This window comes from Streptomyces luteosporeus (assembly GCF_039532865.1).
GTDB classification, from domain to species: domain Bacteria; phylum Actinomycetota; class Actinomycetes; order Streptomycetales; family Streptomycetaceae; genus Streptomyces; species Streptomyces luteosporeus.
The window spans coordinates 399,194-440,535 of record NZ_BAAASL010000003.1 but is presented as its reverse complement, the minus strand read 5'-3'; the positions used below and the strand labels follow the sequence as shown (position 1 = coordinate 440,535).

The window sequence follows — 41,342 nt, the reverse complement described above, 5'->3', positions numbered from 1 at the left end:
GACGGGCTGCATTTCAGCCCGTCCGGCGTTTGAGGACACCGGGCGAAGCCCGGTCCGGGGGTGCTAGGGGGCGCAGCCCCGCTAGGAGACGGGGAGAGGGCGGGACCGGGGCCAGGCCCGCCGCAGGCGCACCCCCGCCGTGCGGCGCGGTTTCGGCCATGAGCGACACTCGCACCATGCCCACCACCCGCCCCGTCACCACCTGGTCCATGGCGCAGACCTCGCCGCAGGACCTGCGCCCGTCCCGCGTGCCGGACTCCTCGTCCGGGATCCGGATCGAACGGGCTGCCGTGCCCTCGCCCGAGTTCAGCCGCTTCCTCTACACCGCCGTGGGCGGCGACATCAGCTGGACCGACCGTCTGCCCTGGTCGTACGCGCGCTGGCAGGAGCACCTGGCCAGGCCGGGCGTGGAGACGTGGGTGGCGTACGAGCACGGGACGCCCGCCGGTTACGTGGAGCTGGACCCGCAGGACGAGGGCGTGGTGGAGATCGTCTACTTCGGCCTGCTGCCCGCCTTCCAGGGGCGCGGCATCGGCGGTCACCTGTTGTCGTGCGGCACCGCGCGGGCCTGGGACCTGGCCGAGCGGTGGCCGGGGCGGGAGGCGACGCGCCGGGTGTGGCTGCACACCTGCAGCAAGGACGGCCCGCATGCGCTCGGCAATTACGAGCGGCGCGGCTTCCGGGTGTTCGAGACCCGTACCGAGGAGGAGCCGGACGTGCCGGCTCCGGGCCCCTGGCCCGGGGCGTAGGAACACCGGCCGCAACCACCAGCCGTCCCGCCATGCGGGACGGCTTTTCTCGCCATTCGGACAACAGTGGACTGGCCGAAGAGCGTCGTGCAACGCTTCCGCCATGTCCCGAGCTGGAATAGCCTTGGTGACCCGACGTCACATCGACCTCTGCCGCATGTCCAGCGCCATGTGTCCGGCGGGCTGACAGTCACAGCGCCGCCGTTTTCACGCCCTCGTTGCCACCGCTGCCGGCGAGGCGCTTCTGCACTTCCTCCCGTTGTTCCCGTTTTCTGCCGCCGCCTTTCTCCACCTTTCCCCTGCCTTCCCGATCGGCATGTGCGGACATTTAAGGACATTTCACCATGACTGACAGCACCCCTCACCGCGCCACGGCTCCGCCCCGGCGCAAGGCCGGCCGCCACCGGGGCGAAGGCCAGTGGGCCGTCGGTCACTTCACGCCGCTCAATGCGAACGAGCAGGTCAAGAAGGACGACGACGGTCTCAATGTGCGGACACGCATTGAGACGATCTACTCCAGGACCGGCTTCCACTCCATCGACCCCGCCGACCTGCGCGGCCGGATGCGCTGGTGGGGCCTGTACACCCAGCGCAAGCCGGGGATCGACGGCGGGAAGACGGCGGTCCTCGCGCCCGAGGAGCTGGACGACGAGTACTTCATGCTGCGGGTGCGCATCGACGGCGGCCGGCTGACCACCGCCCAGCTGCGCGTCGTCGGCGAGGTCTCCCAGGAGTTCGCCCGCGGCACCGCCGACATCACCGACCGGCAGAACATCCAGTACCACTGGATCCGCATCGAGGACGTGCCGGAGATCTGGCGCCGGCTGGAGGCCGTGGGCCTGTCCACCACCGAGGCGTGCGGGGACACCCCCCGGGTGATCCTGGGCTCGCCGGTCGCGGGCATCGCCGAGGACGAGATCGTCGACGGCACCTGGGCCGTGGAGGAGATCCACCGCCGCGTCGTGGGCAACCCCGCGTTCTCCAACCTGCCGCGCAAGTTCAAGTCCGCGGTCTCCGGCTCGCCCCTGCTGGACGTGGCGCACGAGATCAACGACGTGGCCTTCGTCGGCGTGCGCCACCCCGAGCACGGCCCGGGCTTCGACGTGTGGGTGGGCGGCGGGCTGTCGACCAACCCCAGGATCGGCGAACGGCTGGGCGCCTGGGTGCCGTTGGAGGAGGTGCCGGACGTCTTCGAGGGCGTCATCGGCATTTTCCGCGACCACGGCTACCGCCGGCTGCGCAATCGAGCCCGGCTGAAGTTCCTCCTCGCCGACTGGGGTGCCGAGCGCTTCCGGCAGGTGCTGGAGGAGGAGTACCTGCACCGCAAGCTCCTCGACGGCCCGCCCCCGCCGCAGCCGCTCGCCCGCTGGCGCGACCACGTGGGGGTGCACCGGCAGCAGGACGGCCGCTTCTACGTCGGGTTCGCCCCGCGCGTCGGCCGCGTCGACGGCGCGACGCTGACGAAGATCGCCGAACTGGCCGAGAGCCACGGCTCGCAGCGCGTGCGCACCACCGCCGAACAGAAGATGATCGTGCTCGACGTGCCCGAGGACCGGGTGGAGCCGCTGGTGGCGGGCCTGGAGGCGCTGGACCTGCGGGTGAGCCCCTCGCCGTTCCGGCGCGGGACGATGGCATGCACCGGCATCGAGTTCTGCAAGCTCGCCATCGTCGAGACCAAGGCGCGCGGCGCCGCGCTCGTCGAGGAACTCGAGCGCCGGCTGCCGGAGTTCGACGAGCCGCTGACCATCAACATCAACGGCTGCCCCAACGCCTGCGCCCGCATCCAGGTCGCGGACATCGGTCTCAAGGGCCAGCTCGTGACCGACGACGCCGGCCGTCAGGTCGAGGGCTTCCAGGTGCACCTGGGCGGCGCGCTGGGCCTCGAGGCCGGCTTCGGCCGCAAGGTGCGCGGGCTGAAGGTCACCTCCGACGACCTGGCCGACTACATCGAGCGCGTGCTGCGCCGCTACCTCGGCCGGCGCGCCGACGGCGAGCGGTTCGCCCAGTGGGTGGCGCGGGCGCAGGAGGCGGATCTGTCATGAGCGAGCGCGCGGCACCCTTCTACTGCCCCTACTGCGGCGACGAGGACCTGCGCCCGGGCGAGCAGGGCCACGGCGCCTGGCAGTGCGCGGCCTGCAACCGCGCCTTCAAGCTGGCGTTCCTGGGCCTGCTCGCCCGGGGCACGGCCGGCGCGGCCCACCGGGAGGAGCGATGAGCGAGCTGCGGGAACTGGCCGAGCGGGCGGGCCGGGAACTGGAGGAGGCCCCGGCGCAGGAGATCCTGCGCTGGGCCGCCGAGACCTTCGGCGAACGGCTGTGCGTGACCGCGTCGATGGCCGACGCGGTGGTCGCCCACCTCGCCGCACGCGTCCGGCCCGGCATCGACGTGCTCTTCCTCGACACCGGCTACCACTTTCCCGAGACCATCGGCACGCGGGACGCGGTGGCCGCCGTCATGGACGTCACCGTCGTCACGCTCACTCCGCGGCAGTCCGTGGCCGAGCAGGACGCGGCGTACGGGCCCCGGCTGCACGAGCGCGACCCGGATCTGTGCTGCCGGCTGCGCAAGGTCGAGCCGCTGCGGGCGGGCCTGGCCGGCTACGACGCGTGGGCGACGGGCCTGCGCCGCGACGAGTCCCCCACCAGGGCGCACACGCCGGTGGTCGGCTGGGACGCCCGGCGGCACAAGGTCAAGGTCGCGCCCATCGCCCGCTGGACGCAGGCGGACGTCGACGCCTACGTCGCCGAGCACGGCGTCCTGGTCAACCCCTTGCTGATGGACGGCTACGCCTCCGTCGGCTGTGCCCCGTGCACCCGCCGCACGGCCGCCGGCGAGGACGTACGCGCCGGCCGCTGGTCGGGCACCGGTAAGACCGAGTGCGGGCTGCACGGATGACCGCACGGGACCACCGCACGACACGACGGGGAGATCGACGAACATGACGGGCGCCACCGTGTGGCTGACCGGCCTGCCGAGCGCGGGCAAGACGACCATCGCCCGCTCGCTCGCCGAGCGGCTGCGCGGCGAGGGACACCGGGCCGAGGTGCTCGACGGCGACGAGATCCGGGAGTTCCTCTCCGCCGGCCTCGGCTTCTCCCGCGCGGACCGGGACACCAACGTCCGCCGCATCGGCTTCGTCGCCCGGCTGCTGGCCGGGCACGGGGTGACGGTGCTCGTCCCGGTCATCGCGCCGTACGCGGATGCGCGGGAGGCCGTACGCAAACAGCACCAGGCGCACGGCACTCCGTACCTGGAGGTGCACGTGGCGACGCCGGTCGAGGTGTGCTCGGCGCGCGACGTCAAGGGGCTGTACGCGCGGCAGGCGGCCGGCGAGATCAGCGGGCTGACCGGGGTCGACGACCCCTACGAGGCGCCCGAGGCGCCGGACCTGCGCATAGCCGCGCACGAGCAGGGTGTCGGGGAGTCGGTCGCGGCGGTGCACGCGCTGCTGGTGGAGCGGGGGCTGATATGAGCATCGAGCCGATCGGGGGCGCGGGCGACACGCCGTACGCCCTGTCGCACCTGGACGCGCTGGAGTCGGAGGCGGTGCACGTCCTGCGGGAGGTGGCCGGGGAGTTCGAGCGGCCGGTGATCCTCTTCTCGGGCGGCAAGGACTCCATCGTGATGCTGCACCTCGCGCTGAAGGCGTTCGTGCCCGCGCCGGTGCCCTTCGCGCTGCTGCACGTGGACACCGGGCACAACTTCGACGAGGTCCTCGCCCACCGCGACCGCACGGTCGCCGAGCACGGGCTGCGGCTGCACGTGGCCTCGGTGCAGGACTACATCGACCGCGGCGAGCTGCGCGAGCGCCCCGACGGCACGCGCAACCCGCTGCAGACCGTGCCGCTGCTGGACGCCATCGCCCGCCACCGCTTCGACGCCGTCCTCGGTGGCGGCCGGCGGGACGAGGAGAAGGCGCGGGCCAAGGAGCGGGTGTTCTCCCTGCGCGACGAGTTCGGCGGCTGGGACCCGCGCCGCCAGCGCCCGGAGCTGTGGCAGCTGTACAACGGCCGCCACTCCCCCGGCGAGCACGTACGGGTCTTCCCGCTGTCGAACTTCACCGAGCTGGACGTGTGGCAGTACATCGCCCGCGAGCGGATCGAGCTGCCGTCGATCTACTACGCGCACGAGCGCGAGGTCTTCGCCCGCGACGGCATGTGGCTGGCCCCCGGCGCGTGGGGCGGCCCGCGGGACGGAGAGCGCCTGGAGAGACGGCGGGTGCGCTACCGCACGGTCGGCGACATGTCGTGCACCGGGGCCGTCGACTCCGAGGCGGCCACCGTCGAGGCCGTCATCACCGAGATCGCCGCCTCCCGGCTCACCGAACGGGGTGCGACCCGGGCCGACGACAAGCTGTCGGAGGCCGCGATGGAGGACCGCAAGCGCGAGGGGTACTTCTAGCCATGAGCACACTGTCCGACACCGGCGCACCGGCCTCGCTGCTGCGCTTCGCCACCGCCGGCTCCGTCGACGACGGCAAGTCCACCCTGGTGGGGCGGCTGCTGCACGACTCCCGGTCGGTGCTCGCCGACCAGCTGGAGGCCGTCGAACACGCCTCGCGCAGCCGCGGCCACGACGCCGTGGACCTGGCACTGCTGACCGACGGGCTGCGCGCCGAGCGCGAGCAGGGCATCACCATCGACGTGGCCCACCGCTACTTCGCCACCGCCCGCCGCCGCTTCGTGCTCGCCGACACCCCCGGGCACGTGCAGTACACGCGCAACATGGTCACCGGTGCCTCCACCGCGGAGCTGGCCCTGGTGCTCGTCGACGCCCGCAACGGCGTGGTCGAGCAGACCCGCCGGCACGCCGCGGTCGCCGCCCTGCTGCGGGTGCCGCACGTGGTGCTGGCCGTCAACAAGATGGACCTCGTCGGCTACGAGGAGGCCGCGTTCGCGAAGATCGCCGAGGAGTTCGGCGCGTACGCCGCCTCGCTCGGGGTGCCGGAGGTGACCGCGATCCCCATCTCGGCGCTCGCCGGCGACAACGTGGTCCATCCTTCCGCGCACATGGACTGGTACGGCGGCCCCACCGTGCTGGAGCACCTGGAGTCGGTCCCCGTGGTCGCCGACCCCTCCGCGGAGCCCGCGCGCTTCCCCGTGCAGTACGTCATCCGCCCGCAAAGCGCCGAACACCGCGACTACCGCGGCTACGCCGGCCAGATCGCCGCCGGCGTGCTGCGCACCGGCGATGCGGTCACCGTGCTCCCCTCGGGCCGTACGACGACGGTCGCCGGCATCGACGCGCTGGGCCACCCCGTGGACATCGCCTGGGCACCGCAGTCGGTCACCGTGCGCCTGGCAGACGACCTCGACGTCGCGCGCGGCGACCTCATCGCGCCGGCGGCCGCCGCGCCCGCCGTGACCCGCGACGTCGAGGCCACCGTGTGCCACCTGGCCGACCGGCCGCTGCGCCCGGGCGACCGGGTGCTGCTCAAGCACACCACCCGGACCGTCAAGGCGGTGGTCAAGGCCGTGCCCTCCCGGCTGACCCTGGAGGACCTCTCCGACCACCCCGACCCCGGCGAGCTGCGCTCGAACGACATCGGGCGCGTGGTGCTGCGCACCGCAGAACCGCTGGCGCTGGACGCGTACGCCGACTCGCGGCGCACCGGCTCCTTCCTGCTGATCGACCCGGCCGACGGCACCACGCTCACCGCCGGCATGGCCGGTGCGGCCTTCGCGTCGCCCGCGGCCGCGGGCACGGCCGCCGACGACGAGGGCTGGGACTTCTGACGATGCACGGACGGGGGGCGGACGTCCTCGCGGCGTTCACGGACGTCTTCGCGACGTTCCACAAGGAGGGCGGCCGCATCGGCAGCGGCTCGCTCGGCAGCGGCCAGGGCGGGGTCGGGCGATGTGCGTGCTGCGGCGCGCCGCGCCGCTGACCCCCGCCCCTGCGGGTCGCCCGCTTGTCGTCCCCCACCGCCGGACCCACCCGACGAGAGGATGTCCCCTCGTGTCCGCTGCCCCCCACCGCCGGCTGCTGCCGGCACTCGCCGCCGTCCCCCTGCTCCTGACCGCGCTCGGCGCCTGCGGCTACGGCTCCGCCAAGGACTCCGGCACCGCGGCCGGATCCGGCGCCGCCGGTGCGCAGAAGCTCTCCACCGGCACCGTGCGCCTGGGCTACTTCCCCAACATCACCCACGCCACGCCGCTCGTCGGCGAACAGGAAGGGATCCTCCAGAAGGAGCTGGGCGGCACCAAGGTGCGCTCGACGACGTTCAACGCCGGCCCCTCCGAGATCGAGGCGCTCAACGCCGGCTCGATCGACATCGGCTGGATCGGCCCGTCGCCGGCGATCAACGGCTACGTCAAGTCGGGCGGAAAGAACCTGCGGATCGTCGCCGGGTCGGCCTCGGGCGGGGTGAAGCTGGTGGTCGACCCCAAGAAGATCGGCTCGCCGGAGGACGTCAAGGGCAAGCGGATCGCCACCCCGCAGAAGGGCAACACCCAGGACGTGGCGTTCCTCAACTGGGCCGCCGGACAGGGCTGGAAGATCGACCCGCAGAGCGGCAAGGGGGACGTCTCGGTCGTCCGTACGGACAACAAGGTCGTGCCCGACGCCTTCACGTCCGGCTCCGTCGACGGCGCGTGGGTGCCGGAGCCGACGGCCTCGAAGCTGGTCTCCGAGGGTGGCAAGGTGCTGCTGGACGAGAGCACGCTGTGGCCGGACCGGAAGTTCGTGATCACCAATGTGATCGTCTCGCAGAAGTTCCTCGACGCGCACCCGGACGTGGTGGAGGCCGTGCTGCGCGGATCCGTGAAGACGAACGCCTGGATCGCCGCCCACCCGGAGCAGGCCAAGGCGTCGGCGAACGCGGCGCTGAAGCGGCTGAGCGGCAAGGGGCTGCCCGCCGAGGTGCTCGACCCGGCCTGGCAGTCGCTGGCCACCACCGACGACCCGCTGGCCGCCACCCTGCGGGCGGAGGCGGACCACGCCGTCACCGCCGGCCTGCTCGACAAGCCGGATCTGACCGGCATCTACGACCTGACCCTGCTCAACAAGGTGCTCAAGGCACAGGGCCGGCCCGCGGTCGACGCGGCCGGGCTCGGAAAGCAGTGATCCCGTGCACGCGGCAGTAGGGGCGCGCATGCCCGTCCGCACACCAGGAGGTGACCGGATGACCCCGGCGCTGACCACCGGCACACCGGAGCCGGCCGTCGTCGACGACGGCGCACCGGCGGCCGTCCGCATCGACCATGTCCGCAAGAGCTTCGGCCACGGGGGCCGCGGCCGCACCGGCGGGGACGTCCCCGTGCTGGAGGACATCACCCTCGACGTCCGCCCCGGCGAATTCGTGTGCCTGCTCGGGGCGTCCGGCTGCGGCAAGTCGACGCTGCTCAACCTGGTCGCCGGCCTGGACCGGCCCAGCGGCGGCAGCATCCGCGTGCCCGGCGGCCGGCCGGCGCTGATGTTCCAGGAGCACGCGCTGTTCCCGTGGCTGACCGCCGGCCGCAACGTCGAACTCGCCCTGCGGCTGCGCGGGGTGCCCCGGGCCGACCGCCGCCCCGAGGCCGAGCGGCTGCTGCAGCTCGTCCGGCTGGGCGACGCGTACGGCAAGCGGGTGCACGAGCTGTCCGGCGGGATGCGCCAGCGCGTGGCCCTCGCCCGGGCGCTGGCGCAGGACAGCCGGGTGCTGCTGATGGACGAGCCGTTCGCGGCGCTCGACGCCATCACCCGCGACGTGCTGCACCACGAACTGACCCGCATCTGGTCGGAGACGAACGTGTCGGTGCTGTTCGTCACCCACAACGTGCGCGAGGCCGTGCGCCTGGGCCAGCGGGTGGTGCTGCTCTCCTCCCGGCCGGGCCGGGTGGTGCGCGAGTGGACGGTGGACATCCCGCAGCCGCGCCGCATCGAGGACGCGGCGGTGGCCGAGCTCTCCGTCGAGATCACCGAGGAGCTGCGAAGGGAGATCCGCCGCCATGGCCGCCAGCAGTAAGGCCCCGGGCACCACCGCCGAGCCGGACGTCGCCGGCCTGGAGGCGGGCCTGGACGCCCTGGACACCGTCCAGGTCCGCCGCATCCCCCTGCGCCAGGTGCTGCTGGGCAAGGTGCTGCCGCCGGTGGTGGCGGTGGTGCTGGTGCTCGTGGTGTGGAAGCTGCTGGTGCTGGCTCACGTCACCGACGACTACAAACTGCCCGACCCCGGCGCCGTCTGGCACAGCCTGCGCGCCCTGTGGCTGAACGGCACGCTCCTCGGCATCATCTGGACCAGCGTCTCGCGCGGCCTGCTGGGCTTCGCCGCCGCCCTGGCGCTCGGCACCCCGCTGGGGCTGCTGGTGGCCAGGGTGCCGGTGGTACGGGCCGCCCTGGGACCCGTCCTCTCCGGGCTGCAGTCGCTGCCCTCGGTCGCCTGGGTGCCCGCCGCCGTCATCTGGCTGGGCATCACCGACTCCGCGATGTACGCGGTGATCCTGCTCGGCGCGGTGCCCTCCATCGCCAACGGCCTGGTCTCCGGCATCGACCAGGTGCCGCCGCTGTACCTGCGGGCCGGCCGCACCCTGGGCGCCACCGGACTGCGCGGGGCGCGCCACGTACTGCTGCCGGCCGCCCTGCCCGGCTACATCGCCGGGCTCAAGCAGGGCTGGGCCTTCTCCTGGCGGTCGCTGATGGCGGCCGAACTCATCGCCTCCTCCCCCGATCTGGGGCTGGGCCTGGGGCAGTACCTGGAGAACGCCCGCACCGACTCCGACATGCCGGGGGTGCTGCTGGGCATCGCGCTCATCCTGTTCGTGGGCATCGCCATCGACCTCGCCGTCTTCAGCCCCCTGGAGCGGCGGGTCCTGCGCGGCCGCGGGCTGGCGGCGGCGCGGTGACGAGAGGTCCGGCGACGAGACATCCGGCGACGAGGCGCCCGGTGCTGGTGCTCGTCGCCCACGGCAGCCGCGATGCCCGGCACGCGGCCACCGTCCGGGCGCTGCGCCGCCGCGTCGCGGCGCGGCGGCCGGGGCTGCGGGTCGAGGTGGGCTTCCTCGACTTCTGCGCCCCGCCGGTGGGCCGGGTGCTCGAAGACCTCGCGGCGCAGGGCGTACGGGAGGCGGTCGCGCTGCCCCTGCTGCTGACCCGCGCCTTCCACGCCCGGACCGACGTCCCCTCCGCCCTGGCCCCGGCGGCCGCCCGGCTGCCGCAGCTGACGGTGCGCCAGGCGGACGTCCTGGGCCCCTCCGCCCTGCTGACCGCCGCCCTGGAGCGGCGGCTGCACGAGGCCGGGGCCGGCCTGGCACCCGGCGCACGACGCTCGACCGGGGTCGTCCTGGCCTCGGCGGGCTCCACCGACCCGGAGGCGAACGCGGTGATCGCAGAAATCGCGCGGGAGTGGCGGCGAACCGGTCGATGGTTCGCCGTGCGGCCCGCGTTCGCCTCCGCCCGCTCCCCCCGGACCGAGGACGCCGTCCGCGCCCTGCGCGCGTCCGGCGCCCGCCGGGTGGCCGTGGCGCCCTACGTCCTGGCCCCCGGCCTGCTGCCGGACCGCATCGCCGCGGGCGCCCGGGCCGCGGGGGCCGACGTCCTGGCGGACGTCCTGGGCCCGGCGCCCGAAGTCGCCGACCTGGTGCTGCGCCGCTACGACCGCGCAGCGACGGCCGCACCGGGCCCCGTAAGGGGCGCGGGGAACTGCGCGATCGGCCACTGACGGCCCGCAGTCGACGATCTGCAGGTGCGTCGTGGCTTGTCGCGCCCACGCGGCGGAGCCGCAAATCAACACTGCCCCGCGCCCCTACGGGGCGCCCGCTTACGGGGCGCCCGCACCGCGTAGCCGCTCGGCCTGGCTGCGGCCCACCTCCGTGCCGCGGGCGAGGTAGTCGCCGATGAGGGCGAGCTGCTCGTCGCTGTAGCGCTCGAGGACGTCGCGGAACGCCGTCCCCGGAACCTCCCAGGCGTTCCCGATGCGCTCCGCCGCCCCGGGGGCCATGGCCACCAGCGCGCGGCGGCGGTCGGCCGGATCGGTACGGCGCTCGACCAGCCCGGCCCTGGCCAGGCGGTCGACGAGCCGGGTGGCCGAGCCGGGTGTCAGCCCGGTGAGCCGGGCGACCTCGCCGGTGGTCAGGGGGCCGGACGCCAGGTCGAGCAGGCTGATGCACTGCAGATCGGTGGGGTGCAGACCGAGGTGGTCGGCGAGGGCCTGGTTGAACAGGGTCCACGCGGCGTAGTGCCGGCGGCTCTCGTCGGCGATCCGTCCCAGCAGTTCCGCCCGTTCGGTCACCTGGAATCCATCCTTCCGGGTCGCTTCTCGGATAAATACTTGCGTGGCGCAATATGAGCGCCGCACAATCTTTGGCATGACGATTCTAGTGACCGGAAGCCGCGGCCGCGTCGGCCGCACCCTCATCGACCTCCTCCACGACCGCGGCCTCGCCGTGCGCGCCGTCTCCCGCAAGCCCGAGGAGCTCCAGCTGCCCGACGGCGTCGAGCGGGCCCGCCTCTCCCTCGACGAACCGCAGACCTTCGCCGACGCACTGCGCGGCGTCACCGCCGTCTTCCTCTACGCGGAGCCCTCCCACATCGACGTCTTCCTCAAGGAAGCCGTCGCCGCGGGCGTCCAGCACATCGTGCTGCTCTCCTCCACCACCGTCCTCGCCCCCGGCGCCGCGACCGACCCCATCGGCCGCCACCACTGGGAAGCCGAACAGGCCCTCATCGCCGCCCCCGTGACGGCGACCCTCCTGCGCCCGGGCTCCTTCGCCACCAACGCCCTCGGCTGGGCCCCCGCCATCGCCGCCGGCAGCCCGCTGCGCCTGCCGTACCCCGACGCCCACACCGACCCCATCCACGAGAAGGACATCGCCGAGGCCGCCCTGGCCGCTCTGACCGACCCCCGCCCCGTGGGCGGCGCGTACGAGCTGTCGGGCCCCGAGTCCCTCACCTTCCGCCAGCAGGCCGAGGCCATCGGCCGGGCCACGGGCCGGGACGTCACGATCGAAACCGTGACGCCGCAGGAGTGGAAGCAGGACGTGTCCGCCTTCATGCCGGGCGCGTTCGCGGACGCCCTGCTGGACGCCTGGGCGGCCGGGGTCGGCCACCCCCAGCCCGTACGCCCCGGCGTCCAGCAGCTGACGGGCCACCCGGCCCGCTCCTTCGCGAGCTGGGCCGAGGACCACGCGGCGGACTTCACGGCTGCCGGCTGAGCAGCGCCAGAAGGTTGGCGACGGCGGAGAGAAGGGCGGCCAGGTCGGAGAGGGAGCAGGCGGGCTCGCCGTCCTTCCGCGCCGTCACGACGACTGCGGTGAGAAGAACGACTGCTGCAATCAGGTTCGCTGTCATGAAGCGAACTTCGCCGATCATGCGTTCGCCGGCGTTCGCGCGTACGAAGATGAACGCATGAGTGAGGCTCTGGCCCAATTGGCAGCCCGGCTGCGCCTGTTGCGCATGGAGAAGAAGCTGACGTACGTGGCACTGGAGCGCCGCTCGGGCCTGGGCCACACCACCGTCAGCCAGGCCCTCAACGGCCGCAAGGTGCCCACGGAGGCCACCTTGGTGTCCCTGGCGAAGGCGCTCGGCGCCGACGCCGGCGCCCTGATGGTGCTGCGGGACCGGGCGGCCGCGGAGGCGGCCCCGGTCGCCGCCCGGCAACCGAGCGACGAGGACGCGGCGTTCGAGGAGCGCTACCACGACTACATCGTCGAGCGGCACAGCCGCCTGACCATCGTGGGCCTCGACCTCCAGGGCCCCCAGGCCGCCTGCTGGCCCCTGGACACCGCCTACCTCAGCCTGGAACTGGCCGTCCGCCGGGACGGGCCCGAGGCCTTCGAGGGCCACGGCCCCGGCACCGTCGTCGAACGAGCCGAACAGGCCCTCGCCGGCAGGCAGCGCACCCTCGTGCGCGGCCTGGCCGGCAGCGGCAAGACCACACTCCTGCAATGGCTCGCCGTCATCGCCGCCCGCGGCAACCCGCCCGAGCCCCTGGCCCACCTGCGCGGCCTGATCCCCTTCGTCCTCCCCCTGCGCACGCTCGACCTGCAGAGCGCACTGCCGAGCTCGCACCGCTTCCTGGAGGCCACGCGCAGCGCCCTCGCCTCGTCCCAGCCCCTCGGCTGGGCGGACCGGGTCCTGGCCGCCGGACGCGGCCTGATCCTCGTCGACGGCATCGACGAGGTACCGGGACACCGGCGCGAGCAGACGCGGGAGTGGCTGCGCGACCTGCTGGCCGCCTACCCCCGCTCGCACTTCATGGTCACGACCCGCCCCTCGGCCGTCCCCGAGCGCTGGCTGGACGGCTCCGGCTTCACGGAACTGACCGTACGGCCGATGAACCGCAAGGACGTCTTCGTCTTCGCCCGCCGCTGGCACGCGGCGGCCGGAGCCGGATCCGCACTCGAAGACCGCTTCAAGGACGCGGTACGCGCCCAGCCGGCGCTCGCCCAACTGGCCACCACGCCCCTGATGTGCGCGCTGATGTGCGCCCTCCACCGCGACCGCCACGGCCACCTGCCGCGCAGCCGCACGGAACTGTACGAGGCGGCACTGGCGATGCTGCTGGTACGACGCGACGACGAGCGCGGCATAGAAGCCCCGGAGGGCATCAGCCTCACGTACCCGGAGGCGGTGCAACTGCTGCAGCGGCTGGCGTACTGGCTCATTCGCAACGGGCAGGCGGCGATGGACGTGCGCGACGCGCTGACCGTCATGCAGGAGGCCCTGCCGTCGATGGCGTCGGTGGCCCGGCAGGGCAACCCGGAACAGGTGCTCCGGCACCTGCTGACCCGCAGCGGCCTGCTACGGCAGCCGTCGGCCGACACCATCGACTTCGTGCACCGCACGTTCCAGGACTACCTGGGCGCGAAGGCGGCGGTGGAGGCCCGCGACCTGGGGGTCCTGGCCGGCCACGCCCACGACGACCAGTGGGAAGACGTCATCCGCATGGCCGTCGCCCACGCGCGCCCGGCGGAACGCGCCACGCTGCTGCGTCGCGTCATCGCCCGCGGCGACCGCACGGCCAAGCACGGCACGCGGCTGCACCTGCTGGCGATGGCCTGCCTGGAACAGGCGACGGAGCTGGACCCGGAGGTCCGGGCGGCGGTGGAGCAACGCGGGGCGGCGCTGCTGCCGCCGCGCAGCTCGCGCGAGGCGGAACAACTGGCCCGGGTGGGCCCGGTGGTGCTCGGGCTGCTGCCGGGGCCGGAGGGGCTGGAGGAGGACGAGGCAGTGGCCGTCGTCGAGACGGCCAGCGCCGTAGGCGGAGATGCTGCATTGGCTTTACTCAAGCGGTACCGCATGGTTCCCGGTGTGGCCCGCTTTCTGGCCGATGCGAGGAGTTCCTTCGACGCGCGGGAATTCGCAGAAGAAATCCTGGAGCACCTGCCGGCGAACTGCCGCGTCGTGGTCAGGGACCACGACGCCCTGCACCTGCTTCCCCGTCTTCCGCAGAAGTCCTGGATCGGTTTCGCCGGTGATTTCTCGGCCGACGAGATGGTCCACGCGACCACCCCCGCCGAAGTGCAGAGGCTCGAGATATTCAGCAACACCCGCTTGGACGAGCTCGACTTCCTTCGACAGTTCGACGCCCTGCAGGAACTCATCCTGTCATCGACACCACTGGTTCAGGATCTGGGGCCGCTCGACGGGAGCGCTCTCAAGCACCTGCGTCTATGGCATCCGGCCGGCCGTCTCCTCGGTACGCTCAGCGAGCTGCCCGCCTTGGAGCGGCTCAGTCTGAACCCGCCTTTTCAGCACTTCGAGGCAGGCCTGCTCCCCCGCCTACCGGCGCTCCGAGGACTGCACATCACCAGCAGCAGCCTTGCTGACGGCCCACAGTTCAGGGGAATCTCCGAGCTCACTGGCCTTACTTCCCTGACGGTCCCTGCATGGGGCATTCCTGAGCCGGCACGGGAAGAACTCACCGCTCTGCCCTCCCTGTCGGCACTGGACATCCTGGATCAGGACGCACTCCGTCTCGAAGCGAGCCCTCCCTTACCGGCCATACGGCAACTGACGCTGACCTGGCCCAGGGGACTCACGTCGGTCGAGCCGATCGTCAAGGTTTTCCCTGGCCTCCAGGAACTGGAGATCATCTACTACGAGGCGGCCACCAAACCCTCCGGCGCCACCCTCGACCTCACCCCCCTCGCCGGCACCGCCGGCCTCCGCATCACCGTCCGCAACGCGCACCGCGTCACCGGCCTCGACCGCTTCCCGCCCGGGGCGGTGACCCTCTCGCCCCGCCCCCGCCCCTGAGCTACGCCGTCTCCGCCGCCGTACCGACCCCCAGGGCGACGAGCACGCCGCCCGTCACAAGCTCCAGGTTGCGGTTGACGCGCGGGCGGCGCAGCCATGTCAGGGCTCGGGTGGCGCCGAGGGTCACCAGGAGGAGCCACGCCGCCGCGATGACCGCGTCCAACACGCCGAAGAGCAGCGTCGGCGCGAGCAGGGACGAGGAGTCGTCCGGCAGGAACTGGGGGACGACGGCCACGAAGAAGACGCCCACCTTGGGGTTGAGCAGGCAGCTCATCAGGCCCTGGCGGAAGGCGCCGGTCACCTCGGGAGCCGGCTCCGGCTCCGGCATCCGCGGCGCAGTGGCTCGCCGCTGGGCCCACAGGGCCTGCGCGCCGAGGAAAACGAGGTAGGCGGCCCCCGCGAGGCGGACGACCGTGAAGGCCGCTTCCCAGCGTTGGAGCGCGGCCGCCAGGCCGAGGGCCGCGGCGACGCCCCAGGCCAGGGAGCCGATCGCGGCGCCGAGGGCCGTGGTGGCACCGGCCCTGCGGCCGCCGCGCAGGCAGTTGCGCAGGACGAGCAGCGTGTCGGGGCCGGGGGCCATGGTCACCAGGAGGGAGAAGAGCGTGAAGCCGATGATCGCACTTGCCATACCTGTCGAGCGTAGCGGCCGCCGCACCCCGTGGGGGTTGGGTACGGCGGCCGATGGGGAGCGACCGTACCAGGGGGCCGGGCGGGCCCGGGGCGCGACGACCCGCGCACCCGCCCGGCAGAACCGTTTCGGCCATCCTGCTGTGCCGCAGCCGCCCCGTCCGGGGGACACTGGGTCAGGCACCTGTACGAAAGGCGGACGTGGGACCGGTGGAGACGGCGGAGACTTCGGCATGCACGGAACCGTTCACGGAACAGCGGGCCCGCGAATTGCTCGCGGCGTCCGGCGCCCCCCTTCCGGCGGCGGAGGCGACACTGCTCTCCCTCGGCGAGAACGCGGTCTTCGCGTCCGGCGGGCTCGTGGCCAAGGTGGGCCGGGACGCTTCGTTGCAGGAGCGGGCGGAGCGCGAGGTCCGTATCGCCTCCTGGCTGACGGAGTGCGGCGTCCCGGCGGTACGGGCCGCGGAGCCGGACGTCCGGGTGGCCGGCGGGCACCCGGTGACCGTGTGGCACCGGGTGCCGGCGGCCGGGCGTCCCGCGGATCCGGCCGATCTGGCGCAGTTGCTGCGCCAGGTGCACGCCCTGCCGGCGCCGGACTTCGCTCTTCCGCACCGTGACCTGCTGGGCGGGGTCGAGCGGTGGCTGCGGCTGGCCGGGGACGCGATCGATCCGGCCGACGCCGACTACCTGCGCGAGCGCCGCGACGGCTTCGCCTCGGCGGCGGCCGCGCTCGTGCCGCATCTGCCGCCGGGTCCGATCCACGGCGACGCGCTGCCGCGCAACGTGCACGTGGGCCCGGACGGGCCGGTGCTGGTCGACCTGGAGACGTTCGCCACGGATCTGCGCGAGCACGACCTGGTGGTGATGGCGCTCAGCCACGACCGCTACGGCCTGGGCGCGGACGCGTACCACTCCTTCGTGCACACCTACGGCTGGGACGTGCGCGAGTGGGAGGGGTGCGCGGTGCTGCGCGGGGCGCGGGAGACGGCGAGCTGTGCCTGGGTCGCCCAGCATGCGCCGGGCAATCCGGCGGCCCGGGTGGAGTTCGACCGCCGGGTCGCCTCGCTGCGGGAGGGCGACCCGACGGTGCGCTGGTATCCCTTCTAGGGCAGGCTGCCGCCGCGTGGGCGCGACGGGCCATCGACGGCCCGCAGCCGACACGCCGCCGCGGGGCCCGGGCGAAGGACGGCACTTCATCCGCGGGCGCTTCGTGGCGCGTCGCGCCCGCGCGGCGGCGCCGCAGATCGACGCTGCCCCGCGCCCCTACCGGGGCACCGTGGCGGCGGTGAGTCCCCCGGGCCGGCGTACGGGCCATTGGGGGTCGACGACGGCGTCCGCGCCGGCGCCGCCCTGGCGGCGCAGCCAGCGCTGGTAGCCGTCGGCCCACTGGGCGTACCACTCCACCTGGGCGCGGTGCAGCTCCCACGGCGCGTACCGGGCGGTGCGCGCATGGCGTACGGCTATGGCGCGGGCGACGCGCACCGCGGCCAGGGCGTCGGCTCCGGCCTCGTGCGCCGACTCCAGCTCCACCCCGTACTCCCGGCAGACCGCTTCGAGGGTGCGCCGGCCCTTGCGGTAGCGGTCGACGGCCCGGTCGATGGTGTAGGGGTCGACGACGGGCCCGGCCTCGCCGCCGAGCCGCTCGGCGAGCGGGGGCAGGGCGTGCCGGCGCAGCTCGGCTTCGAGCAGGGTGAGGTCGAAGGAGGCGTTGTAGGCGACGACGGGTGTGCCGGCGCGCCAGTGGGCGGTCAGGGCGGCGGCGACCTCCTCGACCACGTCGGGTGCGGGGCGGCCCTGGGCGCGGGCCCGCTCGCTGGTGATGCCGTGGATGGCCGCGGCCTCGTCCGGTATGGCGACGCCCGGGTCGGCCAGCCACAGCCGGCGGTCCGTCACCTGCCCGCCGTGGGTGTGGACCACGGCCGCGGTGACGATGCGGGCGTGCTGCGGGTCGGTGCCGGTGGTCTCCAGGTCGAAGCCGACGAGCGGCCCCTCGTGCCAGGGCATGTGTGTCCCCCTTCGGTGGTGCTTCCCCCGTTTGGTGCACCAGCCTCGCACGGGCCACTGACAACGCGGGCGCGCGCCCGCCGCCGGCGGCCCGCCGCGTCGGTCAGGAGACGGGCCGGGAGTCCTCCCAGACGCTCTCGAACTCCTCGCGGTAGGTGGCGAAGAGCCCGCCGTCGTCGTCGGCCGGCCGGCCGTCGCGCAGCAGGTTCCGTCCGTTGCCGCCGCGCAGGACGAGCACCGGTGACTCCATGCCGCGCGCCTTGCGCAGGTAGGACTGCACCACGGCGAGCCCGTCGGGGCCGTCGCCGTTGACGAGGTAGGCGGTGAAGCGGGGGGTCTCGTCGAAGACGCGGATCTCGAAGGAGGAGGGGTCGCGCAGGGCGGCGCGCACCCGCCGCATGTGGATGATGTTCATCTCCACCGAGCGGCTCATCTCGCCCTTCTTGATGCCCAGTTCCCGCTCGCGGCGGCGCACGGCGCTGCTGGCGGGGTTGAGGAAGAGCAGCCGGGTGCGGCAGCCGGACTCGGCCAGGCGCACCAGGCGGCGGCCGGAGTAGTTCTGGACGAGCAGGTTCAGTCCTATGCCGACGGCGTCGAGGCGGCGGGCGCTGCCGAAGAGGTCCTCGACGGGCAGCTGGCGCTGCAGGCGGACCCGGTCGGGGTGGACGCCGACGACGTCGGCGTAGCGGTCGCCGACGAGGTCCTCGACGGCGTCGACGGGCAGCCGGTCGGCGGAGTGGGCGCCCGTGCCGTGGGCGCTGCCGAGGATGGCCAGCAGCCGGGCCGAGGCGCGCTCGGCCTGGTCGAGGACGGCGCGGGAGAGGGCGCGGTTGCGGGAGACGACGTTGCGGGCGACCTCGAGCTCGTCCAGCGCCAGTTCCAGCTCGCGCCGGTCGTCGAGGTAGGGCTCGAAGCAGGGCCAGTGCTGGACCAGCAGCTCGCGCAGCTGGGGCAGGGTGAGGAAGGACAGGACGTTGTCGTCGGCCGGGTCGAGGAGGTAGCCCTTGCGGCGGCTGACCTCGCGCACGGCGACGGCGCGCTGGACCCACTCCTGGCCGGCGGGCCCGGCCGCGGCGACGACCCACTCCTCCTCGCCGTGCACCGGCTCGTAGACCGGGCGCAGCACGGCGGCGACGACGGCGCGCAGCCGCTGTTCGACGAGGTTGAGCCAGATGTAGGCGCGCCCGGCCCGGCGGGCGCGGGTGCGCACCTCGTCCCAGGCCGTGGTGTCCCAGTCCAGTTCCGCCCCGATTTCCCTCGGGCGGGTCAGGGACACCACGCCCGGTGGTGTGTCGGTGGGGCCGTCCTCGTCCGGAGTGTCGTCTCCGGGGGGCAGCTCCAGCCCGCCCGAGCTCACGTGCGCACCGCCTTCCGCCCCCGTTGTCGATGGTCAAGCCCGTTGTCGATGATCAAGGCAGACTACTGTGCGCCCGGGAGGCGGTGCATCCGCTCGCGCCCCGGCTTCCGGCCAACTCGGCCGTCCGAGGTGCGGGTTGTCCGCGGGTGCTGCGGGGTGACGTGAGCTGATTCATAGCCAGAAGTGTGGTGGTGCGCAGCCGGAGCGGCCGCGCCGGGACGGGTGCGGCGACGCTTTTGCCGAAGATCTGCGGAAAGCGGCCGCGGGGGTGGAAGACTCACTGCATGCAGGTCTGGCCGGGACAGGCTTATCCACTGGGCGCCACGTACGACGGCGCCGGGACCAATTTCGCGGTGTTCTCCGAGGCCGCGGAGCGGATCGAGTTGTGTCTGCTGCACGAGGACGGCTCGGAGACGGCGGTGGAGCTGAAGGAGTCCGACGCCTTCGTGCGCCACGCGTACCTGCCGGGGGTGATGCCGGGGCAGCGGTACGGCTTCCGGGCGCACGGCCCGTACGAGCCGGGGCGCGGGCAGCGCTGCAACTCCGCGAAGCTGCTGCTGGACCCGTACGCGAAGGCGGTCAGCGGCGCGGTGGACTGGGGCGAGGCGGTGTACGGCTACCGGTTCGGGCGGCCGGAGAAGCGCAACGACATGGACTCGGCGCCGCACATGATGACGTCCGTGGTGGTCAATCCGTACTTCGACTGGGGGGACGACCGTCCGCCGCGCACGGACTACCACCGCACGGTGCTCTACGAGGCCCACGTCAAGGGCCTGACGATGCTTCACCCGGCGCTGCCGCAGGAGGTGCGGGGCACCTATGCGGCGCTGACGCATCCGGCGGTGATCGAGCACCTGACGGAGCTGGGGGTGACGGCGCTCGAACTGATGCCGGTGCATCAGTTCGTCAACGACCACCGGCTGGTGGACGCGGGGCTGTCCAACTACTGGGGTTACAACACGATCGGCTTCTTCGCCCCGCACAATGCCTACGCCTCCTGGGGCGACCGGGGGCAGCAGGTGCTGGAGTTCAAGTCGGCGGTGCGGGCGCTGCACGAGGCGGGCATCGAGGTGATCCTCGACGTGGTGTACAACCACACGGCGGAGGGGAACCACCTGGGGCCGACCCTGTCCTTCCGGGGGCTGGACAACGCCTCGTACTACCGGCTGGCGGACGACCCGCGGTACTACATGGACACCACCGGCACCGGGAACTCGCTGCTGATGCGCAGCCCCCATGTGCTGCAGCTCATCATGGACTCGCTGCGCTACTGGGTGACCGAGATGCGGGTGGACGGCTTCCGCTTCGATCTGGCGGCGACGCTGGCCCGGCAGTTCCACGAGGTGGACCGGCTGTCGTCGTTCTTCGACCTGGTGCAGCAGGATCCGGTGGTCAGCCAGGTGAAGCTGATCGCCGAGCCGTGGGACGTGGGCGAGGGCGGCTACCAGGTGGGCAATTTCCCGCCGCTGTGGACCGAGTGGAACGGCAAGTTCCGGGACACCGTGCGGGACCTGTGGCGCGGCGAGCCGGCCACCCTCGCGGAGTTCGGCTCGCGGCTGACCGGCTCCTCCGACCTCTACCAGGACGACGGCCGGCGCCCGCTGGCCTCCGTCAACTTCGTCACCTGCCACGACGGCTTCACCCTGCACGACCTGGTCTCGTACAACGACAAGCACAACGAGGCCAACGGCGAGAACAACCAGGACGGCGAGGGCTACAACCGCTCCTGGAACTGCGGCGTCGAGGGTCCCACCGACGACCCGGAGGTGCTCGCCCTGCGCGAGCGGCAGATGCGCAACTTCATCGCCACCCTGATGGTCTCCCAGGGCGTGCCCATGCTCAGCCACGGCGACGAGTTCGCCCGTACCCAGCACGGCAACAACAACGCCTACTGCCAGGACAGCGAGCTGTCGTGGGTGCACTGGCCCGACCCGCAGGACGGGGCGGACGCGCTGGCGCGGCGGATGCTGGAGTTCACCCGGGCCATGGTGCGCCTGCGCCGGGAGCACCCCGTCTTCCGGCGCCGCCGCTTCTTCCACGGCCGGCCGGCCCAGGGCACCCACGACGATCTGTCCGACATCGCCTGGTTCACCCCGGACGGGGAGGAGATGCGGGACGGCGACTGGCAGGTCGCCCACGCCCGGTCCCTGACGGTCTTCCTCAACGGCGGGGCCATCTCCGAGCCCGGACCGCGCGGCGAGCCCATCCTGGACGACTCCTTCCTGCTGATGTTCAACGCGCACGACCAGCCGCTCGACTTCACCGCCCCCGTCGACCACGGCCGGCAGTGGCAGATCGTCGTCGACACCGCCCGCGCCGACGCAACCGCCCCCGGCCCCAAGGTGCAGGCCGGCGACCGGCTGAGCGTCACCGGGCGCAGCCTGGTGATCCTGCAGCGCCCGGCCTGAGCGGTGCCCGATGCGGGTACACACGTTCTTGTGAAGCGGAAGAGCTGGGCACCACCGACGGCCACCTACCGGCTGCAGCTGCAGCCGGCCTTCCCCTTCGCGGCGGCCGAACGGGCCGTGCCGCGGATCGCCGGGCTGGGCGTCTCCCACCTGCACCTCTCCCCCGTCCTGGAGGCCGTCCCCGGCTCCACCCACGGGTACGACGTCGTCGACCACACGCGGGTGCGCGAGGAGCTCGGCGGCGAGGAGGGGCTGCGCGCCCTGGCCCGCACCGCCCGGGAGCACGGGCTGGGCCTGGTGGTGGACATCGTGCCCAACCACATGGCCGTGCCCGCCCCCGAGCACCTCAACGGCCCCCTGTGGCAGGTGCTGCGCGACGGGCCCGCCTCCCCCTACGCCCGCTGGTTCGACATCGACTGGGCCGAGCACGGCGGCAAGGTGCTGCTGCCGGTCCTCGCCGGGCGGCTCGGCGAGGAGCTGGAGCACTTCACCGTCGGTGACGACGGCGTGCTGCGACACGGCGAGCACGCCTTCCCCCTGCGGCCGGGCACCGAGCGTCTTCCCCTGCCCGAGCTGCTCGACGCCCAGTGGTACCGGCCCGCCTGGTGGCGGCTGGGCCGCACCGAGCTGAACTACCGGCGGTTCTTCACCGTCTCCGGCCTCATCGCCGTCCGCGTCGAGGACCCCGACGTCTTCGCCGCCACCCACGCCACCGTGCTGCGCCTGCTGCGGGAGGACGTCGTCGACGGGCTGCGCGTCGACCACCCCGACGGGCTCGCCGACCCGGCCGGCTACCTCGCCCGGCTCGACGACGCCACCGGCGGCCGGTGGACGGTCGTGGAGAAGATCCTCGCCCACGACGAGCACCTGCCGGCCGGCTGGCCCGTCGCCGGCACCACCGGCTACGACGCCCTGCGCCACCTCGACGGGCTGTTCACCGATCCCGAGGGCGCCCGCGCCCTCGCCACCGCCTACCGCTCCTTCACCGCCTGCCCGCCCGACCGGGGCGGCGACTGGGCCGCCACCGTACGGCGTGCCGCCCACCGGGTGATCACCCACGAGCTCGCCGCCGAGGCCGAACGGCTCGTGCGCACCGCAGTGCGCCTGTGCGAGAGCGACCACCGGCTGCGCGACCACGCCCCCTGGGCGATACGCACCGCCCTGCGCGAGATCCTCGTCCGCCTGCCGGTCTACCGGCCCTACGCCCTGCCCGGCCGGCCCCCGGCCCCTGCCGACGCCGCCCTGCTGGAGGCGGCCGCGCAGGGGGCCCGCGGCGCCTTCGGCGTCCCGGAGGAGGCCGGCGCCGTCGAACTCGTGCGCGACGCCGCCCTCGGCCGTCTCGGCGACGGCCCCGACCAGCGCGACTTCTGCGCCCGTTTCGCCCAGACCGCCTCGGCCCTGCGCGCCAAGTCCGTCGAGGACACCGCCTTCTACCGCTACGTGCCGCTGCTCTCCGCCAACGAGGTCGGCGGCAGCCCCGACCGCCCCGCCGTCGCCCCCGAGGAGTTCCACGCCTTCTGCACCCGGCTGCAGCACGACTGGCCGGCCACCGCAACGGTGCTGACCACCCACGACACCAAGCGCAGCGCGGACGTGCGCGCCCGCATCGCCGCGCTCACCGCCCACCCGCAGCAGTGGGCACAGCTGATGGAACGCCTGTGGTCCGAGATCCCCGGCCCCGACCCGCATGTGGCCTGGACCGCCTGGCAGACCGCCTTCGGGCTGGGCACCGGGGATGCGGAGCGGCTGGTTCCGGCCGTACTGAAGAGCGTGCGCGAGGCGGCCCTGCTGACGACGTGGACGGAACCGGACGCGGCGTACGAGGAGGCAGTGCGCACCTTCGTCACCACCGGCCCCGGCGGCCCCGCCCACGCCGAGCTCACCCCCCTGGCCCGGGCGGCCGCACCGGCGGTACGGGCCCACGTGCTGGGGGCGACGCTGCTGCACCTGACAATGCCGGGGGTGCCGGACGTGTACATGGGCACCGAGCGCGTGTACGCGGCGCTCGTCGACCCGGACAACCGGCGACCGCCACGGTTCGACGGGACGGCGGAGGGCCTGTCCGCGGAGAAGCTGTACCTGACCCGCACGGCCCTGCGGCTGCGCCGGGCACACCCGCAGTGGTTCGGCCCGGAGGCGACGTACGAGCCCCTGCCGTCACCGCAGCACGTGGTGGCGTTCGCCCGGGCGGGAGCGGTGATCGCGGCGGCGGTGCGGCTGCCGCACCGGGCGGGTGCGGGGGAAACGGTCCTTCCGCTGCCGGGGGGGCAGTGGCGGGACGTGCTGAGCGGGCGTACACACGAGGGCTCGATCCGGCTGGACGATTCGGTGGCGTTGCTGGTGCGGGGCGGGTAGCCCTGCGGGCGGCCGGGACGTCAGCTCGTGAACTCCGCCGTGACTCCGAGGCCGCACAGGACGAATTCCCCGATGACGGGCCGACCGGAGCCCTCGGCATGGACGAGCGAGGTCAACGTGACCGGGATGGCGCCGATGACGGTCCAGGTCACCGCCGGGGAGAGCGTCTCGTCGAGCAGAGCGACCGTCACGTCCTTCTTCTCGACGCTGCTCCCGCTGATGGAGCTGATCCAGTCGTAGAGGGCCTGGTAGCCGTCGGCCGAGCCGTGCCGCAGCGAGACCTCGGGGAACTTTCTCCGGCCGGGCACCACGAACCGGTCACCCGACCCCTCCTCGATTTCGACGGTGCCGTAGCTGATCTCCAGGCCGGAGACGCTGCAGAAAAGGTGGTGCTGCCCGTCGATGGAGACCCGGTAACGGAAGGCGGGCACGGACATGGGGACTCCTCGTGTCAGCCGGACACACGGCAAGGTCACTGCACCCCCGGACGACCCTACCGACAACCTCAGCCCGTCGCAGGGACCTCTCCTGCGCACAGGCGGACGAACTCCGCCGCCGCCCCCGTCAGCTCCACCCGTGTGAACGCCGCCAGCTCGCGGCGCCATGCGGGGTCGACCGGCACCGTCGCCGTGCCCGGCGTCGTGGCCGCCAGGTGTGTCGGGGCCGCGACGATGCCGACGCCGGCCGCCGCCATGCGGACCGCCGTCGAGGAGTGCTCGGTCTCCAGCGCGGTCCGCGGCGCGAAACCGGCCCGCGCGCACACCACGTCCAGCCAGCGCCGTCCCTCCACCAGGGGTTCGAGGGCGCAGCGCACCCACAGGCGGTCGGCGAGGGCGGGGAGGGGGACGGGGTGCGGGCGCCTGGTCAGGGGGTCGTCGGCGGAGGTGACGACGACGATGCGCTCCTCGCCGACCGGGACGACCGGGCCGGGCCAGTCCTGCGGCCGGGGGCCGACGGCGACGTCGGCGACGCCGCGTTCGACGCCGTCGCGCAGGTCGTCGGGGGTCACGTACTCGTGCAGGTGCAGCCGTACGCCCGGGACCTCGCGCCCCCAGCGCGCCAGGACCGGCGGCAGGACGCCGACGGCCAGCGCGTGCAGCGTGGCGACGTGCAGTTCGCCGCCCTCGGCGCCGGCGGCGGCGCGGGCGGCGCGCCTGGCCTGGCCGGCGCTGCGGACGGCGCGTTCGGCGTGGGGGAGGTAGGCGCGGCCCATGGGGGTCGGCCGGACGCCGTGGGCGAGGCGTTCCAGCAGCGGTCCGCCGGTCTCGCGTTCGAGTGCCTTGATCTGGTGGGAGAGCGCGGACTGACTGACGTTCAGACGCTCGGCGGCCCGGGTGAAGGACTGCTCCTCGACCACCGTGACGAGGTATTCCATCTGCCGCAGGCTCACCGCAGGCCCCCCATGAACAGCCTTCATCGAACCAATCGAAACATTGCGTTGGACTCATGATCCCCGACGGCCGGAGGGTGAGGGCATGCATGAGACCGACGTCATCGTCATCGGCGGCGGCACGGGCGGCTACAGCACCGCCCTGCGCGCCGCGGCCCTGGGCCTGGAGGTGGTCCTCGCCGAACGCGACCTGGTGGGCGGCACCTGCCTGCACCGCGGCTGCATACCGAGCAAGGCGATGCTGCACGCCGCCGAGCTCGTCGACGGGATCGCCGAGGCGCGCGAGCGCTGGGGCGTACGGGCCCGGCTCGACGGGATCGACTGGGCCGCCCTGACGGCGACCCGCGACGACATCGTGCGCCGCAACCACCGCGGCGTCGAGGGCCACCTCGCCCACGCCGGCGTCCGCATCGTCCGCGGCTCCGCCGCCCTCACCGGCACCCGTACCGTCCGCGTCACCGCCGCCGGGGCGGCGCAGGAGTACCGCGCCCGGCGCGGGATCGTGCTGGCCACCGGTTCGCGGCCGCGCCCGCTGCCGGGCCTGCGGCCCGACGGGCACCGCGTCGTCACCAGTGACGACGCGCTGTTCGCCCCCGGTCTGCCCGGCTCGGTGCTGGTGCTGGGCGGCGGGGCGATCGGCGTCGAGTACGCCTCGCTGCACCGCTCGACCGGGTCCGCGGTGACCCTGGTGGAGGCGGCCGACCGGCTGCTGCCGCTGGAGGACGCCGACGTGGGCCGTCACCTGGCGCGCGGCCTGAAGAAGCGGGGCATCGAGGTGCACACCGGCGCCCGACTGGAGGACGTGCGCCCGTACGAGGACGGCGTCCGGGCGACCCTGCGCACCGCCCGCGGCACCACCCACGAACTGCGCGCCGACCGGCTGCTCGTGGCCGTCGGGCGCGAGCCGGTCACCGACGGGCTGGACCTGGCGGCCGCCGGACTGGCCACGGACGCCCGCGGGTTCGTCGCCCCGGCCGACTGGGGCCGCCTGGAGACGGCCGTGGCCGGCATCCACGTGGTGGGCGACCTGCTCCCGCCGCCCTCGCCGGGCCTGGCCCACGCCTCCTTCGCCGAAGGACTGCTCGTCGCCGAGACGCTCGCCGGACGGGCTCCCGGCCCGGTGGACTACCCGGCCGTACCGCGCGTGACGTATTCCAGCCCGCAGACCGCCTCGGTCGGCCTGACCGAGCACGGTGCCCGCGAGGCGGGCCACGACGTGGTGTGCTCCACCATGCCGCTGACCGCCGTCGCCAAGGGCATGGTTCACGGGCAGGGCGGCATGGTGAAGGTCGTCGCCGAACGCGGCGGCCGGGTCCTGGGCGTGCACCTGGTGGGCCCGCACGTCTCGGAGATGATCGCCGAGAGCCAGCTGGTCGTCGGCTGGGAAGCGGAACCCGCCGACGTGGCCCGCCACATCCACCCCCACCCCACCCTCTCCGAGGCCGTCGGCGAGGTCATGCTCACCCTGGCCGGGCGCGGGCTGCACCAGCAGGGCACGCAGGGCGCCTGACGGTGCGTCGGAAAACCGGTGGCCGGCCCCGGGGGCCCCTGCCTACCGTGACCGGGCCGCCCACCGGAAGGAACCCCGTGACCGAACTGGTCGTCCGCGCCCTCACCGAGCACGACACCGCCCTGTTCACCACCCTGCCCGACCCCGGCCTCGTCGGCCGGGCCGCCTTCGGCCACCGCTACCTGCCCCGCCACGAGGGCGGCGACTACCGCCCCGAATGGACGTGGGTGGCTCTGCGCGACGGGGCCGTCGTCGCCCGCGCCGCCTGGTGGGCGGGGCCCGACGACACCGCGCCCAAGGCGCTGGACTGGTTCGACTTCGCCGACGGCGAGCACGACGCCGCCGCCCTGCTGCTGCGCAGCGCCCCCTTCCGTACCGAGTACGCCCTGCTCGTCCCGCCCGGCTGGCGGGAGCACCCGGACGTACGGGCCGCCGCGCAGGCCCGCATCGACGCGGCGGTCGCGGCCGGCCTGAAACCACTGGTCGAGCGGTACCGCTACGAGTGGACGCCGTCCTGCGGACTGCCGGAGCAGCCCGGCCGGCTCCTCTTCCGGCCCGAACCGGACGACGCCGTCGTCCGCGACGTACTGCGCCGCACGATGCACGGAACGCTGGACGCCCACGACCGCCGGAACATCGCCGAAGGTGGCATCGAGGCCGCCCTCGACGAGGCCATGGCCCTGCTGCACTGGATGCCCTCGCCCCGCGCCTGGTGGCGCCTGGCGTACACGCCCGCGGGCGAGATCGTCGGCCTGCACATCCCCGCGCACAACCCCGCGAGCCCCTGCATCGGCTACATCGGCGTCGTCCCCGAGCACCGCGGCCGCGGCTACGCCCACGACCTGCTCGCCGCCTGCACCCACGACCTGGCCGGCCACGGCGCCGAGAGGATCGCCGCCGCCACCGACCAGGCCAACCACCCCATGGCCGCCACCTTCGCCCGCGCCGGCTACCCCGTCACGCAGGAGCGCATCGACCTCGTTCCCTGAAGCCGGTCCCGGGCGGCACCATGGAGGGGATCGCCGTCGCAGGGCGCCGGAGGGAGCCGTCGTGCTGTTCGAGGTGTGGGCGCCCGGTGCCGGCGCCGTGGAACTGCTGGCCGGCGGCCGCCGGTACGTCATGGAACGCGATCCCGGCCGCGCCGGCTGGTGGCGCCGCGAGGCGCCGGCCGCCGACGGCACCCGGTACGGCTTCGCGCTCGACGGCGGGCCCGTGCGCCCCGACCCGCGCTCGCGCCGCCAGCCGGACGGGCCCGACGGGCTCAGCGCCGTCGTCGACGTCCGCCGCTTCCCCTGGCGGGAACGGCCGGGCGGGTGGGGCGGCCGCCCGCTGCCGGGGGCCGTCCTCTACGAACTGCACGTGGGCACCTTCACCCGTGCGGGCACCTTCGCCGCGGCCGCCGAGCACCTGCCGCACCTGGCCCGGCTCGGCGTCACCCACGTCGAGCTCATGCCCGTGTGCCCCTTCCCCGGCACCCACGGCTGGGGGTACGACGGCGTGGCGCCCTGGGCCGTGCACGAACCCTACGGCGGGCCGCACGGGCTGGTGCGCTTCGTCGACGCCGCCCACGACCTGGGCCTGGGCGTGGTCCTGGACGTCGTGCACAACCACCTGGGCCCCTCCGGCAACCACCTGCCCGCCTACGGCCCGTACTTCACCGACGCCCACCACACCCCCTGGGGCGCGGCCGTCAACCTGGACGCGCCCGGCTCCGACGAGGTGCGCGCCTACCTCACCGGCAGCGCGCTCGCCTGGCTGCGCGACTACCGCCTCGACGGGCTGCGCCTGGACGCCGTCCACGCCCTGCACGACACGCGCCCGAAGCACTTCCTCGCCGAACTCTCCGGCGCCGTCGACGCGCTGGCCGCCCGCCTGGGCCGGCCGCTGTTCCTCGTCGCCGAGTCCGACCTCAACGACCCCCTCACCACCACCCCCCGCCCGGCCGGCGGCCTGGGCCTGCACGCCCAGTGGAACGACGACTTCCACCACGCCCTGCACACCGCGCTCACCGGCGAGTCCCAGGGCTACTACGCCGACTTCGCCGCCGACCCCGCGCACGCCCTCGCCAAGACCCTGCGCGGCGGCTTCTTCCACGACGGCACCCGCTCGTCCTTCCGCGGCCGCCCGCACGGCCGCCCCCTCGACACCCGCACCACCCCCGCCCACCGGCTGCTCGGCTACGCCCAGACCCACGACCAGATCGGCAACCGCGCCCAGGGGGACCGCCTCGCGGCCCGCCTCACGCCCGGACAACTCGCCTGCGCCGCCGCGCTGGTGCTGTGCGCGCCCTTCACCCCGATGCTGTTCATGGGCGAGGAGTGGGGCGCCCGTACGCCCTGGCAGTTCTTCACCGACCACACCGACCCGCAGCTGGCCGAGGCCGTCCGCACCGGCCGCCGCCGGGAGTTCGCCGCCCACGGCTGGGCGGCCGACGCCATACCCGACCCCCAGGACCCGGCCACGCGCGAGCGCTCCTGCCTGGACTGGGACGAGGCCCGCCGCGCACCGCACGCGGCCCTGCTGGCCTGGTACCGGCGGCTGATCGCCCTGCGCCGCACCGAGCCGGCCCTGACCGACCCGCACTGGCACTACGAGGCGCTGGACGTCACCGGGCGCACCGTCCACTTCGCCCGCGGAGACGTGCACGTGGCGGTGAACCTCTCTGCCGAACCGGCCCGCATCCCGCTGGGCCCCGCGGCGGCCGGGGCCGAGCTCCTCGCCGCCTGGCAGCCCCTCCCCCCACCGGACCCGGACGGCACCCTGCGGCTGCCCCCGTACACGCCGGCCGTGCTGCGCTTGCACGCCTCCGGCGGCGCGGCGGACCCTGGGAGTGTGGTGGGCACCAGTGACGCGAGGGAGTGAGGCGTCATGCGTACGCTGCTTCGGGCCCGGCTGGACACCGCGGCCTCCAACGAGAGCATTCGCGACGGCACGATGCCGGAGGTGATCGAGGAGCTCCTCGGGCAGCTCAAGCCCGAGGCGGCCTACTTCACGGCGATGGACGGCGGCCGGACGTGCCTGCTGGTCTTCGACCTGCAGGACCCTTCGCAGATCCCCTCCGTCGTCGAACGGTTCTTCCTCAACGCCGACGCGGAGGTCGAGCTGTACCCCGTCATGAACGCCGACGACCTGCGCAAGGGCCTGGCCGCCCTGGGATAGGCGGCCAGGACCGGCGTCAGCCCGCTTCCGGTTCCAGGCGCAGGGAGATCGAGTTGATGCAGTAGCGCTGGTCCGTGGGCGTGGGGTAGCCCTCGCCCTCGAAGACGTGCCCGAGGTGGGAGCCGCAGCGGGCGCAGCGGACCTCGGTGCGCACCATGCCGTACGAGCGGTCCTCCAGCAGCTCGACGGCGTCCGTGTCCTTCGGGTCGAAGAAGCTGGGCCAGCCGCAGTGGCTCGCGAACTTCTCCGTGGAGCGGAACAGCTCCGCCCCGCACGCCCGGCAGCTGTAGACGCCGGGCGTGGTGGTGTCGGTGTACTCCCCGCGGAAGGCGGGCTCGGTGCCGGCCTCGCGGAGCACCCGGTACTCCTCGGGGCTCAGCTCGGCCCGCCACTGCTCGTCCGTCTTGTCGACCTCGTACGGCATCTCGTCCGTCCTCCCGGCTCAGCTCTCCAGGCGGGCCAGGATCCGCGGACCGAGGTCCGTCACGTCGCCCGCCCCCATGGTCAGAACCAGATCGCCGGGGCGGGCCATTCCCGCGATGACGTCGGGGACGGCGGCCATGTCGTGCTCGGGGCGGACGTCGGCGCCCGCCTCCTTCGCCGCATCGATGATCATGTCGCTGGTGACGCCGGGGACCGGGTCCTCGCGGGCCGGGTAGATGTCGAGCACCACCGAGGAGTCGGCCAGGGCGAGCGACTGCCCCATCTCGGTGCCCAGCTCCTGGGTGCGGCTGAACAGGTGCGGCTGGAAGACGACCAGGACGCGGGCGTCGGCGGCCGCCCCGCGGATGGCCTCCAGGTCGGCGGTCATCTCGGTGGGGTGGTGGGCGTAGGAGTCGATGACCTGCACCCCGCCGGCCTCGCCCTTGAGCTGCAGGCGGCGGCCGACGCCCGTGAACTTGCCGAGCGCGGCGGCGAGGTCGTCCGCCGGGACGCCGAGGGCGGCGCCCGCGGCGAGCGCGGCCACGGCGTTGTGCGCGTAGTGGCGGCCGGGGACGCTGACGCCGAAGGTCAGCTCCCTGCCCTTGAGGTCGACGGTGACCTCGCTGGTCAGGCCGCGGGGGGTGACGTCCAGGACGCGCACGTCGGCGTCCTCGGCCTCGCCGTAGGTGACCACGTGCAGGTCGGGCCGGCCGGCGACGCGGGCGGTCAGCTCGCGGGCACCGGCGTGGTCGGCGCTGACGACGAGCGTGCCGCCGGGGCGGACGCGGCCGACGAAGGTCTCGAAGGAGTCGTAGATCTCCTCCATCGACGCGTAGTTCGCGTGGTGGTCGAGCTCCACGTTGAGGACGATCGCGACCTCGGGCGCGTACTTGTGGAAGCTGCGGTCGCTCTCGTCCGCCTCGGCGACGAAGATCTCGCCGTCACCGTGCCGGGCGTTGGTGCCCGGGCCGTCGAGGTCGCCGCCGATCGCGTACGAGGGGTCCAGGCCGAGTGCGGCCAGGGAGACGGCCAGCATCGAGGTGGTGGTCGTCTTGCCGTGCGTGCCGGCCACCGCGATCGGGCGCAGGCCGTCCATCAGGCGGGCCAGGGCGTCGGAGCGGTGCACGACCGGGATGCCGCGCTCGGCGGCGGCCGCGAGCTCGGGGTTGTCGGCGCGGATGGCGCTGGAGACGACGACGCAGGTGGCGTCGGCCGCCAGGTGCCCGGCCGCGTGCCCGATGTGCACGGTGGCGCCCAGGGCGCGCAGGGCCGCGGCGGTCGCCGACTCCTTGGCGTCGCTGCCGGCGACGGCCGCGCCGCGCTGGGCGAGGATCTTCGCGATGCCCGACATGCCGGCACCGCCGATGCCGATGAAGTGCGGTCGTTCCATCGTCGCCGGGACGGCCGGTGCCATGTGCGGTGCTCCCTGGGTCGTGTGCGGTGTGGCTACGAGGATTCTTGCACCCTCGCGGGCCGGGCCCCTCACACCGCCCTGATCAGCCCCGCGGCCAGGCCCGCCGCGACGGCCGCCGTACGGCTGTCGACGCCCAGTTTGTCGTAGATGTGCACCAGGTGGGTCTTGACCGTGGCCTCGCTGATGAAGAGCCGCTTGGAGATCTGCCGGTTGGGCAGGCCCTCGGCCACCAGCCCCAGGATCTCGGTCTCGCGCGGCGAGAGCGCGGGCCGCCCCCCGGAGCGCACCCGGCCCAGCAGGCGCGCGGCGACGGGCGCGGCGAGGACGGTCTCGCCGCGCGCCGCGGCGTGGACCGCGGCCGCGACCTCCTCGGGCGGGGCGTCCTTGAGGAGGTAGCCGGTGGCGCCGGCCTCGACGGCGGCCAGGATGTCGGCGTCGGTGCTGTAGGTGGTCAGGATCAGCACGGCCGGCGGGGACGGCAGGGCGGTGATGCGCCGGGTGGCCTCCACGCCGTGCATGCCGTCGCCCATCTGCAGGTCCATGAGGACGACGTGCGGGTGCGCGCCCTCGGCGAGCAGCCGCAGCGCCTCGGCGCCGTCGCCGGCCTCGCCCACGGCCTCCACGTCCGGCAGCTCGTCGACCATGGCGCGCAGCCCGCGCCGCACCACGGGGTGGTCGTCGACCAGGAGGACCCCGATGGTGGTGCCGCTCATGCGGCCCCCTTGCGGTGCGGCGCGCCACCGAGGAGGGCGGGCGCCGGCCGGTCCGCGGCGGTGCGCTCCCCGGAGGGGGCCGGCACGCTCGCCGCGATGGCCGTGCCCTCGCCCGGGGCGGACTCGACGGTCAGGGTGCCGCCCAGCTCCGCGATGCGCTCGCGCATGCCGTGCAGGCCGAAGGTGCGCCGGCCCCCGGCCGGGACGCCGCCGGGGGCGAAGCCGGCGCCGTCGTCGTACACGTCCAAGGTGACCTCCCCGTCGAGGTACGCGAGCGTCACCGCCGCGTGCTCGGCCCGGGCGTGCCGGGCGACGTTGGCGAGCGCCTCCTGCGTCAGGCGCAGCAGGGCGACCTCGGTCTCCACCGGCAGCGGGTACGGCTCGCCGTCGAGGCGGAAGACGGCACCGGGCACCGTACGGGCGGTCACCCGCCGCAGGGCCTCGGGCAGCGGGGCGTCCTCCAGGGCCGCCGGGGTGAGGGCCGCGACGAAGCGCCGGGCCTCGTCGAGGTTGTCGGCGGCGGTGCGGCCGATCTCCCGCACCCGCTCCAGCGCCCCCTGCGGCCCGGCCGCCTCGGCGGCGCGGGCGAGCAGCACGATGCTGGACAGGCCCTGGGCCAGGGTGTCGTGGATCTCCCGGGCCAGGCGCTGCCGTTCGGCGAGCCGGCCCGCCTCGCGCTGGGCCGCCGCCAGCTCGTCGCGGGTGCGCACGAGGTCGTCGATGAGCCGCTGCCGCCGGCGGCTCTCCCGGTACAGCACGGCGTAGCCGTACCCGGTGAGGATGGCCACCGCCGCCCCCGCGACCGGCCCGACGACCTTGGCGGCCGTCAGCCCGCCGGGACCTGCCGCCTGGGCGGCCACGACGGCCCCGGTGGCGGCCGCGATCGCCGGGTGCGCCCAGCGCACCGGCATGGCGTGCAGGTACAGGAAGAACAGCGGGAAGGCCAGGTAGCTGAAGCCGCGGTCCATGGCCAGCAGGACCAGCCACAGGGCGGTGACGACGGCGAGCCACGGACCCGGGCGGCGCGCGCCGCGCCGCAGCACGCCCACGGCGTACGCGGCCGCCAGCGCCAGGGCGGGCAGGAGGGTGACCGGGGGCTCGGAGCCGGTGACGACGGGCGCGAGGGCGACGGCCAGCAGGGCGTAGAAGGCGCCGTGCAGGGCGAGACGGACAAGCCGCAGCGCGGGCATGTCCGCGACGACGTCGGAAGGGCTCGTTCGGCTCACCCCATCGAGCGTACGGGGCCGTGAACGGGGCTCTCGCGGCGTCCCCATCAACCGTTCGATGGATTTCCGGGTGCACCGGACGTACGGCAGCGCAACCGCTCCTTGCCCCGATGGCAGGCGCGCGCACCGGCGCGAAAGTGGAGGCATCGTCCTCCGAAAGGTTGTGTCTCCTCGTGTTCGTCGCGCTGCGTGACATCCGTTTCGCCCGGGGGCGCTTCGCCCTCATGGGCGCGGTCGTCGCCCTCATCACCACGCTGGTGGTCTTCCTGTACGGGCTGACCGACGGCCTGGCCCGGGAGGCGACGTCCGCGATCGCCCGCCTGCCGGCGGACCGGATCGTCTTCGGCGCCCCGGCGGGGGCCGCACCCGAGGTGTCGTTCGCCAACAGCACGGTCGGCGAGCAGCAGGCCGAGGCCTGGCGCCGGGCGCCGGGCGTGCGCTGGGCGGAGCCGGTGGGCGTGGCGATGACCCGGCTGACGGCCGGCGGCTCGGCGGCCTCCGTGAGCGTCCTCGGCGTGCCCGCGCGGCTGCTGCCGCCCGTGGCCGCGGGCCACGGGCCGCAGGAGGGGCAGGTGGCGGTCGGTGAGCGCACCGCCCGCGACCACGGCCTGCGCCCGGGCGACCGGATCACGCTCGGCACGCGCGAGCTGACCGTCTCCGGGATCACGGCCGACCGCTCGTACGGGCACGCGCCCACCGTCTGGACGACCCCCGCCACCTGGCAGGGGGTCGGCCACCTGCGGCAGCCCACCGCCCTCGCGGTCGGCGGCCCCGGCACGCCCGGGGGCGCGGCGGCCCGGACGACGAAGGCCGTGGCCCGCGCCGAGGCGCTGGACGGCATCGACGGCTATGCGGCCGAGCACGGGACGCTGCGCATGGTCCAGGGCTTCCTCTTCGTGGTCGGCGCGCTGGTGGTGGGGGCCTTCTTCACGGTCTGGACGGTGCAGCGCCGGCCCGACGTGGCGGTCCTCAAGGCCGTCGGCGCGAGCAGCGGCTACCTGGTGCGCGACGCGCTCGGGCAGGCGGCAGTCGTGCTGGCCGCGGGCGCGCTGACCGGGGCGGGCGCCGGAGCGCTGGGCGGGGCGCTGGCCGCGGCGGCCGTGCCCTTCGAACTGAAGGCGGCCACGGTCGCCGTACCGGTGGGGGCGATGGTGCTGCTGGGCCTCGCGGGGTCCGCGCTCGCCGTACGCCGCATCACCTCCGTCGACCCGCTGATCGCCCTGGGAGCCTCCCGATGACCGTTCCGCCCGCCCTCGTCCTCGAAGACGTCGGCCTGACCTACCCCGACGGCGACGGCGGCCGCCGGCTCACCGCCCTCGACGGCATCCGTCTGACCGTCGCCCCCGGCGAGCTGGTCGCGGTCGCAGGGCCCTCCGGCTCCGGCAAGTCCAGCCTGCTGGCCGTGGCGGCCACGCTGCTGCGCCCCGACACCGGACGGGTCGTCGTGGCCGGCCACGACACGGCCGGGCTGCGCCCACGGGCTCTGGCGGCCCTGCGGCGCGACCGCGTCGGCATCGTCTTCCAGCAGGCCAACCTGCTGCCCTCCCTGACCGCCGAGGAACAACTGCTGGCGGTCGCCCACCTGCGCGGCGCACCGCGCGACCGGATCCGGGCGCGGGAGCTGCTGGAATCCGTGGGCCTGAGCGCCGCCACCTGGCGCCGCCGGCCCCATCAGCTGTCGGGCGGCGAGCGCCAGCGGGTGAACATCGCACGGGCCCTGTACGGGCAGCCGTCGGTGCTGCTCGTCGACGAACCGACCTCCGCCCTCGACCGGGCCCGCGGCGAGGCGGTCACGGACCTGCTGGCAACGGTGACGCGCCGGCACGGGACGGGGACGGTGCTGGTGACGCACGATACGGGCCTGCTGGGGCGGGCGGACAGGGTGCTGCACATGTCGGACGGCCGGCTGGCGTAGGCCGGTGGAGCCCGGGGCGGGGCCCCGGGCTCAGCCCGCCGCAGGCGCCTCCGGCTCCGGCTCCGCCTCCCCGTCCGCATGCGCGTACAGCTTCAGCACCGGCACCCCCACCTTGTGCCGCGCCCGCGACGCCCAGTCCCGGTGGAAGAACTCCTCCACCAGGTGCGGAGCCGTCAGCACGATGACCTCGTCGGCGTGCGTCTGCTCCACCACGGAGCGCAGCAGGTCCAGCGGGTGCCCGTCGATGATCTGGCCCACCGCCTCGCAGCCGGCGTCCCGCAGGCGGCGCAGGGAGTGTTCCAGGGCGAGGGCCGCGGGGCGCAGGGCGGCCTCGCCCTCCGGTTCGTCGGCCTCGTGCAGGGCGCGCTCCAGCTCGCCGAGGGCGACGTCGTCGATGGCGCGCAGCAGCCGGTCCTCGTCGCCTCTGGGGCGCATGAGGACGACGAAGGACATGTCGTCGTCGTGGAGGGTCGTGACGAATTCGACATCTGCCGCCGACAGCGGCTGCTCGATCATCAGTACGCTCGTGAACACGGTGGGAGCCCTTCTTCTCCATGGGCCACCGGGCCCCTACAGAACCCATCCTGCGCGTACTCCCCGGGAGCACGCCTGTTTTGATGCTGTGCCCTCAGGGGAGTGTCTGACTCAATTCTGCCCGCCGGAAGAGAAGCGGAACGGGAAATTCCGTCCATTGTCAGATCATTGCCGAGCCGTGACACTCCCCGTGATCGGGGATCCTGCGGTAGCGGGTGAACAGGAAGCCGGCGTCCTCCAGCATCGATTCCAGCGAGAAGCGCGCCGGCACCGCCAGCGGCGGTCCCGCCATGATCCGCGGTGCCGTGCCGGTGGCCACCATCGGTGCCAGGGACAGGCACATCTCGTCCAGTACCCCGGCCGAGGCGAACTGTCCCAGCAGCCGGGGGCCGCCCTCGGTGAGCAGCCGGGTCAGGCCCCGCTCGGCCAGCAGCGCCGGTACGCGCGCGGCGTCCACCTCGCGCCCCTCGCCCGCCACGACCACCTCGGTACCCGTCGCGCGCGCGGCGGCCACGCGCTCCGCCGGGGCGGCCGCGCCCGTGAGCACGACGGTGGGCACCAGCGGGGAGGTGAACAGCGGCAGCGTGAAGTCCAGGGCGAGCCCCGCGCTCACCACGGCGATCACCGGCGCGGGCCCCTGCCCGAGCGCGGCCCGCCGCGCGGCGAACGCCTCCCGGGCCCGAGCGGGCCGGTAGCCCTCCTGGCGTACGGTCTCGGCGCCGACCACGACCGCGTCCGCGAGCCCCCGCAGGGTGCCGAAGATCCGCATGTCCGCCGCGGAGGACAGCGGCTGCGAGCGGCCCTCGTGGTGGGCGGCCCCGTCCAGGGACGAGACCATGTTGGCCCGCAGCCACGGACCCGAGCCGCTGTGCTCGGGATAGGCGTACAGGCCGGCCAGCTCGTCCAGCCCCCACTCGCGGTCCTCGAGGTCGGCGGGGCTGACGGGGTACGGGAACAGGCGTCGCATAGGCGGCAGTGTGACACGGCTCGCCCCGTGCGGAACCGCCCCTCCCCCCTGCCGCGGGCTAGGCTGGACGGCTGTGTCGACCTCCACCGCACCGTCCACCGGCTCGACCGGCTCCACCGGCTCGACCGGCCCTTCCGGCTCCATAGGCACCGACGCCGTGGCCGGCCGGCCCGTCGCGCTGACCTCGCGCGCCCCGCACGTCCCCGCCGACCGCCTGGTCGCCGAGATGGTGCCGCCGCCGCGCTTCGACGCCGTGCGCTTCGACACGTACATCCCCGACCCCGCCCAGCCCAGCCAGACCGAGGCCGTAGCCACGCTGAGCGGCTTCGCCGCGGGCCTGGGCGCCGCCGCCGGCGGCAGCGGCCGCAAGCGCTGGTTCCGCCGCGAGACGAAGGCCGCCGCGCCCGCCGGGCCGCGCGGCGTCTACCTCGACGGCGGCTACGGCGTGGGCAAGACCCACCTGCTGGCCTCCCTGTGGCACGCCACCCCCGCCCCCCGCGAGCAGAAGGCGTTCGGCACGTTCGTCGAGCTCACCAATCTCGTCGGCGCGCTCGGCTTCCAGCAGACCGTGCAGACCCTGGGCGGACACAAGCTGCTGTGCATCGACGAGTTCGAGCTGGACGACCCGGGCGACACCGTCCTGGTCTCCACGCTGCTGGGCAAGCTCGTCGACGCCGGCGTCGCGCTCGCCGCCACCTCCAACACCCTGCCGGGCAAGCTCGGCGAGGGCCGCTTCGCCGCCGCCGACTTCCTGCGCGAGATCCAGGGCCTGTCCGCCCACTTCCGCCCCCTGCGCATCGACGGCGAGGACTACCGCCACCGCGGCCTGCCCCAGGCCCCCGCCCCCTACGACGACGCCACCGTCGAGCGGGTCGCCCACGCCACCCCCGGCGCCTCCCTCGACGCCTTCCCCGACCTGCTCGAGCACCTTTCCAAGGTGCACCCCAGCCGGTACGGCGCCATGTGCGACGGAATCCGTGCCGTGTGCCTGACCGGCGTCGAGCCGGTGCCCGACCAGTCCACCGCGCTGCGCCTGGTCGTCCTCGCCGACCGGCTCTACGACCGCGAGGTCCCGGTGCTGGCCTCGGGCCGCCCCTTCGACGAGCTGTTCGGCAAGGACATGCTGGAGGGCGGCTACCGCAAGAAGTACTTCCGGGCCATCTCCCGGCTGACCGCACTGGCCCGTGACGCGAAGGGGCTGGCCGAGGGGTAGCGTTCCCCCGTGCCGCTGCCACCCTCCCGTACCCCCTTCCGCACCGCGCTCGCCGTGGTCGCGCTCGGCTGCGCGCTGACGGCCTGCGGCGGCGGTACGCAGCCGGGCAGGCCGGCGGCGGCCCCTTCCGCCCAGGGCGGCGTCTCCTCGCCCGCGGCGCCCTCACCGTCACCGTCCGCCGTCCCCACGCTGCCGCCCGGGCCGGACGGAGCCACCCCCGTCTTCTCGCACGGACGGCGGGACGGGGCGAAGCGCGTGGCGCTGACCTTCGACGCCGACATGACGGCCGATCAGGGGCCGCGGGCGGCACGCGGCGAGCGCTTCGACAACCCCGGACTGATCGCGACGCTGCGGCAGTTGAAGGTGCCCGCCACCGTCTTCATGACCGGCCGCTGGGCGGAGCAGTACCCCGACCAGGCCCGGGCGATCGGCGCCGACCCGCTCTTCGAGGTCGCCAACCACTCCTACAGCCACCACGCCTTCACCCAGCCCTGCTACGGCCTGCCGGCCGTCCCGCACGGCACGGCCGTCACCGACGTCCAGCGCGCGTTCGACGCCTTCCGGCGGGCGGGGGTCGAGCACGTGGTGCCGTACTTCCGCTTCCCCGGCGGCTGCCACGACGCGGCCATGCTCAAGGAACTGGCACCGGCGAAGGTGACGGCCGTCCAGTGGGACGTGGTGAGCGGGGACGCGTTCGCCAAGCACGCGGGCCCGGTGGCCGACCAGGTGCTCTCCCAGGTGAAACCGGGATCGGTGGTCGTCATGCACTGCACGCGCAGCGCGGCCCCGACGACGGAGGAGGCGGTGCGCCGCGTCGTACCGGAGCTCCGGGCGCGCGGCTACGAACTGGTACGGGTCTCGGACCTTCTGGCCCGGCCCTGACCGGTCCGGAACCGGCCCACCGGGCCGCAACCACCCCGCGGCAGCGCACCGGCAGGACGTCTCACCCCCGGCGCCGCCCGCTCGCCGTGCACGCGACGCCCGTCGCGACCGCGGCGACGAGCACCGCACAGGCCAGGGCCGGCACCGGCATCCGTACCACCCCGTCGTGGGAGCCGGTGACCAGTCCCGTCACCGCCGCCCTCGCCGGGGAGGCGCCCGCGAACAGCACCGCGAAGACGGCCAGCATCGTCGCCGGCACCGCCCTGCCCGTGCTGCGCAGCAGCGGGCGGTTGCACAGGGCTCCTGCGGCCGCGCCGAGCAGGGCGCAGGTCAGGGCCGTGAGCAGGCCCGCGGCCGCCGCCGGCCAGGTGGGCACCGCCACCCGGTGGTCGGCGCTGTGCGGGTCGCCGATCAGGGCGACGGCCGCCGTGCCGGCGGCGCCGAGCAGCACCGTCGCGCCCAGTCCGGTGAGGACCGCCGCGAGGTGCGCGCGCCGGGGGCCGAGCGCGGCCGCGGCGCAGTCGCGTGCCGCATCGGGTTCGCCGGTGACGCACACGCGCACCAGCCATGCGCCCACCGGCACCAGGGCCGTGGCCGCCCAGCCGTAGGCGTCGAGGACCGGCTCCCCGGTGCGGACGCCGACGGCGACGAAGGCGGCGTACAGCAGGAGCGGTGGCAGCCACCGGTGCGAGCGCAGGAGCAGGGCGGCCTGATAGCCGATCAGTGCGGTCACGACGGGTCTTCCTCCTCGACCGGCGTCACGCTGCGGATGTGCCACGCCGGCCGGGCCGTCAGGAGGGCGTGCAGCAGCGCGTCGGAATGTGCGGCGGCGACGGTGAGCCGGTGGCCGTCGGCGTGCGGTGCACCCGGCAGGCCGTCCGGCAGCGCCGCGCCCGGTGGCCCCTGGACCTCCACCCGTACCCGCGGACGTCCCCGCGCTCGCTCGTCGAGAAGGACGGCCGAGGGCCGCACCCGGCCGCCCGCCACGTCGTACGCGGCGTCGGGGCGGCCCGCGAGCCGGTGCGGGTCGTGGTCGACGAAGACGACGGCGGTGCCTTCGGCGACGCGTTCGGTGACCGTGCGGTCCAGGACCGCACGGGAGGCGGGGTCGAGGCCGGTCCAGGCCTCGTCGAGGGCGAGCAGGCCGCCGGGCGGGGCGAGCAGTGCCTGGGCCACGGCGACCTTCTGGCTGCTGCCCTTGGACAGTTCGCCGAGCGGGGTGTTCGCGTACGGCCCGGCGCCCAGGCGTTCCAGCCAGGTGCGGCCGGCCCGCTCGGCCGCACCGCGGCGCAGGCCGTGGACGCGTCCCATGGCGGTGAGGTAGCCGGCGGCCGTGAACGGCAGGGCCGCAGGGAAGCGTTCGGGTACGTACGCGGTGGTGCGCGGGCGGCCGGTGATGCGGCCGGTGCTGGGTGTGTCGATGCCGGCGATCAGGCGGAGCAGGGTGGACTTGCCGCTGCCGTTGGCGCCGTGAATCCGTATCAGTGTTCCCGCCGGCACGTCGAGGGCGACGTCCCGGACGATCCAGGGGCCGCCGGTCCGGTGACGGCGCCCCACCCCCTCCAGTCTCATGGCCCACACCGTAGTCCGTCCGAGCCGGCTGGCAGACTGGAGCGGTGACCGGCACCGATGTCCCCGAGGATCCCCGCGACAACGCCCCGCAGTACGTCCTGCCGCTGGTGGTGCGGATCGAGAAGACCGCTCCCCCGCCCCGCACCGACGCGCTGCAGACCGCGGCGCGGGCCGTGCTGGTGCTGCTGGCGGACGAACGGGCGACCGAGCCCGACGGCCCGTGGGCGCAGGCCGTGCGGGACTGGCAGGACGCCCGCATCCGCAAGGTGGTGCGGCGGGCGCGCGGGGCGGAGTGGCGCAAGGCGTCGGCACTGCCGGGCATCACGGTGCACGGCGAGGCAGCCGAGGTGCGGGTCTTCCCGCCGGTGCCCTTGGACGGTTGGCCCAAGGAGCTGGTCAAGCTGCAGGTCTCGGGCACGGAGCTGGCGGACGCGGACCCGGTGGCCGCGCCGGACGCGCACCGCCCGGTGCTGTGGCTGAACCCGGCGCTGGAGATGTCGGCGGGCAAGGCGATGGCCCAGGCGGGGCACGGCGCGCAGCTGGCGTGGTGGGCGCTGGACGACGCGGCGCGTGCCGCGTGGCGTGCGGACGGCTTCGCGCTGTCGGTACGCACGGCGGACCCGGCCCGGTGGGCGGAGCTGATGACGAGCGGGCTGCCGGTGGTGCACGACGCGGGTTTCACGGAGATCGCGCCCGGGCCGACCGTCGCGGTCGAAGGAGGCGAGCGCTTCTGCCCGCTCCCGCGCCTG

Annotated in this window: 43 protein-coding genes (1 of these 43 cut by a window edge); 27 read left to right on the top strand and 16 right to left on the bottom strand. The window is 74.3% G+C overall.

The window, feature by feature from the left end; genetic code table 11:
• Positions 1 to 158: 158 nt before the first annotated feature.
• Positions 159 to 749: a GNAT family N-acetyltransferase gene (locus ABD361_RS05915; protein ID WP_344433660.1), complete on the top strand. Its 591-nt coding sequence runs from the start codon at positions 159 to 161 to the stop codon at positions 747 to 749.
• Positions 649 to 936: a putative leader peptide gene (locus ABD361_RS05910; protein ID WP_344433658.1), complete on the top strand. Its 288-nt coding sequence runs from the start codon at positions 649 to 651 to the stop codon at positions 934 to 936. Before ABD361_RS05915 ends, ABD361_RS05910 begins: the two co-directional genes overlap by 101 nt.
• A 3-nt stretch (positions 937 to 939) precedes the next feature.
• On the opposite strand, the gene ABD361_RS05905 is transcribed toward ABD361_RS05910, so the two are convergent.
• A complete protein-coding gene (locus ABD361_RS05905) occupies positions 940 to 1,077 on the bottom strand; it encodes a hypothetical protein (RefSeq protein ID WP_344433656.1) in 138 nt (45 codons plus the stop codon).
• A 16-nt stretch (positions 1,078 to 1,093) separates the two neighbouring features.
• Between ABD361_RS05905 and ABD361_RS05900 the strand changes: the two genes are divergently transcribed.
• The 11 genes from ABD361_RS05900 (at position 1,094) to ABD361_RS05850 (ending at position 10,386) form a co-directional block, all read left to right on the top strand.
• Positions 1,094 to 2,791 (top strand): nitrite/sulfite reductase, encoded by a 1,698-nt coding sequence (locus tag ABD361_RS05900; protein ID WP_344433654.1) that lies wholly within the window; start codon positions 1,094 to 1,096, stop codon positions 2,789 to 2,791.
• Positions 2,788 to 2,964 (top strand): hypothetical protein, encoded by a 177-nt coding sequence (locus tag ABD361_RS05895; protein ID WP_344433653.1) that lies wholly within the window; start codon positions 2,788 to 2,790, stop codon positions 2,962 to 2,964. The genes ABD361_RS05900 and ABD361_RS05895 overlap by 4 nt, the downstream gene beginning before the upstream one ends.
• Positions 2,961 to 3,644 carry a phosphoadenylyl-sulfate reductase gene (locus ABD361_RS05890; RefSeq protein WP_344433652.1) on the top strand — a complete coding sequence of 228 codons (684 nt, stop codon included), beginning with the start codon at positions 2,961 to 2,963 and terminating at the stop codon, positions 3,642 to 3,644. The genes ABD361_RS05895 and ABD361_RS05890 overlap by 4 nt, the downstream gene beginning before the upstream one ends.
• Positions 3,645 to 3,687: 43 nt before the next feature.
• Complete coding sequence (gene cysC / locus ABD361_RS05885) at positions 3,688 to 4,221, top strand: adenylyl-sulfate kinase (protein WP_344433651.1); 534 nt, start codon at positions 3,688 to 3,690, stop codon at positions 4,219 to 4,221.
• Entirely contained in the window at positions 4,218 to 5,150 is a 933-nt protein-coding gene (cysD, locus tag ABD361_RS05880) for a sulfate adenylyltransferase subunit CysD (RefSeq protein WP_344433650.1), read from the top strand. Before cysC ends, cysD begins: the two co-directional genes overlap by 4 nt.
• 2 nt (positions 5,151 to 5,152) lie before the next feature.
• Positions 5,153 to 6,484: a sulfate adenylyltransferase subunit 1 gene (locus ABD361_RS05875; protein ID WP_344433649.1), complete on the top strand. Its 1,332-nt coding sequence runs from the start codon at positions 5,153 to 5,155 to the stop codon at positions 6,482 to 6,484.
• Between the two features lie 2 nt (positions 6,485 to 6,486).
• Positions 6,487 to 6,636: a hypothetical protein gene (locus tag ABD361_RS05870; protein WP_344433679.1), complete on the top strand. Its 150-nt coding sequence runs from the start codon at positions 6,487 to 6,489 to the stop codon at positions 6,634 to 6,636.
• Positions 6,637 to 6,707: 71 nt separating this feature from the next.
• Positions 6,708 to 7,814 (top strand): aliphatic sulfonate ABC transporter substrate-binding protein, encoded by a 1,107-nt coding sequence (locus ABD361_RS05865; RefSeq protein WP_344433648.1) that lies wholly within the window; start codon positions 6,708 to 6,710, stop codon positions 7,812 to 7,814.
• 58 nt (positions 7,815 to 7,872) lie between these two features.
• Positions 7,873 to 8,694 (top strand): ABC transporter ATP-binding protein, encoded by an 822-nt coding sequence (locus ABD361_RS05860; protein ID WP_344433646.1) that lies wholly within the window; start codon positions 7,873 to 7,875, stop codon positions 8,692 to 8,694.
• Positions 8,678 to 9,571, top strand: a complete 894-nt coding sequence (locus tag ABD361_RS05855) for an ABC transporter permease (protein ID WP_344433645.1) — start codon at positions 8,678 to 8,680, stop codon at positions 9,569 to 9,571. Before ABD361_RS05860 ends, ABD361_RS05855 begins: the two co-directional genes overlap by 17 nt.
• Positions 9,572 to 9,612: 41 nt before the next feature.
• Entirely contained in the window at positions 9,613 to 10,386 is a 774-nt protein-coding gene (locus ABD361_RS05850) for a sirohydrochlorin chelatase (RefSeq protein WP_344433644.1), read from the top strand.
• A 99-nt stretch (positions 10,387 to 10,485) separates the two neighbouring features.
• Here ABD361_RS05850 and ABD361_RS05845 read toward each other — a convergent pair whose 3' ends face one another.
• Positions 10,486 to 10,956, bottom strand: a complete 471-nt coding sequence (locus ABD361_RS05845; RefSeq protein ID WP_344433643.1) for a MarR family winged helix-turn-helix transcriptional regulator — start codon at positions 10,954 to 10,956, stop codon at positions 10,486 to 10,488.
• A gap of 76 nt (positions 10,957 to 11,032) precedes the next feature.
• Between ABD361_RS05845 and ABD361_RS05840 the strand changes: the two genes are divergently transcribed.
• Positions 11,033 to 11,878, top strand: coding sequence for an SDR family oxidoreductase (locus tag ABD361_RS05840; protein WP_344433642.1), 846 nt, complete (start codon positions 11,033 to 11,035; stop codon positions 11,876 to 11,878).
• Here ABD361_RS05840 and ABD361_RS05835 read toward each other — a convergent pair.
• Positions 11,862 to 12,014: a hypothetical protein gene (locus ABD361_RS05835; RefSeq protein WP_344433641.1), complete on the bottom strand. Its 153-nt coding sequence runs from the start codon at positions 12,012 to 12,014 to the stop codon at positions 11,862 to 11,864. The genes ABD361_RS05840 and ABD361_RS05835 overlap by 17 nt on opposite strands.
• A 57-nt stretch (positions 12,015 to 12,071) precedes the next feature.
• On the opposite strand from ABD361_RS05835, the gene ABD361_RS05830 reads away from it, so the two are divergent.
• Positions 12,072 to 14,924, top strand: coding sequence for an NACHT domain-containing protein (locus tag ABD361_RS05830; protein ID WP_344433640.1), 2,853 nt, complete (start codon positions 12,072 to 12,074; stop codon positions 14,922 to 14,924).
• 1 nt (position 14,925) lies between these two features.
• Here the strand turns inward: ABD361_RS05830 and ABD361_RS05825 are convergent, their stop codons facing one another.
• Positions 14,926 to 15,552: a LysE family translocator gene (locus ABD361_RS05825; protein WP_344433639.1), complete on the bottom strand. Its 627-nt coding sequence runs from the start codon at positions 15,550 to 15,552 to the stop codon at positions 14,926 to 14,928.
• A gap of 200 nt (positions 15,553 to 15,752) precedes the next feature.
• Here ABD361_RS05825 and ABD361_RS05820 point away from each other — a divergent pair, with 200 nt between their 5' ends.
• Complete coding sequence (locus tag ABD361_RS05820; RefSeq protein WP_344433638.1) at positions 15,753 to 16,658, top strand: phosphotransferase enzyme family protein; 906 nt, start codon at positions 15,753 to 15,755, stop codon at positions 16,656 to 16,658.
• A 156-nt stretch (positions 16,659 to 16,814) separates the two neighbouring features.
• Here ABD361_RS05820 and ABD361_RS05815 read toward each other — a convergent pair whose 3' ends face one another.
• Both ABD361_RS05815 and ABD361_RS05810 read right to left on the bottom strand, forming a co-directional pair.
• Positions 16,815 to 17,555, bottom strand: a complete 741-nt coding sequence (locus tag ABD361_RS05815; RefSeq protein ID WP_344433637.1) for a 3'-5' exonuclease — start codon at positions 17,553 to 17,555, stop codon at positions 16,815 to 16,817.
• Between the two features lie 103 nt (positions 17,556 to 17,658).
• On the bottom strand, positions 17,659 to 18,912 hold the full coding sequence (locus tag ABD361_RS05810; RefSeq protein WP_344433636.1) for an SAV2148 family HEPN domain-containing protein: 1,254 nt from the start codon (positions 18,910 to 18,912) through the stop codon (positions 17,659 to 17,661).
• A 284-nt stretch (positions 18,913 to 19,196) separates the two neighbouring features.
• On the opposite strand from ABD361_RS05810, the gene glgX reads away from it, so the two are divergent.
• Together glgX and treY are read left to right on the top strand one after the other, a co-directional pair.
• A complete protein-coding gene (gene glgX, locus ABD361_RS05805) occupies positions 19,197 to 21,320 on the top strand; it encodes a glycogen debranching protein GlgX (RefSeq protein ID WP_344433635.1) in 2,124 nt (707 codons plus the stop codon).
• A 30-nt stretch (positions 21,321 to 21,350) separates the two neighbouring features.
• A complete protein-coding gene (gene treY, locus ABD361_RS05800; protein WP_344433634.1) occupies positions 21,351 to 23,675 on the top strand; it encodes a malto-oligosyltrehalose synthase in 2,325 nt (774 codons plus the stop codon).
• A 20-nt stretch (positions 23,676 to 23,695) separates the two neighbouring features.
• On the opposite strand, the gene ABD361_RS05795 is transcribed toward treY, so the two are convergent.
• Both ABD361_RS05795 and ABD361_RS05790 read right to left on the bottom strand, forming a co-directional pair.
• On the bottom strand, positions 23,696 to 24,112 hold the full coding sequence (locus ABD361_RS05795) for a phage tail protein (RefSeq protein ID WP_344433633.1): 417 nt from the start codon (positions 24,110 to 24,112) through the stop codon (positions 23,696 to 23,698).
• 68 nt (positions 24,113 to 24,180) lie between these two features.
• Positions 24,181 to 25,065: a LysR family transcriptional regulator gene (locus tag ABD361_RS05790; RefSeq protein WP_344433632.1), complete on the bottom strand. Its 885-nt coding sequence runs from the start codon at positions 25,063 to 25,065 to the stop codon at positions 24,181 to 24,183.
• Positions 25,066 to 25,150: 85 nt separating this feature from the next.
• Here ABD361_RS05790 and lpdA point away from each other — a divergent pair, with 85 nt between their 5' ends.
• From lpdA to ABD361_RS05770, 4 genes are all read left to right on the top strand, one after another.
• Positions 25,151 to 26,575: a dihydrolipoyl dehydrogenase gene (lpdA, locus tag ABD361_RS05785; protein WP_344433630.1), complete on the top strand. Its 1,425-nt coding sequence runs from the start codon at positions 25,151 to 25,153 to the stop codon at positions 26,573 to 26,575.
• A gap of 77 nt (positions 26,576 to 26,652) precedes the next feature.
• Positions 26,653 to 27,564, top strand: a complete 912-nt coding sequence (locus ABD361_RS05780; protein ID WP_344433629.1) for a GNAT family N-acetyltransferase — start codon at positions 26,653 to 26,655, stop codon at positions 27,562 to 27,564.
• 61 nt (positions 27,565 to 27,625) lie between these two features.
• Positions 27,626 to 29,437 carry a malto-oligosyltrehalose trehalohydrolase gene (gene treZ, locus ABD361_RS05775; protein ID WP_344433628.1) on the top strand — a complete coding sequence of 604 codons (1,812 nt, stop codon included), beginning with the start codon at positions 27,626 to 27,628 and terminating at the stop codon, positions 29,435 to 29,437.
• A gap of 6 nt (positions 29,438 to 29,443) precedes the next feature.
• The gene (locus tag ABD361_RS05770) at positions 29,444 to 29,734 is read left to right on the top strand and encodes a hypothetical protein (protein ID WP_344433627.1); all 291 of its coding nucleotides are present in this window, start codon (positions 29,444 to 29,446) and stop codon (positions 29,732 to 29,734) included.
• 16 nt (positions 29,735 to 29,750) lie between these two features.
• Here ABD361_RS05770 and msrB read toward each other — a convergent pair whose 3' ends face one another.
• From msrB to ABD361_RS05750, 4 genes are all read right to left on the bottom strand, one after another.
• Entirely contained in the window at positions 29,751 to 30,158 is a 408-nt protein-coding gene (gene msrB / locus ABD361_RS05765; protein ID WP_344433626.1) for a peptide-methionine (R)-S-oxide reductase MsrB, read from the bottom strand.
• A gap of 18 nt (positions 30,159 to 30,176) precedes the next feature.
• The gene (gene murC / locus ABD361_RS05760) at positions 30,177 to 31,571 is read right to left on the bottom strand and encodes a UDP-N-acetylmuramate--L-alanine ligase (protein WP_344433625.1); all 1,395 of its coding nucleotides are present in this window, start codon (positions 31,569 to 31,571) and stop codon (positions 30,177 to 30,179) included.
• Between the two features lie 68 nt (positions 31,572 to 31,639).
• Complete coding sequence (locus ABD361_RS05755) at positions 31,640 to 32,284, bottom strand: response regulator (protein WP_344433624.1); 645 nt, start codon at positions 32,282 to 32,284, stop codon at positions 31,640 to 31,642.
• Positions 32,281 to 33,510 carry a sensor histidine kinase gene (locus tag ABD361_RS05750; protein ID WP_344433623.1) on the bottom strand — a complete coding sequence of 410 codons (1,230 nt, stop codon included), beginning with the start codon at positions 33,508 to 33,510 and terminating at the stop codon, positions 32,281 to 32,283. The genes ABD361_RS05755 and ABD361_RS05750 overlap by 4 nt, the downstream gene beginning before the upstream one ends.
• Before the next feature lie 173 nt (positions 33,511 to 33,683).
• On the opposite strand from ABD361_RS05750, the gene ABD361_RS05745 reads away from it, so the two are divergent.
• On the top strand, positions 33,684 to 34,748 hold the full coding sequence (locus tag ABD361_RS05745) for an ABC transporter permease (protein WP_344433622.1): 1,065 nt from the start codon (positions 33,684 to 33,686) through the stop codon (positions 34,746 to 34,748).
• Positions 34,745 to 35,425, top strand: coding sequence for an ABC transporter ATP-binding protein (locus tag ABD361_RS05740; protein ID WP_344433621.1), 681 nt, complete (start codon positions 34,745 to 34,747; stop codon positions 35,423 to 35,425). Before ABD361_RS05745 ends, ABD361_RS05740 begins: the two co-directional genes overlap by 4 nt.
• A gap of 30 nt (positions 35,426 to 35,455) precedes the next feature.
• Here ABD361_RS05740 and ABD361_RS05735 read toward each other — a convergent pair whose 3' ends face one another.
• Both ABD361_RS05735 and ABD361_RS05730 read right to left on the bottom strand, forming a co-directional pair.
• On the bottom strand, positions 35,456 to 35,959 hold the full coding sequence (locus ABD361_RS05735; RefSeq protein WP_344433620.1) for an indole-3-glycerol phosphate synthase: 504 nt from the start codon (positions 35,957 to 35,959) through the stop codon (positions 35,456 to 35,458).
• A 160-nt stretch (positions 35,960 to 36,119) separates the two neighbouring features.
• Positions 36,120 to 36,926: a pyrimidine reductase family protein gene (locus ABD361_RS05730; protein ID WP_344433619.1), complete on the bottom strand. Its 807-nt coding sequence runs from the start codon at positions 36,924 to 36,926 to the stop codon at positions 36,120 to 36,122.
• A gap of 142 nt (positions 36,927 to 37,068) precedes the next feature.
• On the opposite strand from ABD361_RS05730, the gene zapE reads away from it, so the two are divergent.
• Both zapE and ABD361_RS05720 read left to right on the top strand, forming a co-directional pair.
• Positions 37,069 to 38,139, top strand: a complete 1,071-nt coding sequence (gene zapE / locus ABD361_RS05725; protein WP_344433678.1) for a cell division protein ZapE — start codon at positions 37,069 to 37,071, stop codon at positions 38,137 to 38,139.
• A 9-nt stretch (positions 38,140 to 38,148) separates the two neighbouring features.
• Positions 38,149 to 39,021, top strand: a complete 873-nt coding sequence (locus tag ABD361_RS05720) for a polysaccharide deacetylase family protein (protein ID WP_425583150.1) — start codon at positions 38,149 to 38,151, stop codon at positions 39,019 to 39,021.
• 61 nt (positions 39,022 to 39,082) lie between these two features.
• Here ABD361_RS05720 and ABD361_RS05715 read toward each other — a convergent pair whose 3' ends face one another.
• Both ABD361_RS05715 and ABD361_RS05710 read right to left on the bottom strand, forming a co-directional pair.
• Entirely contained in the window at positions 39,083 to 39,754 is a 672-nt protein-coding gene (locus ABD361_RS05715) for an ABC transporter (protein WP_344433618.1), read from the bottom strand.
• Positions 39,751 to 40,593, bottom strand: a complete 843-nt coding sequence (locus ABD361_RS05710; RefSeq protein ID WP_344433617.1) for an ATP-binding cassette domain-containing protein — start codon at positions 40,591 to 40,593, stop codon at positions 39,751 to 39,753. Before ABD361_RS05710 ends, ABD361_RS05715 begins: the two co-directional genes overlap by 4 nt.
• Positions 40,594 to 40,637: 44 nt before the next feature.
• On the opposite strand from ABD361_RS05710, the gene ABD361_RS05705 reads away from it, so the two are divergent.
• Positions 40,638 to 41,342 carry the 5' portion of a peptidyl-tRNA hydrolase gene (locus ABD361_RS05705; RefSeq protein ID WP_344433616.1) on the top strand. 12 nt of this gene lie beyond the right edge of the window, so 705 of the gene's 717 nt are visible here — the first part of the coding sequence; it begins with the start codon at positions 40,638 to 40,640; the stop codon falls past the right edge of the window.

Excerpts from the sequence above, each read along its gene's own strand:
- glgX (WP_344433635.1), top strand. The coding sequence starts at position 19,197 with ATGCAGGTCTGGCCGGGACAGGCTTATCCACTGGGCGCCACGTACGAC.
- murC (WP_344433625.1), bottom strand. The coding sequence starts at position 31,571 with ATGGCACCGGCCGTCCCGGCGACGATGGAACGACCGCACTTCATCGGC.
- ABD361_RS05870 (WP_344433679.1), top strand. The coding sequence starts at position 6,487 with ATGCACGGACGGGGGGCGGACGTCCTCGCGGCGTTCACGGACGTCTTC.
- ABD361_RS05900 (WP_344433654.1), top strand. The coding sequence starts at position 1,094 with ATGACTGACAGCACCCCTCACCGCGCCACGGCTCCGCCCCGGCGCAAG.
- ABD361_RS05860 (WP_344433646.1), top strand. The coding sequence starts at position 7,873 with ATGACCCCGGCGCTGACCACCGGCACACCGGAGCCGGCCGTCGTCGAC.
- ABD361_RS05710 (WP_344433617.1), bottom strand. The coding sequence starts at position 40,593 with ATGAGACTGGAGGGGGTGGGGCGCCGTCACCGGACCGGCGGCCCCTGG.
- ABD361_RS05890 (WP_344433652.1), top strand. The coding sequence starts at position 2,961 with ATGAGCGAGCTGCGGGAACTGGCCGAGCGGGCGGGCCGGGAACTGGAG.
- cysC (WP_344433651.1), top strand. The coding sequence starts at position 3,688 with ATGACGGGCGCCACCGTGTGGCTGACCGGCCTGCCGAGCGCGGGCAAG.
- ABD361_RS05840 (WP_344433642.1), top strand. The coding sequence starts at position 11,033 with ATGACGATTCTAGTGACCGGAAGCCGCGGCCGCGTCGGCCGCACCCTC.
- ABD361_RS05830 (WP_344433640.1), top strand. The coding sequence starts at position 12,072 with ATGAGTGAGGCTCTGGCCCAATTGGCAGCCCGGCTGCGCCTGTTGCGC.
- ABD361_RS05895 (WP_344433653.1), top strand. The coding sequence starts at position 2,788 with ATGAGCGAGCGCGCGGCACCCTTCTACTGCCCCTACTGCGGCGACGAG.
- ABD361_RS05815 (WP_344433637.1), bottom strand. The coding sequence starts at position 17,555 with ATGCCCTGGCACGAGGGGCCGCTCGTCGGCTTCGACCTGGAGACCACC.
- ABD361_RS05825 (WP_344433639.1), bottom strand. The coding sequence starts at position 15,552 with ATGGCAAGTGCGATCATCGGCTTCACGCTCTTCTCCCTCCTGGTGACC.
- ABD361_RS05910 (WP_344433658.1), top strand. The coding sequence starts at position 649 with ATGCGCTCGGCAATTACGAGCGGCGCGGCTTCCGGGTGTTCGAGACCC.
- ABD361_RS05835 (WP_344433641.1), bottom strand. The coding sequence starts at position 12,014 with ATGACAGCGAACCTGATTGCAGCAGTCGTTCTTCTCACCGCAGTCGTC.
- ABD361_RS05755 (WP_344433624.1), bottom strand. The coding sequence starts at position 32,284 with ATGAGCGGCACCACCATCGGGGTCCTCCTGGTCGACGACCACCCCGTG.
- ABD361_RS05855 (WP_344433645.1), top strand. The coding sequence starts at position 8,678 with ATGGCCGCCAGCAGTAAGGCCCCGGGCACCACCGCCGAGCCGGACGTC.
- cysD (WP_344433650.1), top strand. The coding sequence starts at position 4,218 with ATGAGCATCGAGCCGATCGGGGGCGCGGGCGACACGCCGTACGCCCTG.
- ABD361_RS05915 (WP_344433660.1), top strand. The coding sequence starts at position 159 with ATGAGCGACACTCGCACCATGCCCACCACCCGCCCCGTCACCACCTGG.
- ABD361_RS05770 (WP_344433627.1), top strand. The coding sequence starts at position 29,444 with ATGCGTACGCTGCTTCGGGCCCGGCTGGACACCGCGGCCTCCAACGAG.
- ABD361_RS05730 (WP_344433619.1), bottom strand. The coding sequence starts at position 36,926 with ATGCGACGCCTGTTCCCGTACCCCGTCAGCCCCGCCGACCTCGAGGAC.
- ABD361_RS05795 (WP_344433633.1), bottom strand. The coding sequence starts at position 24,112 with ATGTCCGTGCCCGCCTTCCGTTACCGGGTCTCCATCGACGGGCAGCAC.
- ABD361_RS05875 (WP_344433649.1), top strand. The coding sequence starts at position 5,153 with ATGAGCACACTGTCCGACACCGGCGCACCGGCCTCGCTGCTGCGCTTC.
- msrB (WP_344433626.1), bottom strand. The coding sequence starts at position 30,158 with ATGCCGTACGAGGTCGACAAGACGGACGAGCAGTGGCGGGCCGAGCTG.
- ABD361_RS05740 (WP_344433621.1), top strand. The coding sequence starts at position 34,745 with ATGACCGTTCCGCCCGCCCTCGTCCTCGAAGACGTCGGCCTGACCTAC.
- lpdA (WP_344433630.1), top strand. The coding sequence starts at position 25,151 with ATGCATGAGACCGACGTCATCGTCATCGGCGGCGGCACGGGCGGCTAC.
- ABD361_RS05905 (WP_344433656.1), bottom strand. The coding sequence starts at position 1,077 with ATGTCCGCACATGCCGATCGGGAAGGCAGGGGAAAGGTGGAGAAAGGC.